This is a genomic window from Streptomyces sp. NPDC004134 (assembly GCF_042874195.1).
Taxonomy (GTDB): Bacteria; Actinomycetota; Actinomycetes; order Streptomycetales; family Streptomycetaceae; genus Streptomyces.
In genome coordinates this window covers 1-46941 of the sequence record NZ_JBIAMS010000039.1, presented here as the reverse complement: position 1 = coordinate 46941, position 46941 = coordinate 1, and the positions used below count along the sequence as shown (strand labels likewise).

The window sequence follows — 46941 nt, the reverse complement described above, 5'->3', positions numbered from 1 at the left end:
AGCGTCAGTCAGAGCAAGAGCCAGACCCCCGGGCGGTGCCATCACCAATCCTCACTGTCAGAGCAGGCGCCTACCCTTGGGCGGGTGTGAGGGGAGGTACGGGAAGGAACCCGCCAGACCCGGCGCACACCTTGGGCGGGCGCGAGGGAACGTACAGGGCGGGGAACGCACCAGACCCGGCGACCTGGGCCGGCGCGAGGGGACATGGTCCGCTGGCTGCCCGGCGGATCGGGTCTCCTGGCGAAGAGGACGAGACCCGGGGGATCAGGCGAGCGGGCGGGCGGGGGAAGGGACCCCCGGGCGGCGTGATGGGAGATCGGGACCCCGGCTAGCCGACGGGCTCCCGGAGAACGGGTCTACGGGCGAACGGAGCGAACGGGCGGACTCAAGACGCCGACCAGCCCCCCGAGCGAGCGGGCCGACGCCGGACCCGGACCAGCCCCCCAGCCAACAGACCGACGCCAGACGCAACCCAGCCCCCCGACCACCGGTCAACGCGCCTGCCCGGCCCACCCCACCTCCACGCCGACCACGCCGACCACACCGACCCGGCACCACACCGACCGGCAACCCCGAGGCGGCACACCCCTCGTCGCTCGGCCCCTCCCTTACGCCGAACCGCAGTTCAACGCCCACCCCAGCCAGGGCGCACGCCTACCCCTTCCGACCCACCCCGCAATACCCGAACACCGCCGCCGGCGCCCCCTCCCCGTCCCCCTGCCCGTCCGCCTCCGGCCGCCACCTGCTCATCGACACCACCCCCGGCTCGATCACCTCGAGCCCCTCGAAGAACCCCTCGATCTCCTCCCGCGTCCGCGGCGTCAGCGGCACCGCCGCCGCTGCGTTGTACTGGTCCTGGGCCCGCCTGTTCTGCGCCGCCACCTCCGTGCCACCCAGCGACGGGTCCAGCGTCGCGTGGGTGAGGGCCAAGTAGCTGCCCTGCGGGACCGCTTCCAGCAGGTGGCGGACGGCCCTTCGGGCCTCGTCGTAGTCGCGGAGGAAGTGCAGGATGCCGAGCAGCGTGAGCGCCACCGGGCGGGTGAAGTCCAGGGTGTCCGCCGCGCCCGCGACGATCGCCTCCGGGTTGCGGAGGTCCGCGTGGATGTAGTCGCAGGAGCCCTCGGGTGTGGAGGTCAGCAGGGCGCGGGCGTGGGTGAGGACCATGGGGTCGTTGTCGACGTAGACGATGCGCGCGTCCGGCGCCGCCCGCTGCGCGACCTCGTGCGTGTTGTTCATCGTCGGCAGCCCGGTACCGATGTCGAGGAACTGGCGGATGCCGGCCTCCGCGGCCAGATAGTTCACGGCGCGGCCCAGGAACGCGCGGTCCGTGCGCGCGATGTCGGTGATCTGGGGGAAGGTCTCTCTGTACGCGTCGGCCGCTCTGCGGTCGGCCTCGTAGTGGTCCTTGCCGCCGAGGAGGTAGTTCCACACTCTCGCCGAGTGGGGGACCGTGTTGTCGATCACCTGACGAGGGTCCTCGCCTCGGTACATGAACCGCCTCCTAGCCGCCGGTGCTACCCACCTCACCAGTGTCACCGGTAGCCGCCCAAGATAGTGGCGGCCCCGGGTGACAATCCGCCGCGCGGCCCAACCCCACGTGTCCGGTCCGCCTCGAACTCCGGCACACCGTCCCCGTCAGCCCTCCGCCGTCGCCGCCGCCAGGAACTCCTCCCACGTCTGGCGCCCCACCGCGTGGTCGGGAGTCAGGTTGGCGCCCGCGCGGAAGGCCGCCGCCGCCTTTCCCGGCATGCGCATCGGCAGGACCGGGCGGCGCCTGCCCGTGGCCTTCAGGTAGCCGCGGAGCAGCTCCTTCATGTCGTACGCGCGCGGGCCGCCCATCTCCGCCACCATCCCCGCGGGCGCCGCGAGCGCCAGTTCCGCCAGGCGCTCGGCGACCTCCGCCGCGGCGATCGGCTGGATGCGGAAGCCGGAGGGGGCCGGGAGCACCGGCATACGGGCCATCGCGCGCGCCGTGGTCAGCGTCAGCTCGTGGAACTGGGTGGCGCGCAGCGTCGTCCACGGCAGGCCGGAGCCGGCGACGATCTCCTCGGAGGCGCGCTTCGCGGCCACGTAGCCGAACATCGCGCGGTCGAGGCCGCTGACGACCGGGGTGCGGTCGGCGCCGACGACGGAGATGTAGACGAGGTGCGCGTTCCCCGCCGCGGTGGCGGCGTCGACCAGGTGCCCGGTCTTCACGTCGTCGCCCTTGGAGGTGCCGGCGCAGTGGACGATCACGTCCGCGCCCGCGACGGCCGCCGCCGCGCCCTCCCCCGTGGTGAGGTCGCCCGCGACGTACTCGGCGCCCTCCGCGAGCGCGTCGCCCGCGTCCCGGGGCTGCCGGCTCAGGATCCGCAGCTTGGCGCCCGAGGCGAGCAGCAGCGGCGCGACCAGCCGGCCGAGGGTGCCGGTGCCGCCGGTGAGCAGAATGGCTGACGTCATGATCACTCCAGGTGGTTTCGCTGTCGTACGCGTGCACCCCGATCACAACCCGCAGGTCGGATGGGGTCTACTGCAGGGACCCCCCGCGAGTGAGGGATGTGACGGATGGACGAGCAGAAGTTTCCCGAGGGGCATCCGGCCGATCGTCTGGCCGAGCGTTTCGAGGCCGAGCGGAGCCGGCTGCGGTCCGTGGCGTACCGGATGCTGGGGTCGGCCGCGGAGGCCGACGACGCCGTGCAGGAGACCTGGCTGCGGCTGAGCCGGTCCGACGCCGACGCGATCGAGGACCTGGCGGCCTGGCTTGTCACCGTCGTGTCGCGGGTCTGCCTGAACATGCTGCGGTCGCGCACGCACCGGCGGGAGGAGCCGCTGGAGTACGAGTCCGGGTACGGGTACGAGGGCGCCGGCGCCGCCCCCGACCGCGCAGCCGGGCCACGGGACCCCGAGGAGGAGGCGCTGCTCGCCGACTCCGTGGGCGTCGCACTGCTCGTCGTCCTGGACACGCTGGCGCCCGCGGAGCGGCTCGCGTTCGTGCTGCACGACATGTTCGCCGTCCCCTTCGACGAGATCGGGCCGATGCTGGAGCGCACCCCCGCCGCCGCCCGCCAGCTCGCGAGCCGCGCCCGCCGTCGCGTACGGGGCCGGGCAGCGCCCGCCGCCGCGCCGGGGGAGGACCTGCGGCGCAGGCGGCGGGTCGTGGACGCGTTCCTGGCCGCCACGCGCGGCGGGGACTTCGAAGCACTCGTGTCCCTTCTCCATCCCGACGTGGTGCTACGGGCCGACCGCGCGGCGATCCCCACGCCGGAGCCGGTCGAGGTGCGCGGCGCGACGCCGGTGGCGCAGGGCGCGATGGCCGCCGCGGGCCGGGCGCAGTTCACCGGTCCCGCGCTGATCGACGGCGGCGTGGGCCTCGTCATGGCGCCGCTGGGGCGGATGCGGCTGCTGCTGAGCTTCACCGTGGCGGACGGGCTGATCACGGAGATCGATGTCATCGCGGACGCGGACCGGCTGCGGGAGGTGGAGCTGGGCGTGCTGGAGGGGTGAGCGCGGGGCCCTGGGGCGTCTTCCGGGGCGTCTTCCGAGGCGTCTTCCGAGGCGTCTTCCGAGGGCGTCTCCCAGGGGCCATCCTCCGGGGGCCGTCCCCGGGGCCGTCCCCCGGGGCCCAGCTCCCGGCGGCCCTCTCCCGGCCGCCGCCACCGGCGCCGGGCGGAGGCTGCATCGCCCCCGGCGCGGACGGCGGCACCGGCCCCGGCGCGCGCCCAGGCACCACGCCCGGCGCGCGCCCGCGGCCCGCCCCCAACACCCGCCCCCCCAACGGGTGAAGCTCCCCCCTCCCCCGGGTGGCAGCCCTCCCACCCGTCCCGCCGGCCATCCGCACCGCCCTACGGTGTGCGCCATGTTGATCATGAAAGCCCGCCCGGCGCTCCCGCGCCGCCGCGCGCTGGCCGCCGGCGCCGCCGCGGTCCTGGGGCTCTCCCTGCTCTCCTGGACCGGCCCGTCCGCGGCCACCGAGCCGGCCGCCCAGCGCGGCCCCGTGCCCGTCCAACTCCTCGCCCTCAACGACCTGCACGGCAACCTCGACCCCGTCGACGGCCCCGCCGGCTCCGTCTCCCGCGTCACCGACTCCGGCGACGTGGTACGCACCCAGGCCGGCGGCGTCGCCGGGCTCGCGGCCCTCCTCAAGGACGCCCGCGAGGGGCAGCCCAACTCCCTCACCGTCGGCGCCGGCGACCTCATCGGCGGCAGCCCGCTGCTCTCCGCCAACTTCCACGACGAGCCCACCGTCGACGCCCTGGAGGAGCTCGGCCTCGACGTCGCGTCCGTCGGCAACCACGAGTTCGACGAGGGCCCAGAAGAACTCCTCCGCATCGCGCATGGCGGCTGCCACCCCGCCGACGGCTGCGCCGTGCCGGACGAGCCGTACGACGGCGCGGACTTCCCGTACCTCGCCGCCAACGTCACCCGCAAGGGCGGCACCCAGCCGCTGCTGCCGCCGTACTGGATCAAGACCCTGCCCGGCGGCCAGCGCATCGGCTTCATCGGGCTGATCACCGAGAACGCACCCGACGCGATCTCCGCCGCGCGCATCCGCGACGTCGAGTTCCACGACGAGGTCGAGACCGTCGACCGCTACTCGCGCGAGCTGACCGGCATGGGCGTGACCGCGCAGACCGTCGTCCTCCACGAGGGCGGCGCCCACGGCGGAAGCATCCCGTACAACGAAAACTGCGACGAGGGCGGCCCCGCCGCGAAGCTGGGGCAGCCGATCCGCAGGCTCGCCGCGTCGTTCACGCCGGACGTCGACATGGTCCTCAGCGGGCACTCGCACGAGCCCTACGTGTGCACCGTCGCCGACCCCGCGGGCGATCCGCGCGTCGTCACGCAGGCCGCGTCCTTCGGCCGTACGTACACCGACCTGCGCTTCGCCCTCGACCCCGAGACGGGCGACGTGCTCCGCGGCACCGTGGAGGCCGCCAACCACCCCGTGCTCACCTCCGCCCCGCAGGACCCGGCGATGGCCAAGCTCGTCGGCACCTGGCGCGAGCGCTCCGCCGAGCTGGAGAACAAGCCTGTCGGCTACATCACCGCCGACCTGCCGGGCCGCGGCTCGTCCGCGCCCGAACGGCCGCTCGGCGGCGTGATCGCCGACGGGCTGGCCGACGCCACCCGCGGCAACGGCGCCGAGATCGGCTTCATCCAGCCGGGCGGGATCCGCGGGGACCTCACGTACGGGTCGGCCGGCGACGAGGGTGACGGGGTGGTGACCTACGCGGAGGCGTTCCGCGTCTCGCCGTTCGAGTCCGCGATCGTGACGATGACGCTCACGGGCGAGCAGTTGGTCGCGGCGCTGCGGAACGGTTTCTCGGGCGCGAACGCGAACAGCCCCCGGTTCCTCCAGCCCTCGGCGGAGCTGTCGTACGCGGTGGATCTGCGCCGCGAGGGCGGGGCACGGCTCGACGCGGCGAGCGTACGGGTCGCGGGCGAACCGGTGGTGGCCGACCGGGAGTACCGGGTGACCGTCAGCGAGTTCCTCGGCGAGGGCGGCGACGGGTTCACGGCGTTCAAGGATGGTACGGACCGGCAGGGCGGCGACCTGACCGACACCGCGGCCCTCGTCACCTACCTGCAGAACGCCAGCTCGCCCGACGCCCCGCTGGCACCGCCGTCGCCGGCGCGCATCGACGTCAGGCAGTGATCAGACGGTAAGCAGCAAGCAGTAAGGCGCAGTAGGGCATACGCACCTGGCGGGCGGGCTCCCGCGGCTACGCTCGGCGGTATGAGCGAGACGTGGGAGCCCACCGGTGCCGGAGTGATGCGACTGCCGTCCGGGCGGTACGTGCGCGGGCGCGGGCTGCGCAAGCCGGCGCCCGCGGGCCCGGATCCGGAGCTGGGGGTGTACCTGCTGGGCCGCCCCGCGCCGGAGACGGCGTGGGAGAGCCGCTGGGTCCGGTGGCCCGACTTCCGGCTGCCGGCCGACCGCGGTGCGGCGGAGGCGGCGCTGCGGGAGGCGTGGGAGCGGGCGGACCGGGAGCGGGTGGAGGTCGCCTGCGGCGGCGGGGTGGGCCGTACGGGAACGGCGCTGGCCTGCCTCGCGGTGCTGGACGGCGTCCCCGCGGGCCGCGCGGTGGCATACGTACGGGAGCACTACAACCGCCGTGCGGTGGAGACCCCTTGGCAGCGCCGCTACGCCGCCCGCTTCCCGTAAGCCCGCTCCCCTTCCCCTACTCCAGCCCCGCCACCAGGATCTCCCCGTTCTCCTCCCGTACCTCGTACACCTTGATCGGCTTCACCGCCGGCGGCGACAGCGGCTCCCCCGTGGCGAAGTCGAAGACACTGCCGTGGCACGAGCACAGCAGCCCGTCCTCCGTGACCTTGCCGGACGACAGGTGGCAGGCCAGGTGCGTGCAGTAGTTGGCGCTCGCGTATACCTCGCCCTCGAAGCGGGAGACCGCCAGCTCGGTGTCGCCGACGAAGAAGCGGCGCACCACTCCCTCCGGGACCTGGCCGGAGCGGGCGACCCGGACATACGTCGCGTTCTCGGTGTCGGGCATCGTCAGTTTCCTCCCGCCAGCGCCGGCTGGGCCGCCGCCTCTTCCGCCAGCTCCGCCAGGTCCACGTCCTCGTCCGCCAGCTTCGCTGGATCCGGCGCGGCCGCACGGGCGATCAGCTCCTTCGCCGCCATCACGTCCCCGCCGCGCTCCGCCGCGAACGCCGCCCGCAGCACCCCCTCTTCGAGGTAGAACGCCGTGAAGTCGCGCTCCGCCACCGAGCCGCGGACCACCAGCCGGTCCCACGCGCGCGCGTGCCCGACGTGCTGGAGGTTGAGGCCGAACTGGTCCGACCAGAACCAGTGCGGCTCCCCGTGCACCGCCGTGCGGCCCAGGATGTTCTTCGCGGCCACCATCCCCTGCTTGTTCGCGTTGTCGAAGTGCTCGACCCGCACCCACCGCCCGTACAGCGGGTGCCGGTGGTTGGCCACGTCGCCCGCGGCGAAGATGCCGGGGACGCTCGTACGGCAGTGTTCGTCGACGAGGACGCCGTTCTCCACCGCGACCCCCGAGGCCCGCGCGACCGCGGTGTTGGGCACCGCGCCGACCGCGACGACCACCGCGTCCCCCTCGACAGCCAGCCCGGACTCCGTGGTGACGACGACGCCCTCGGGACCGGTACGTACCGACGCGACGGTCTCGCCGGTGTGCAGCTCCACCCCCGCGGCGCGCTGGACGTCCGCGCAGAAACGGCCCATCTCCTCGCCCAGGACCCGCGCCTGCGGCACCGCGGCCTGCTCGATGACCACCGGCCGCACCCCGCGCGCCAGCGCCGTCGAGGCGACCTCGGAGCCGACGAAGCCCGCGCCGACGATCACCAGCCGGCCGCCGGGGCGCAGCAGCGAGCGCAGCCGCAGCGCGTCGCACAGCCCGCGGAGGTGGATGATCCGCTCGTCGCCCTCCGCCACGCCCGGCAGCCGCCGGGCGCTCGCGCCGGTGGCGAGGAGGAACCGGTCGCCGGGGACGGCCGTGCCGTCGGCCAGTTCCACGGTGCCGGCGGCGGTGTCGATGCGCCGGGCGGCGGTGCCGAGGCGCAGTTCGACGGCGTTGTCACGGCACCACTCTTCGGAGAGCAGCGCCGCGTCGGAGTCCTCGGCCGCGCCCTCCAGCAGCTCCTTGCTGAGCGGGGGGCGCTGGTACGGGGCGTGCGGCTCATCGCCGACGAGGACGATGCCGCCGTCGAAGCCGCGGCGGCGCAGGGTGCGCGCGGCGACGGCCGCGGTCTGGCTGGCGCCGATCACGACGACGCTCCTGGGGGTGTCGGGCATGGGTCACTCCTGGGTGGCGGCGGTGGGTGAGGCGGGGTACGGGACGGACGGCGGAGTGGCGGACGGGGGTGCGGAGTCCGCCGCCCCGGCGGTTACGGAGGCGGGGGCGGCGGCGGGTACGCGGCCGGGTGCCGCGGCGGCGGCCGGGGCCGGCGCGGCGGCGGCCGCGAGGGCGGCCGGGCGCAGCCACACTCCGCCGTCCGCGACCCGTACCTCGTACCGCGGCTGGCACTCCTCGCGGTCGTCCGCCTGCCCGGTGCGCAGGTCGAACGCCCACTGGTGCCCCGGGCAGACGACCCGGCCGTGCAGCACGGTGCCGCGCGCCAGCGACTTGCCCTTGTGCACGCAGGCGTCGCGGAACGCGAACACCTCGCCCTCGGCGTAGAAGAGCGCGACCCGCTCCTCGCCGAGCGCCACCAGCTTCTTTCTGCGCCTGCTCACGTCGGTGAGTTCGGCGACCCGCGTCCATTCGGCCATGTGCTGTGCTCCTTGCGGATATGAAGAGACGGCGGCGGCCGGAATGTCGCGTCCGGCCGCCGCCGTCTGCCGGCCCGCGGTCCTTTCAGGCGGCGGCCGCGGCCGGCTCCAGGTCCGGCCGTACGTAGTGGTCGTAGAGCGCCTGGGTGTACGAGTAGCGCATCTCCGCGCCCCAGCGGACGAATTGCAGGCACCGCTGCTGGAGCCGCGGGGTGTCGGCGTGGTCGAGCACGATCTGGTATCCGCGCTCGCCGTGCACCACGTCCGAGGTGATGTGCAGATCGAAGAACTCGATCTCGTCCTCGGTGAATCCGTACGATTCCCTCAGCGGCACGATCTGCTTCTTGTAGATGCTCGGCACCTGCGACTCCAGGCCCACGACGAGCGCGGCGGTGGCGACCACGAAGTGCTCGCGCATGGCGACCGCGTAGCACCAGGACTGCAGGCCGCGGGTGACGGGGTTCATGTTCGAGGGGTCCTCGATGCGCTCCTTGGTGGTGCCGCACGCCTCCGCGAAGCGGATGAGGAGGTCGGTGTGGCGGATGTCCGCCAGCTCCTCCTCGTACATGTTCTGGAGCGTGAAGTCCTTGGCGCCCGTGAATTCGTCCGGGGTGTTTCCGTAGATGTACCCCAGGTAGTCGGCGAACGGGCCGACGTAGTGGTAGTGGTTCTCCGCCCAGCGGGCGAAGTGCTCGCGCTTGAGCTGTCCTTCCGCCCACGCGGTACTGAAGGAGGCGTTCTTCGCCTCGCGGCCCTTGATGGCCTCTTCGAGCGCGCTGCGGAATTCGTCTCTAGAGAGCAGTTCCGTCATCTGCTGCGTCCTTTCCGCGGTCCGTGTGTCACCAAAGTAGGGAGCGTGCGGGGGAGTCGAGGATGGTGTTTGTGCACAGGCGTGTGCGCAATCTCTGTGCACAGTGCCGGGTACGGGTGCGGGCGGGCGTCAGAAGAGGACGGTCGCCAGCGCCGTGGCCGTCACCAGACCGGCGACGACCGGCACGAAGCAGTGCCGTACGACCTCCTGCACCGGCACCCGCGCCACCCCCGCGACCGCCAGCAGCGACGACCACGCGATGAGCACGCCGCCGCCGGTCCACACCGAGCCCATCTGCCCCACGGCGGCCAGCGTCGCCGGGTCGACGTCCGCGGCCGGGCCGAGGGAGCCGGAGAGCGAGCCGGTCAGCGGCAGGCCGGCGAACCCCGAGCCCTCCAGGCCGGTGATCATGCCGATGATGAGGATGGCGAACGCCACGACGAAGCCGATGTCGGGGATGTACTGGTCGACGGCGGTGACGAGGTCGAAGAGCAGCGCCGGCGGGTCGTCGTCCTGGACGCCGGTGATCTCGCTGATGAAGTCGACGTTGCCGAGGAAGAAGAAGCCGGCGATGGGCACGACGACGCCCATGGCCTTGAACGCGAACACCAGCCCGTCGACGACGTGGTCGGCGGCGGTGGTCAGGCCCTCCTTGCCGTCGCAGCAGAACACGGCGGCGAAGAGCAGCAGCATCGCGACGCCGCCGACGAGCCCGGCGGCCTCGCCGCCCTGGACCTCGGTGACGGCGCCGGTGAACTTGCCGAGGAGCATGTAGCCGACGATGGCGGCGAAGGTCAGCGGCACGATGAGGGCGAACGCGCGGGAGCGGCGCACGGGTTCGCCGGGGATCGCGCCGGAGTCGGAGTCGGAGTTGGAGCCGGGGCCGGAGCCCGGGCCGGGCTTGCGGTCCGGGCCGGAGCCGGGGCCGGAGCCCGGGCCGGGCTTGCGGTCCGGGCCGGAGCCGGGGCCGGTGCCCGGGACGGAGGCGGAGGCGGCGCCCGGGTCCGTAGCAGAATCGGTTCCGCTACTGCCTGAGCCCCCGTCCCCCGGCGGGCTGAGCAGCTTCGTCGCCGCCCCCGCGGACCCGCCGGACGCCGCCGCCGTACGCGCCGTGCGCCCCGCCCCCGTACCGCCGAGGGACACTCCCCCGCCGTCCGCCGACAGCGTCTCCGCCTCGGCCTCCCAGCGCAGTCGGTGCTCCTCGCTGACCGTGCCGAAGGAGCGCCGCCCCTTCAGGTACACCAGCGTCAGCGCCACCACCCCGGTGATCACCGACAGCACCATGGCGCGGTCCGCGACCGCGGAGGTCTCCACCCCCGCCGCCTTCGCGGACAGTCCCGGCGCCACCTGGATCACGTAGTCGCTGGAGAGCGCCATGCCCTGGCCCGCGATGGCGATGGCCGCCGCCGCGCTGATCGCGGGCAGCCCGGCCCGGATCGCCGCGGGCAGCAGGATCGCGCCGATCAGCGGCACGGCGGGCGTCGGCCAGAAGAACAGGCTGATGAAGTACGTGACGCCGGCGATGGCGACGAACGCCATCCGCCCGTTGCGCATCAGCGCCCGGAACGGCACCACCATGCGCCGTTCCGCACCCATCGCGCGCATCGCGCCGAGCAAGGCGGTGATGAGGGCGATGATGAGGAAGATACTGAAAAGCTCCCCGGCCGCGGTCAGGCTCGCGGAGAAGATCGCGGCCAGCCCCTTGACGAGGCTGCCGCTGTAGAACCAGGCCGTGAAAAAGGTCGCGATGACCGCGGGAACGACGACATTACGCCGCGCGATCATCACGCCGATGATGACGACAACCCCCGCGAGATACGTCCAGTGCGCAGCAGTCAGCTCCACGTCCGCACTCCCTACCCGGCGCCCGGCAGTGCTGCCGGGCGGCCGAAGTCCGATGGTTGTGCGGCACTCTGGCGACCGTTTCTGCCAGGCCACAGGGGGAGGGTGCACATTGTCCGGCACATTATTTGTGCACTGTGCGGGCGGGAAGACCCCGGAGTTTCCTCGTCGTTTCCCGGCGGGGTCGAAGCCGTTGCCGGGGGTCCCGAATGTGCGGTACGCACAAGGGGGTCGCCGGATCCGGGGGCAGATTGCACATGGATCTTCGGTTCTGCCGGGCGGATACTCGCCGTATGGCCGAGTCGTACGAGTCGCAGCAGCCGTCCGTCCAGCAGCCGCCTGAGCAGCAGCGCCCGCCCCGTACCCCGGTGCTCGCCGCCGGCGGCATGGCCGCGAGCGCGCACCCCGCCGTCACCTTCGCCGGCGCCGCCGTGCTGCGCGACGGGGGCAACGCCGTGGACGCGGCGCTGGCGATGGCCGCGATGTCGTGGGTCGCGCTGCCGGGCCAGTGCGGCGTCGGCGGCGACGCCTTCGCCGTCGTACGGGAGCCGGACGGCCGGGTGTGGACGGTCTCCGGCAGCGGCTACGGGCCCGACGGCGGCGACCTCGACTTCTACGCCGCCCAGGGCCACGACGCGGTGCCGCTCTCCGGACCGCTCTCCGTCGCCGTACCCGGCGCGCCCGCCGCCCTCGCCGCCCTGCACGCCGCCGGCGCAAGCCGCGAACTCGCCGCGCTGTGGGGCCCCGCCGCCCGCGCCGCCGAGGGCGGCCAGCCCTGCACCGCGAAGACCCGGGGCGACATAGCGGAGGTGCAGGAACTCCTGGCCGCCGACCCCGACGCGCTGCGGAACCTGCTGCCCGCCGGCCGCCCGCCCGCCGTCGGCCACCGGCTCGCGCAGCCGGACCTGGCCGCGACGATACGCACCCTCGCCGCCGACCCCGCCGCCTTCTACACCGGCGCGTTCGCGGAGCGGGCCGTAGCCGCCCTGCGCGCGGCGGGCGCGCCGTTCAGCGGCGAGGAGTGGGCGCTCTGCGGCGACGTGGCACCGCAGCCGGCGATCGGCACCGCCTACCGCGGCCGTACCGTGCACCAGACCCCGCTCCCCACCCCCGGCTGGATGGCCCTCCAGCAACTCGCCCTCTGCGACGGCACCCTCGGCGCCCTCGCCCCCCTCGGCGCCGACGCCGTGCACCTGCTGGCGTCGGCGGCCCGGCTGTCCTTCGCGGACCGCGTGGAGCGCTGCGCGAGCGACACCGAGGCGTGGCGGGAGACGCTGACGCCGGCCGCGGTCGCGGCGGCGCGCGAACGCCTCGCGCGCGGCGAGGCGCCGCCGGGTGCGGCGGGGCCCGCGGACGGCGACACGACGTCGATGGTCGCCGTGGACGCGGAGGGGCGGGCGGTGAGCTACATCCACTCGCTCGCGTTCACGTTCGGCTCGAAGGTCACGGTCCCCGGCACCGGCGTGCTGCTCAACAACCGCCTGGGCCGCGGCGCGTACCTCATCCCCGGCCACCCCAACGCGGTCCGGCCGCGCCGCCGTCCGCTGCACACGCTGAACGCGTGGATCGTCACGGACACGGCGGGAGGTCTGGAGCATGTCGGGAACACCCCGGGCGGTGACGGCCAGGTGCAGTGGAACACGCAGCTCATCTCACACCTGCTGGACCACGGGATGGACCCGCAGGCGGCGGTGGAGGCACCGCGGTTCTTCATCCACCCGGGCAGCGACGCGGACGTCCTCGGGCAGCCGGAAGAGCTGCGGTGCGAGTCGCGGCTGGGCGCGGGGGTGCTCGCGGGGCTGCGGGAGCGGGGGCACGCGGTGACCGACGCGGGGCCGTGGGGCGGGGGCGGCAGCGCGATGGTGATCACGGCGGACCGGGAACGGGGCTGCTTGCTGGGCGGCGCGGACCCGCGGCAGGACGGGGTGGCGCTCGGTGTCTGAGGGGGATGCGGTGCCGGGGCCGGTGGGGGCCGCGGGGGCGGGACCGTCCGGTCGTACGGGAACGGGGGCACCCGGCGCGGGCGTTGCGGCCGCCGCGGAGGCGGCGGGCGGCAGCGGGAACGGGGCCGCCGCGCCCGTACCGCAGGGGGACTACCGGGCCGCCGTCGTCGACGGCGGGCTCGCGCTCAGCGCGGGGATGACGCCGCGGGTCGAAGGACGGCTGACCGTCACCGGGCTCGTGGGCGGCGACGTCGCCCCCGCGGTGGCGCGCGACGCCGCCGGGCTCGCGGCGCGCAACGCCGTCGCGGCGATCGTCGCCGCGCTGGACGGCGACGCGGGGCGGCTGCGGCGGCTGTTGCGGATGACGGTGTACGTGGCGTGCGTCGACGGCTTCACGGACCTGTCGGCCGTCGCCGACGGCGCCACCGCGGGGCTCCGCGAGGCCGCGCCCGCGGCGGGGCTGCCGGTGCGGTCGGCCATCGGGGTCAGGTCGCTGCCGTCGGGGGCGCCGGTGGAGGTCGAACTGACGGCGGCCGTACGCCCATGAAGCGCGTCCGCACGTGGTGGCGCCGTAACTCGCGACAGCGGAACAGGCCCGCGGGAGCCGGGCCGGCGCCCGCGGTGGCGCCGGCGGACGCGTCGGCGCCCTCCGGCGGCGCCGGGTCCGTACCGGGCCCGGGGCGCGCGGCCCGCCACGAGCCCGCGCCGCCGCCGGGCGCCGCGCCCGCGGCCGCCGCCGGGCCCGCCGCCGGATCCGTATCGGCCGCCGGTCCCCCGGCCGAGCCCGCTCCCGCCCGCCGGCCCAGCCGGTGGGGGCTGCTGCCCGTGCTGACCGCCACCGTGACCACCACGATGGCCAACACCGTCGTCAACGTCCCGATGACCTCCATCCTCGCCGACCTCGACGCCCCCCTCAGCCGCGGTGTGCTCGTCGCCACCGCCTTCCCCGTGACCCTCGCCGCCCTCATGCCCGTCTCCGGCTGGCTCGGCGACCGGTTCGGGCACCGCCGCGTCCTGTGCTGGGCGATGTCCGGCGTGCTCGTCGGCTCCGCCGGGGCCGCGCTGGCGCCGAGCCTGCCGGTGCTCGTGGCCTTCCGGATGCTGCAGGGGCTCGCCGCCGCGCCGGTGCTGCCCGTGGTGATGGTGCTGGTGGTGCAGGTGCTCGGGGAGGGACGGCGGGGGCGGGCGCTGTCGCTGTGGGCGGCGGCCAACGGCGCCGGGCAGGCGCTCGGGCCGACGACCGGCGGGCTGCTCGCCGAGTTCCTGGGCTGGCGCGCGGTGTTCTGGCAGATCGTGCCGCTGTCCGCGCTCGTCGTCCTCGGCGGCAGACTGCTGCTGCCCAAGCCGCAGGCACCGCCCGCCCGCACCCGGCTCGACTGGCGCGGCGCGCTCACCGTCACCGGCGGCGCCGCCCTCCTGCTGACCGCCACCTCCGCGGTGCCGTCGCAGGGCATCGGCTCCCCCGCGGTGTGGGGGCTCGCGGGCGGCGGGCTGCTCTGCCTGGCCGCGTTCCTCCTGGTCGAGCGGGGCCGGCCGGGCGCGTTCCTGCGGCCCCGGCACCTGGTCGAAGTGCGGTATCTGCGCTCGTCGTTCGCCGCCGCCGCGCAGATGTACGCGCTGGGGGCCACGCTGCTCGCGGCGCCGGTGTACCTGGTCGAGACGCACGGCCTGCCCGAGGGCACCACCGGTCTCGTGGTGCTCGCACTGCCGCTGGCCATGGCGTCGCTCGCCCCCGTCGCGGGCCGGGCCACCGAGCGGTTCGGCGGCCGGGCCGCCATGCGCGGCGGGCTGCTGACGCTGCTGGCCGGGCTCGGCGCGCTGGCCGCCGTCGCCGGGTGGCACGGGGCGGCGCCGCCGCTGGCCGCGGCGCTGCTGGCGCTGGGCGCGGGGGTGGCGTTCATCCAGACCCCGGCGGCGACCGGCGCGTCCCGGTCCCGGGCGGGCCGTACGGGCGCGGGCCTCGGGCTCTTCAACCTCGTACGGTTCGGCGCCACCGCCCTCGGCACCGCCTCGGTCGCCCTGCTGGGCACCGAACCGGAGCGTCTGGTCTGGGTCTTCGGCACCGGCGCGGCCCTGGCGGCGGCGGCGTTCCTCTTCTCCTTCGCCGGCAAGGACCCGCAGCCCGACGCCGCGGCCGTACCGGAGGCGCAGCTTTCGGTACGTACCCGCTGAGGGCCCCGCGGCTACGCCGGGGGTGACAGCTCGGCCTGGAGCACCCGCAGCGAGTCGTTCAGCGTCTGGATGCGGTGCGCCAGCCAGACCGTGAACTGCGTCTCCGCGGACCGCACGTCCATCTGGAGCGCCCGCGAGGCCCGTTCGAGCTTGTAGAGCATCGTGTTGCGGTGGAGCTGGAGCCGGCGCGCCGCCGCGTTGAGGTTGCCCGACTCGGCGATGTACGCGAGCACGACCTGCTCCAGGTTGCCCGTCTGGCCGTCCGCGCGGCGCAGCGGCTCCAGCACCTCGCGGGCGAACTCCCGCCCCTGCGCGCTCGCCGCCGCCTCCTCGACCGCCGCGAACACCCGCAGCTCCGCGTACCCGCACACCTCCGGCACCTGCACCCGCCCCGACAGCTCCAGCGTGATCCGCGCCTCGCGGAAGCTCGCCGCCACCCCGGCCGCGCCCGTGGCCGCCCGGCCGTACGCGATCTGCGCGGCGGCGTCCGCCCGGCCGGTCACCAGCCGGTGCAGCCACCGCCCGTACCGCTGCAGCGCCGTCTTCTCGGCCTGCGCGTCGAACGGCGCCGCGGCGTCGGCCGCCGCGAACTCGGCGACGACGACCAGCAGCCGGCCCATCAGCGTCGCCATGGTGAACCCCTTACCGTGCCCCGGCGCCGCGGCCGCCGCCCCCTGGCCCGTACCTCCGGGGCCGCCGCCCGCGCCGCCGCCCACCGCGTCCGCCGCCCCCGCGACCGCCCGCTGCACCGCCTGCGCCCGCGCCGCGCTCGCCGCCGGCATGGCGACGACGAAGACGGCGTGCCGCGCGTCCATGTCGAAGCGGTAGTGCCGCGAGCGCGCCTCCAGTTCGTGTGCGTCCGTGAACCGCCCGTGCACCAGCGTGTCCAGGAAGTCGTCCCGCGAGCGCTCCTCCGCCTCCGTGACCGACCGCTGCCGCAGGATCTCCGACGCCACCAGCGGCGCCCCCTGCTCCACGATCACCCGGTGCTGCGCGAGCGCGTGCGACTCCGGCGCGAGCACCGGCTCGACGACGGCCACCGTCCCGTACGGCTCCCCCGCCACCCCCACCGGCGCGCACACCACGTGCAGCCGCTCCCCCCAGGGCGCGGCCACGTCGAGGTCGCGGGCCGCGACGTGGTGGTGCCCGGCGCGCGGCGCGTGCGGCCGGCCACCGCCCGCCTTGGCGTGGACGGCGTCCGCCAGCTCCTGCCACTCCGCGTCGGAGGCCGCCCGGTCGCGCTCGGCGCGGGCCAGCAGCTCGCCGCCGCGGTCCAGGATCAGCACCGAGCCGCCGGACAGCGTGGCCATCGACCGCGCCAGCGCGGGCAGTCCCGAGCCGGAGGCGAAGACCTCGCCGAGGGTGCGGTGGACGCGGACGCTGTACTCCAGCACGTGCGCCGTGTCGGCGATCGACTTCACCGCCACCAGCCGCCCCACGCGGTGGTAGTCCGCCTCGGGCGCCAGCCGCACCAGCGGCAGCCCGGCGGTGTCGGCGGCGCGCATCAGCGGCCCGAGGTCGGGCTCGATGCCCTGCTGGAGCCGGGCCAGCACGGCGGCGGCGCCGCGGGCGGCGAGGCCGGAGAGCAGCCGGCGGGAGTCGGGGGCGGCGACGAGTTCGGCGGCCGGGGCGTAGACCGCGATGCCCGCGAGGTCCTCGCCGGCCGCGGGCCGGCCGGCCCCGGGCGGCGGCGGCAGCTCGGCCAGCGGCAGGCACCAGGTCACCTCGCGGCGCAGCCCGGCCTTGCCGCCCAGCAGCCGCCCGCGCAACACGGGCTCCGCGAGCAGCGATTCCACCGTCATGTGCAGTTTGTGCGATGTGTCGTGTGCCATCTGCCTACATCCTCCTGCGGCGATGGTGCGGATTGTACGAAGCCGCCTCGGCCGGAAACGCCAAAGCTAGGGACGAGGAACGAGGAACGTCACGGGAACCACGACGCGCTGCCCGGCCGATGAGGACGTGGAGGTCATCTTGTCGAGAAAAGCACTTGCACACCAGAGTCCGGGCAAAACGGCCTGGCCGGGGGCACGGCGATGACGGCCCCGGATCCGGCCGCCGCGCCCGTCGCCACCGCCGCGCAGGACGCCTCCACCGCCGTGCTCCGCTCCACCGACCCGGCGGCCCCCGGCGAGATCGTCACCGAGGTCGCCGCCGCCACTCCTGCACAGGCCGCCGAGTCGGTACGGACCGCGCACCGGGCCTTCGAAAGCTGGGCCGCGGCCCCCGCCGGACGCCGCGCGGAGGCGCTGCACGGCGCCGCCGCGGAGCTGGCCGCGGACGCCGAGGCGCTGGCCCTGCTGATCTGCCGGGAGGAGGGCAAGACGCTCGGCTCGGCGCGCGGCGAGGTGGCCAAGACCGTCGAGCAGTTCCGGCTGGCGGCGCAGCTCGCGTACCTGGTGGAGGGGGCGACGTACCCCGGGGAGAGCCCGGGTGTCGCGGCCTGGACGCTGCGCGTGCCGCTCGGCGTCGTCGTCGCCATCACCCCCTGGAACTTCCCGGTCTCGCTCGCCGCCCGGAAGATCGCTCCCGCGCTGGCCGCCGGGAACACCGTCGTCTTCAAGCCATCGCCGGTCACGCCGGGCGCCGGCGCGCGGCTGGCCGCGGCCTGCCATCGCGGCGGCGTGCCGGAGGACGTGCTGCGGGTCGTCCAGGGTGACGACCCGGCGGCGATGGCGGCGCTGGCGGGCGCGCCGGAGGTACGGGCGGTGACGTTCACCGGCTCCGACCGGGTCGGCGCGGCGCTGCGGGGCACCGTCGGGCCCGCCGCCCGGGTGCAGTTCGAGCTGGGCGGCCACAACGCCGCCCTGGTCTGCGCCGACGCCGACCTGCCGCGCGCGGCCGCGGAGGTCGCGGCCGGGGCCTTCGGGCTCACCGGGCAGGTGTGCACGGCGACGGACCGGGTGCTGGTGGAGCGGGCGGTGGCGGCGGAGTTCACCGCGCTGCTGGCGGAGCGGGCCGCGAAGCTCACCGCGGGGCGGGGCGACGACCCGGGCGCCGACGTCGGCCCCGCCGCCACCGCCGGGCAGCGCACGCGCCTCACCGGGCTGCTCGACTCGGCCGTCGCCGCGGGCGCCGTCGTCGCGGGGCGCGGGTCGCTGGCGCCGGGGGCGGATCCCGCGGGGCACTGGGTGCTGCCGGCGGTGCTGACCGGCGTACCGGCGGATCATCCGGTGAACACCGGCGAGCTGTTCGGGCCGCTGCTGTCGGTGGTGCCGGTGGAGGGGCCCGAGGAGGCGCTTGCCGCGATCAACGCGGACCCGCACCGGCTGGTCACCGCGATCCACACCCGCGACCTCGGCACCGCGCACCGCTTCCTGCGGGCGGCGCGCTGCGGGGTCGTGAAGGTCAACGAACGCACCACAGGCAACGGCGTCGCGCCGCCCTTCGGCGGCTGGGGCGCGTCCAGCTCCGGCGCCTTCCCCGAAGGGGGCCGGACGGCGCTGGAGTTCGTCACGGACACGAAGACCGTGTACTGCGCGTACTGAGGAGACTCCCATGCACAAGATCCACCGGCTCACCCTGGAAGACGCCCTGGTCATGCTGGAGGCCGCCGAGGCGGAAGCGGCGCGGATCGGCGTCCGGCAGACCATCTGCATCGCCGACGACGGCGCCCATCCGATCGCCCTGCACCGCATGACGGGCGCGCGGCTCACGGGCGTGGAGATCGCCATCGCCAAGGCGTTCACGGCCGCCGGCCACCAGCGGGCGACGCACCTGTTCAACGAGGAGCCGAAGGGCCCGGCGCTGCCCGGGAACGAGGCGTTCGGGATCCAGCACATGCACCCGGGGCGCTTCGCGGCGTTCGTGGGCGGGTTCCCGATCGTGTACGAGGGCGAGGTCGTCGGCGCGGTGGGGGTGAGCGGCGGCAACGGCGACCAGGACAAGGCGGTCGGCGCGGCGGCGCTGGCGGCGTTCGAGCGGAAGGTGGCGTCGGGGGCGGCGTGACGACGACGGCGACGACTGCGACGGCGACGGCTGCCCGCCCGGCGGCCGTCTCCCGCGGGCGCGGGGCAGCACTCCGCACGGACACGGCCCTGATCCTGCTGACGGTCACGGCGGGGATCACGGACGCGATCTCGTTCCTGGGCCTGGGCGGGGTGTTCACGGCGAACATGACGGGCAACCTGGTGCTCGTCGGCATGGCGGCCACCTCCGACGAGTCGTGGCAGGAGGTGCTGCGCGGCGATGTCCTGCGCTGCACGGCCTCGTTCGCGGGCTTCGCCCTCGGCATGCTCGCGGGGTTCCGCCTGCTGCGCACCCGCCCGGCCGGCTCCGCCCGGGTGCTCGGCGCGGGGCTCGCGCTGCACGCGGTGTTCCTCGCCGGGTGGGTCGCGGCGGACGCCGCCCCCGGTACCGCCGCCGGCGCCGGGCTGATCGCCGCGTCGGCGACGGCGATGGGCGTGCAGACGGCGGCGGCCCGGGGGCTGGACCGGGCCGGCATCACGACGACGTTCGTCACCGGCACCCTGACGTCGCTGGTCTCCGGCCTGGCACAGGGCGACCGCCGGCACGCCGCCCTGCGCACCGCGATCCTGGCGGCGCTGCTCGTGGGGGGCCTGCTCGGCGGGCTGCTGCTGGCGTACGCGCCGAAGGCGGCGGCCGTGCCGCTGCTGGTGGCGACCGCGGCGGCGATGGTGCTGTGCGTACGGCCGGGTCAGCGGCCGGAACGTACCGGGTGAACCAGGTACTTGAGGTGCGTGACCCCCTCCCCCTCGACGGCACGGACCTGCTCCAGGCGGACCCGGCTGCCGTCCACGCCGTCGAGGAGGCGGGAGCCGCCGCCGAGGAGGACGGGGACGACGTGCAGTTCGAGCACGTCGAGCAGGCCGGCGGCCAGATACTGCCCGGCGATCCCGCCGCCTCCGTACAGCATCACGTCCTTGCCGCCCGCCGCCTCCTTCGCCCGCGCGAGCGCGGACTCGATGCCGTCGGTGACGAAGTGGAACGTGGTCCCGCCGGTCATCTCGACGGCCGGGCGCGGATGGTGGGTGACGACGAACACCGGGTAGTGGTACGGCGGCTCGTCGCCCCACCAGCCGTTCCACTGCTCGTCCTCGGCCCAGGGCCCGCCGCCGACGGGACCGAACATGCCGCGGCCCATGACGGCGGCGCCGATGTTCTCGACGGTCTCCGCGAAGACCTGCGAACTGGCGTTGACCTCACCGCCTTCACTGCCGTGCATCTCGCGCCAGCCGGCGAGCGGCACGACCCAGTCGTGCAGGGCCTCGCCGCCCTCGCCGAGGGGGTTCTCGACGCTCTGGAGCGGTCCGGCGACGTAGCCGTCGAGGGAGATGGAGATGTGACATCTGAGGTTGGCCATGGGGATCAGCATGTCGGGGGCGGGGAATGACGTCCAATGCCAGAACATCGAAGATCACATCAATATGCTTGATGAGTGCTGAACCTCGTCCATCTGAAGGTGCTCGCGGCGGTGGCACGCCACGGCTCCGTGACCGAAGCCGCACGTGAACTCCACTACTCGCAGCCCTCGGTGAGCCACCACCTGTCCCGGCTGGAGGCGGCGACGGGCGCGAAGCTCGTCCAGCGTGCGGGCCGCGGCATCCGCCTCACGCCGGAAGGCGCACTCCTGGCCCGCCGCGCCACCGAGATCGTCGGCCGCGTCGACGCGGCGGCCGGCGAACTCGCCGCCCAGGTCGGCCTGCGCGCAGGCCGCGTACGCCTGGCGGCCAACGCCTCCGTACTGAGCACGATCGTGCCGAGGGCGGCCCGCGCGCTGGCCGGAGTCCACCCCGGCCTCGCCCTGAGCATCGCCGACCGCCACCCGGTCGAGGCGCTGCGGATGCTCCGCCGGGGAGACGCCGACGTGGCCCTCGTCTTCCGCTACGCCCACGCCCCGCTGGAGGACGACGGCTTCCGCCTCGTCCACGTGGCGGACGACCCGATCCACCTGGTCAGCCGGCAGCCGGACGACACAGTGGCCAACCACCGGCTCTCGCCCTGGATCGGCGGCTGCGAGCGCTGCCGGAACGAGTTGACCGCCGTGTGCGCGACCCACGGCTTCACCCCGCGGATCGACTCGGTCTGCGACGACATGGTCGTGGTCCAGGCCCTCGTCGCGGCGGGCATCGGCGTCACGACCCTCCCGGGCCTGGCCCTTGCGGCGCACCGGGGGGAGGGAATCCACACGACGGAGATCCCGGGGGCGGAACGCCGGATCTACGCGGCGACGTACGGGGACCCGCCGGACCCGCCGGGGGCCAGGGCACTCGTGGAAGCACTTCAACGGGCAGCGGCGGAACTCACGGCCCAGTAGTCTCGGCAGAAACGTCTCCGGATCATCGTCCCGGCGAACACATTCGTTTCCGCGAAAGGCGTTCGGCCGGCGTCACGGCGGGCCTGCAGCAATTCTGCATGCGGGCTGCAAGAAAACGCTCTGGTCACCTCCCGCAGACTCGGATGCGCGGGCCGGATTCCCGGCCCGAAGCCGCAATCTGGGGGAGACGAGATCGACTATGCCGCGGTTTGTCATCGTGGGAATGACGAGGCTGGCGATGACTGCGCCCGTCGAGGAATTCCCGCTGCAATACAGCGCGTACCGCAGCGCTTCATGGATGCGCTGCACTGTCGTGGGAGGTGCGTACAACGTCGCCGGCGCGTTACGGAAGCTGGGGAGTGAGGCACATGTCTGCACGCTCGTGGGCACCGACGAGGCCGGAGCGGTGATCCGGGAGGCCATGGAGCGGCGGGGACTGAAGGGACGGGGAGTCGTCGACGTCGCGGAGACCGCCAAGACCATGATCCTCACCGACCCGAGCGGGCGTGTGGCACGCAACGCCTGGGCCGTGGGCGGCTCCGGGGACTATCCGATGGAGCGCTTCATCGAGCAGGCGGTGGACGCGGATCTGGCGGTGATCACCAACCGGCCGTTCGGCGAGCCCTTCCTGCGGCCGGCGAAGGAACTGCTGGGGCTGCCGGTGGCCGTGGACCTGCATGTGTCGGCCGATCTGGACGACGAGAGCCACCGGCCGTGGCTGGAGGTGGCCGACGTGCTCTTCTGCAGTCACGAGCGGCTGCCGGGCACGTGCGCCGAGTGGATCGGGGAGGTCTTCCGCCGCTACCCGGGGTGCCGGATCGCCGCGGTGGGATGCGGCGAGGACGGCTGCGTCATGGGGCTCCAGGACGGGCGGCTGGTGGAGATCGGCGCCGTCACGCCGCGGCCCGTCCGCGACACGGACGGCGCAGGGGACGCGCTGTTCGCCTCCTTCCTGCACGGCTGGCTCACCTCGGGCAAGCCGGTGGAGGCGCTGGAGTCGGCCGTTCTGTTCGCCGGCTGGAAGGTCGGGGCCGGCTCGGCCGCCGAGGGTTTCCTGACCGACAGGGAACTGGCCGCTCTGCGCCGGGTCTACCCGCTGCGTACGCGGGTCGGCACCTGGCGCTAGTGCGGCGCCGGCGCGGGATCCGCGGGGCCGCCGGGATCGGCGTCGGCATCGGGATCGGTGTCGCGATCGGCGTCGCGATCGGCGTCGGGATCGGCGTCGGGATCGGCGTCGGGATCGGCGTCGGGATCGGCGTCGGGATCGAGGCGGCGCCGGTGGCCGGCGGCGCGCTCCGCGTGCGGGAGGGCGCCGAGTCTGCGGTAGACCTTCTCGGCCCGGGCGTAGTGTCCCCGGGCCGAGAGGGGATTCCCGTCCTGCTCGGCGACCTCTCCGAGGATTTCGCGCAGGGTGCCCTCGTCGAAGACCCCGTCGGCGTCCCGGAGTTCGGCCAGGGCGGTTTCGAGCTGGGCGCGCGCCGCGGGGCGGTCGCCGGCGCGCAGATACGCCTGCCCGAGGCGTCGGCGGGCGGGGATCTCGGAGTTGAGGTCCCCTGTCCCCGCGATCAGCTCCGTGGCCCTGGTGAGATGACGGACGGCGTCCTCATGGTGCCCGAGGAGGCTTTCCACCTCGCCGATGGCGGAGTGCTCCCGCGCCGTCCCGCGGGTGTCCGCCACTTCTTCGCGGATGGCGAGCGCGGTACGGAACAGCTCCCCCGCCAGGTCCAGTTCCTCGCGTTGCAGGTGTACGAGGCCCACGTTGTGCAGGGCCAGCGCCTCACCCCTGCGGTCGCCGATCTCGCGGCGGAGCGCCAGGGCCTGGCGGAAGGCGACGAGCGCCTCTTCGTACCGGCCGGTGTCCCGCAGGGCCACTCCGAGGCCGGTACGCAGCCTCGCCTCGCCGAGGCGGTGACCGCACGCACGGGCGGCCGATGCGCCGATCTGGTGGCTGGCGATCCAGTCGCGGTGGTACCGGGCGTAGATGAAAACGCCCCACATGGCGTCCACCATCTGCCAGGCGGCCGCATCGTGTCCGCGCTCCGAGGCGAGCCGCAGGACGGCCATGAGGTTGGCGAGTTCCTGCTCGAACCACCCCAGCGCGGTGGCGAAGTCCGCGAACGTACGGCTCTCCGCCGGCGGGAACCGGTATTCCGGCGCCGGGCGCCGGCGCTGGGGATAGACGACGTGATCCGCGCTGTCCGCGGTGGCGAGATAGTGATCGATGATCCGCCGCTCGGTCACCGCACGCAGTTCGCGGTCGTCGTCCGCTTCGCCCCGGTGCCTGGCGTGCTCGTGGATGAGGTCGTGGAAGTGATACCGGCCGGGGTGGTCCATGCCGAGGAGGTTGGCGTGCACCAGAGTCGCCAGGCTGTCGGCCGGCGCGGGAATCTCGGGACGTGCGGCGGCGGCGGCCTCGGCGACGCCCACGTCGAACTCGCTGCCGGGATGCAGGCCCATCCGGCGGTACAGCCGTGCGGCGGCGTCGGGGAGCGCCGTGTACACCTGGTCGAGCCGGGTCTTCATGGATACCTCCTCGTCTGCTTCTGTGAGATGGGAACCGACGGCGGGACCGGTCACCGCCGTCGCGACGCTCCAGCCGGGCCGTGCGACGAGCAGCGCCGCGCTGACGCAGACCGCCAGCGGGATACGGCCGCAGGAGAGGACCAGTTCGCGGGCGGCGGCGGCATCGGCCGCGACGCGTTCGTGCCCGGCCATGTTGCCCAGCAGCTCGATGGCCGAATCCGTGTCGAGCGGATCGAGCCGTACGAACTCGGCACCGTCCAGCACCAGGGGCCGGAGATGCCAGCGGCTGGTCACCACGCAGACACTGCCCGCGGAAGCGGGCATCAGGGGGCGGATCTGGGCGGCGGACAGGGCGTTGTCGCAGAGGACGGCGATACGGCTGCCTGCGGTGACCGTACGGAAGTGGGCCATCTGCCCGGCGAGGTCGACGGGAACGTGCTCCGGAGCGACGCCGAGCGCCTGCAGAAACCGGGGCAGCACGTGGGCGGGACTGGTCGGCTCGCCTGCCCGGTGGCCCTCCAGCCCGGCGTAGAGCTGCCCGTCCGCGAAGTCGTCGCTGTGGCGGTGCAGCCAGGACAGCGCGAGGGACGTCTTCCCGACCCCCGGCAGACCGCTGATGGAGACGAGCGCGGAGGAGTCCTCGCGCCGCGCCCGCGCCAGCGCGAGGTCGAGGACCTCCAGCCCCGCGTCGCGGTTGGTGAAGTACCGGGGCCGCGGCGGAAGCTGCCGGGGAACGGGCGGCCGCTGCCGTTGCACGGCGCCGAGGTAGACGTCCCCGCGGATGGTGGCCGCCTGAAGGCTGGGCCCGTGGACGGTCCCGGACAGATCGTTGCGGGTGTCACTCCGCCCCCATGGCCCATGACCGTCGGACGGTGGCATACGGATACCCCCAGGGTCGTCAAGATCACATCCGACTGTAGCCACACCTGGGGGTTGGCATATCCCGCTGGCAACTGCCAACACTCGAATGAGTGGCTGGCACGCTCACGACTCCGTGCGACTGTCGCACAGAGCACCGGACGCAACCAGAGGATTGTCGGCCGCCTTGGACCGCCCAGAACCGGAAGACACACACCCCACCGGCCCGAACCACGACTCCGGAGCCCCGAAACACGTGCCACCAGGCGAAGTTGCGCTACCCGGCGTCCAGAAACCGGCCAAAACGCCCACGCGGTTCGGACTTTGGGCGCCTGCACGCATGGCGGTGGGCGGCGGACGGCGGGTGGCGGGAGCCGCCCCCGGGGCGGTGACTCGGGCGGTGCCGGCAGTTCGCCGAACGGTCGCCGCCCGCCACGAAGCACGGGCTTCCCACGGAGACGGCGGCGGCAGGGGGCCCGATGCTCCAACCCCCCGGATCCGGTGCCAAACCCGAGCCGCCTACCCCGATGCCGCACCGGTGCCGGGCACCCAAAGCCGCTGAAACCCCTTGGTGCGGCTGCCGCGGTGCCATACGCCGGCATCGGATGCAGACGGGGTGCTCGTGGCCGCTGTACCCGGGGTCGGCGCCCGTTTGGTGTGGACGGTGGTGCCCCGCCCGTTTCATGGGCGGGGCACCTGGGGTGGTAGCCCTCAGGACGTTGCGGTGGTGCAGGCGCCCGTGGCGCACTTCTTCAGCCAGTCGGCGAAGTCCGCGTCGTAGCGGTTGCCTATCGTGCCGGTCAGCAGCGTGCGGGCCCCCTCCCAGTCGCCCGTGCGGTAATGGCCCAGCAGCGTCGCCACGTCATCCGGGTGCGACTCGATGAGGTAGCGGACCGCCAGGTAGCCCCACTGGTAGGTGCGGGTCGTGTTCGTGTTCTCGTAGGTGGTGTCGAAGAGCGTGCTGAGGGCGTAGGTGTTGTTGCCCGCCTCCTCGATCGCCTTCTCGTTGGGCAGGTCGCGGTACGCGTAGTTGATGTACTCGGCGAAGCCCTCGACCCACATGACCGTCGGCGTCTTCATGTTCTCCTCGAAGTCGCCGTACATGTTGAAGCGGCCGTCGAGGTAGTGCGTGTATTCGTGGTTGAGGTTCCAGATCTCGAACCCGTCCGCCCATTCCGCGCGGTAGGCGATGAACCGCGGCAGGTTTCCTTCCTTCGCCGGGTCGCCTTCCAGGTACATGCCGCCGTTGTTCGTGTCGATGCCGAAAACGACCCCGGCGTAGGTCTGGTAGTCGAGGCTGGAGTCGAAGGCGACGACCTCCAGCTTGGTGTTGTTGTCGTCCGCGACCGGGCCGCTGTCCTTGGCCACGCCGTGGAAGAACTCGTCCTGCCCGAGCATGCTCGTGCAGGACTGCTCCAGCTCGTCGGCGGTCAGCTTCTGCGCCGCGATCTGAAGGGTGCCGGCACACGTGTGCGCGACCGGCAGCACCGCCTCGCGTACGCGCTCCTGAAGGTCGCACGTGCCGAAGTCGGCGCAGTTCTCCTTGTCGTACGCATCCGTCATCTCGGCGACGCCGACCCACAGCGCCGCGGTCGCCGGGTCGTCGAGGGAGGTGGCGCCCAGCAGTTCCTTCGCCAGCGGGCGGACCGCCTCGCGGAGCTCGTCGTGCTGGAGGAACCGGCCCAGTTCGCGGCCGGCGTTGGTGGTCAGGAACTGCTTGTCGGTTCCGATCAGGTCCTTGTGGTTCGTCGCGAAGTCGCGCAGGAGGGTCAGCAGGCTCCGGTCGGCCGCCACCGCGTCGACGAACTCCGGCACCCAGTTGCCGCGGAAGATCACGGTGTAGGTGCTGTTGACGGCGTTGACCATCCAGTAGAACTCGTCGTACGAGGAGTCGTAGTCCGTCAGCAGCTTCTTGACGACGTCCAGGTAGCGGGCGTTCTCCACGGCGCTGTCGACCAGGATGACCGATTCGGAGAGCGTCTGGCCGTTGGCCTCCGTCACGTCGTACGCGCGGGCGGAGCCGAAGAAGGCGTCCAGGCCGCCCTGGACAGCGGACTTGAGCGCCGGGCCGTACTCGCCGACGCCCTCGGGGTCGCCGTACTGCACGTAGTAGCCGGCGCGCAGGTACAGCACGATCTGGGTGATCGACGCGCTGTTGTCGCCCTGGTACGAGGCGGCGGTGTCACGGTAGGCGTTCGCCACCGTGACCATCTGCGACTCCTGGAAGAGCGCGCGGGCGTCGGCGCCGGTGACGCCGAACAGCGTGTTCACGCAGGCCGTCTCCGACGCCTTGATCTGGTCGACCAGCGCGCCGCCGGTCTTCGACGCGAAGTCCGCGACGTTGCACTCCGCCGCCTCGGGACCGGCTGCCGTACGGGCCAGCCGGCGCGCGGTGGCGTCCGTGCCGGCTTCCCGCGGCCGGAGGAGGGCGGCGTCCGCCTTCGCCTCGGCGGTCGTCATCGGGTCGCCGGGCGCGAGGGCGGCGGCGAGCGCTGCGGGGGTGGACTGCTTCGGGGCGGGGACCGACACCGGCGCGGGCGCCCCGCCCGGTGCGGCGGTGGCTTCGGCGGCGGGGGCGACCAGTGCGTACCCCGCCCCCAGACACATCGCCAGGGCGACCAGCAGGAGGGAGAACCACGTTCTCGAAATGGGGGGTTTGGCTGTCAAGTGAGCCTCCGAGTCCGTACGTTCCGCGTGCGCGGGACGGCCGGGAGCACCTGGCTGTCATGCACACGAGGCTTGGTGCCATGTAAAATTACACACGTCACATGGCGAGCCAAGGTCCCCGCCCTCGCGGGCACTTGCACTTTTGATTCGTGAACACCCCGGCCGCATAACGGATTCGCATCGTCGCGGGATGGGCAGCCCGCGGCCCGCTCTCTCCCTGACAAGCGTCCTTTCGCCCTCTCCTCCCTCATGGAATGACCGCCATGTCCGAAAGCCCCACCGCCTTTCCCGCGTCCGGCGCCACGTCCGGCGACGCCCCCGGCGACGCCGACCTCACCGCCCTGATACGCGACGCGCTCCCCGGCACCGCCGACGCGGCGCTCGACGAGCTGTACCGGCGGCACCGCGCCGCCGTGCTGGCGTACGCGCGCAGTTGCACGCGGGACCCGTACACCGCCGAGGACCTGACGTCCGAGGCGTTCGCCGGTGCGCTGCGGGCCGTGCGCGGCGGCAGCGGTCCTGACGGGCCGTGGCGGCCGTACCTGCTGACGACCGTCAGGCGGACCGCGGCCGCGTGGTCCCGTACGGCCCGGCGCACCGAGCTGGCCCCCGACTTCGAGGGCTGGCTGACGCGGACGCCGACCGTGGAGAGCAGCGAGGAGGGGACGCTGCGCAGGGAGGACGCGAACCTGGTGCTGCGCGCGTTCCGCAGCCTGCCCGAGCGGTGGCAGACGGCGCTGTGGCACTCGGCGGTCGAGGGCGAGTCGCCGGACCGCATCGCGCCGCTGCTGGGCCTGACGGCGAGCGGCGTCACGTCGCTCACGGCGCGGGCGCGGGAGGGGCTGCGCGAGGCGTATCTGGCGGAGCGCGCCGGGGAGGCCGGGGCGCCGGCGGAGTGCCGGCACTACACGGGGCTGCTGGCCGCGTCGGTACGGCGCGGGGGGCGGCGGCGGCGCGGACAGCGCGGTCTTGAGCACCACCTGGCGGTGTGCCGTCGGTGCCGGCGGACGCGCGCGGAGCTGCGGGAGCTGAACGGCTCGCTGAGCGCGGCGCTGCCGGTGGGGCTGCTGCTGTGGACGGGGGCGTCGTACGGGGCGGATGGTGCGAGCGGCACGGGAGGTTCGGAAGGTACGGCAGGCGCGCCGGGTACGCCCGGCACAGCCGGCACCGCCGCCACCCCCGGGACCGCCGCCGGGGCCGCCCCAGCCGGCGGCACCGCCTCCGCCACGGCCTCCGCAGGCGCAAGCAGCGCAAGCAGCGCCGTCACCACCCTCGGCTCCGCCGCGACCGCCGCCACCGGCGGCGCCGCCTCCACCGGGCTCGCCGCCGCCGTCAAGGCCGCCGCCGCCGGCGCCGCCGTCCTCGCCGTCGTCGTCACCGGCTTCACCACCCTCCCCGGCGGCGGCGACCCCCCGCCGCCACCGCCCGCCCCCACCGCGACGACCGCCGCCCCCACCCCCTCCGCGGCGCGCAGCACCCCCGGGGCCGGCGACGACGACGGCCCCGACGACCCCCCGCGTACCGCCGCCGCCGACCGCACCGAGGGACCCGACTCCGCCAAGGACCGCACCGGCGGCGGCGATCCGGACCGCAAGCCCACCGCCTCCGACGGCCGGCCCCCCGCGGGCGGCGGCGACACCGGCCCTCCGCCCGACTGGTCCCCGCCCGCCGACGACCGCACCGCGCTGCCCGTCGCCGCCACCGGCCGCTGCATGGACATCGGCGCCGCCGCTGGCGACCAGCCGTACGAGGCCGACTGCGACGGCGGCCGCAGCCAGCAGTGGGAACTCCTCGTCTCCCTGCCCCCCGTCCAGGAGGTACGCATCCGCAACCACGCGACCGGCATGTGCCTCACCCACTCCGGCACCGACGCCGACGGCGCCCCGGTCAGCCAGCGGCCGGGCGCCTGCCGGTCGGACGAGTCCACCGCCCACTGGAAGTACTTCCTGGAGGAGGACGACAAGGTGGTCTTCACCCAGCGGGACTCCTCCGGGCAGTTCCTCGGCCTCGACGACTGGCGCGCCGCCGCGGAAGGCCGCCCGCACGCCCCGGACATCGGCACGACCGCGAACTACGAGGCGACCCCCTCGCTCCGCTTCCGCTACCGGGGCCCCGCCTTCGGTTACTGACCGACGGCCGGAAGACTCCTCGGTAAAGCACCGGCAAAGTCGCGGGACGGCCCGGCCCGTACGCGCTCCTCCCCTACAGGAACCGATCACCGAGTCCGTACGGGAGAGGCATGAGCAGCGTTGCGCGGCTCGACGCCGGGAGCGCCGACTGGGCCCCGGGGCACGAGCGCCGGGAGCGGTGGCGGCGGTGGCCGGTGCCGACGGCGATACGGCGGTACGCGGGCCTGAGTTGCACGGCCCTCGGCGTCCAGGACCTGCCGCCGCGCGGCGTGGGCCCGCGGGTGGTGGAGCACCATGTCGCGCTGGTCCTGCTGGCGGGCTCCGGCTGGTTCTCCTGGGGCGGGCGGGAGCGGATCCGCGTCGGGGCGCCGGCGCTGCTGTGGCTGCTGCCTGGCGTCCCGCACTGCTACGGGCCCGGGAAGCCCGGCTGGACGGTGGCGTTCGCCGGCTTCAGCGGCCCGGCGCTCGCGGCCTGCGCCCAGCGCGGCCTCGTCCCCGCGCCCGACGACGCCGTCGTCCCGCTCGCCACGGGCGCCCCCGCACACCGTACGATCCGCAAACTCGCCACCGTCTGCAACGAGTCCGAGCCGGCCTACGACGCCACCTCCGCCGCCGGGCTCCACGAACTCCTCGCCGTCCTGCGCCGCTCCCGCACCACCCCGCAGGACCGGCCCCCCGCGGTCGTCGAGGAACTCGCCCGCGCCGCCCACCTGCCGGTCTCCGTGACCGAGCACGCCCGCCGGCTGGCGCTGCCGCTGGCCGAGCTGCGCGAGGAGATCCAGTACACGGCCGGGTGCAGCCCGAAGGACTTCGTCCTCGGCACCCGGCTGAACACGGCCAAGGACCTGCTCGCCACCACGGACCTCAAGGTGGCCGCCATCGCCCGCCGCATCGGCTACGCCGACCCCGGGCACTTCACCCGGCTCTTCACCCGCAGGGTGGGCGCGCCCCCGGGCGCCTTCCGCGCCGGGCACGCACCCGGGCCGCATTGACGTGCGCCTGCCCGTTCCCTAGCGTGCTGTCGTTTCGGGGCGGGGATGTCATGGGTCCAAGGCGGTCGGCTTGAGTCTCATCGAACGGGAACAGCCCCTGCTCGATGGGTTACGGCCGGACGAGCGGGCGGCGCTGCTGGCACTCGGCGTACCGCGGAGCTACGCGAGCGGCGACGTGCTCCTGCCCGAGCGCGCCCGCACCTCGTACGTCGTCGCCATCCTCCGCGGCTGGACGGTGGTCTCGGTGGCGACCGAGCGGGGCCACCGGCTCATCCTCGCGCTGCGCGGCGCCGGGGAGCTGGTCGGCGAGCTGGCCGCGGTCGACCGCAGGCCGCGCAGCGCGACGGTGACGGCGCTGGGGCCCCTGGACACCGTGGTGATCCCCGGCGACCGGTTCCGCGGGTTTCTCGGCGCCAGCCCCGCGGTCAGCGCGCTGGTGCTCAGACAGCTCAGCTCCCGGCTGCGCAGCTCGGACGGTGAACGGCGGTCGCTGGCCTCGGAGAACGTGCTCCAGCGGCTGTCCTTACGCCTCCTGGAGCTGGCCCAGCGCACCGGCCGCCGGCACCCGGACGGCAGCGTGACCATCGATCTGCCGCTGCCGCAGCACGACTTGGCCGCCTCCGTGGGCTCGACCCGCGAGGCCGTGGCGAAGGCGCTGCGGCTGCTGCGCGAGCAGGGCATCGTCCGGACCGCGACCAGGCGGCTGGTCGTCGTCGACACCGAGCCGCTGCGGCTGCTGGCCGGAGACGGCACCGAGGTTGTGTAAACGGCTACATACACCGGCGCGCGGCACGGCCATCCTGAGTGCACGGCACGGCCGCCGGGCGTCGTCCGAGGGGGTTGGAGTGAGCGTGAGCAGGGGCGGGGCGGTCCACCGGCTGGTGGTGAGCGCGGACATCAAGGGTTCCGGGCGCCTCGGTCAGCGGGCCAAGATCCGGGCGCGCCAGGGGATGTACGAGGTCTTCGAGGCCGCCTTCGCCGCCGTGGGGGTGGGCGGTAGCCAGGTGCACCTGGAGGACCGGGGCGACGGCGTGCTCGCCGCGCTGGCGCCCGAGGTGCCGCCGGCGGCGCTGGTCGGGCTCTGGCTCGAAGAGGTCCACCAGGGCGTGCGCGAGCACAACGAGGGGCTGAGCGAGCCGCTGCGGTTACGGATCGCGATGCACGGCGGGCCCGTGGCCGAGGACGGCAGGGGGCTGGTGGGCCGGGCGGTCGACCTGGCGTGCCGGCTGTGCGACAGCGAGCCGGCGAAGGCGATCCTGGCGGCCGACGACGACGTGCACGTGGTGTTCGTGGCCTCCGACGTCCTGTACCACTCGGTGGTCGCCGAGGGCGGCAGGTTCGTGGAGCCGGAGCACTACCGGCCGATTCCGGTACGGGCCAAGGAGACGGACGAGGTCGCGTGGTTCCACGTACCGCGCCGGGCCGCGCCCCCGTGGCCGGCGGCCGCGCCGCCGCCCGAGCAGCCTGCCCCGACCGCGGTGCCCGGGGGGCGGCCGGGGCAGGCACCGGGGGCGAAGTACTGGATCAACGTCAACGGCCACAACCAGATCGTGGACGGCGCGGAGGTGCACGGCGACATCGTCGGGGTGCGCGTGACCCGCGAGCGGGACGGCGGCGCGGAGGGGGCGGAGCGCGGTGAGTGACAGCGGCGGCGGGTCGGGCGCGAGCGGCGGCGGGGGCGGCGCGGGCGGGGGCGCCGGGCCAGGCGGAAGCGGCGGCGGCGAGGGCGGGGGCGCGGGACGTCCCGGAGGCGGCGGGGCCCGGCAGGGCGGAGGCGCGCAGGGCAGCGGCGGGCAGGGCAGCGGTGGGCAGGGCAGTGGCGGCGGGGGTGCCGGCGGCGGGTCCGACGAGGGCCGGCTGAGCGCCGCGCACTCCGGCCCGTTCACGGACCGCGTGGAGGCCGGCGCGTACGAGGCGGTACGGCAGGCCCGCGCCAACTTCGTGGACGTACGGGGCCGCAGTGCCATCGTCGACGGCACCCGCGGCGACGTCCACCTCGGCGACCACCACCACTACACCACCGCCCGCGCCGACGTGCCGCGCCTGGTCACCGGCACCGTCCCCCGCGACGAACTGCGCCGCCTCCGCCTCGTCTTCGAGGAACCCCCCGGCTACCCCGAGCTGCGCGGACTCCTGGAGCGGCAGCGCCTGATCGCCCTCTGCGGCGACACCGGCAGCGGCCGCGGCTACACCGCGCTGTCGCTGCTCGACGAGATCACCCGCGGCCAGGTCGAGCGGATGGACCCGCGCACCGAGCTGGACCGGATCGCGGAGGCCGACCTGGCCGAGGGCCGCGGCTATCTGGTCCAGATCGCCGACCAGGTGCCGCTCGCCCCCCGTTGGCGGCCGGACGACGACGACCCGGAACGGCGGCAGTGGGACGGCAGATGGGTCGCGGAACGCCCCGCCGAGCTGCACCTCGACCGGCTCGGCGCGCTCCTCGCCAGGCGCGGCGCGTACGCGATCCTCGTCGTCGGCACCGACGCCTTCGGCGACGAACTGCTCCGCGGCCGCTACGGCCACCTCTTCCGCGCGGCGTCGGCCGACGGCATGCTGCGCCGGCACCTCACCGCGCTCCTCGGCCACGCCGAGGAGGAGCCGCTGACGCAGGCACTCGCCCTGGCGCGGCGGCCGGACGTCGCCGAGGCGCTGGGGCTCGATCCGCTCCGGCCGCACGAAGTGGAGTCGCTGGCCCGGCTGCTCGTCGCCCGGCTGCGCGCGGAGTCCACCGACGACGAACTCCTCGCCGGGCTGCGCACCTTCGCCCCCGCCCAGGCCCGCGCGTGGTTCGCGACCACCGGGCGGGCCGCGCCGCGGGGCCGCGACGCCTTCACGGGCGCGCTGCGGCAGGCGGCGTTCCGTACCGCCGCGGCCGTCTACAACGGCTCGCCGTACAGCGTCACGACCACGGCCGCGGAGCAGTTGGCGTGGGAGTTCGCGCAGGCCGCGGAGCCGGGCCGGGAGCCCGGGCGGGTGCTCTTCGGCGACCACAGCCGGGCCCGGCTGGCGGCGGCGCGGGCCGAACTGGCCACCGGCGACGTGCTGTTCGCCGACGAGCGGCGGCTGGAGACGAGCACGCTGCGGCTCCAGGGCGGCGCGCTCGCGCGGGCCGTCCTCACGCACGTGTGGGAGGAGCACCACAACGTACGCGGTCCGCTGTGCCAGTGGCTCCGTACGCAGTGCGTGGACGGGCGGCCGGTGGTGTGGGTGCCGGCCGCGATCACCGCGGGGGCGCTGTGCACGCTGGACTTCACGTACGCGCTCCACGAGATCGTGCTCCCGCTGGCGTCCGACGAGTTCCTCCAGCAGCAGTTGGCCGCCGCGACCATCCTCGCCGAGGCGGCGGCGCTGAGCGAGCCGGTGGGGGTGGTGGTGCGGCACACCGTACGGGGCTGGGCGCGCGGGGACGACGACGCCCGGGCCGGCACGGCGGCCCTGGTGCACGGCTTCGGCACGGTGGCGGAGTCGGTGTCCGCGTCCCTCGACGAGCTGGGCCGGATGGCCGGCCGGCTGTACGAGGCGTCCGACCCGACCGGGCTGGGCTACGCCGCGCTCAGCGCGGCCCGGCTGCTCGCCGGCGCGGAACCGGAGACCGTGCTGCGTCGGCTCGGCGCCTGGATGGGCGACCGGCGCACCAGCCACCGCAACCTGGCGCTGATCACCGTCGACTTCATGGTCCTGCTGCACACCTCCCGGCTGTGGGGGCTCCAGGAGACCCCCGCGCGCCGCCACGAGCGCTGGCCGCTCGCCGCCGCGCTGCTGGACGCGCATCCGCGGCTCACGCGGATGCTGGGGGACCTGGTGTGGTGCGGTCTCGACACGGCCAGGTCGCGGGCCCGGCTGGAGGACTCGCTCGCCGAGTGGATACGGAACGGGGAGGAGGAGCCGCAACTGCTGGACGTCCTGTGCGGGTTCCTGCCGCACGTGCTGAGCAGCGAGGACGACGCCGCGCGGCTGCGCAACCTCGTACGCCGCCTGGAGCGCGACCCCGACGAGCCCGTGGCGCCCGCGACCGTGGCGAGGCTGCGCGAGGCGACGGCCGGGCCGCCGGCCACGACCGTACGAACGGACTGATCCGGCCCGCCGGACGAGACGAGGAATACAGATGCCGATCCAGCCGCCACCCGTCCCCGCCCCGCCCCCCGCGCCGGGCCCGCCGCCGATGCCCCTCGCGCCCGGCCCGGCACCGATACCGGGATTCGTACCCGGGCCGCCGCCCGCGCCGGGCCCCGGGGCAGGCCGGCTGACGGGGCTGACCCCCGCCGCCCCGGAGCCGAAGACCCCGGCCGACCGGCCCGCCGCCGCCCAGCAGTTGGCCGGCCCGTTCCTGCGCGAGTACCGCCCCGAGTGGCCGTACAGGCACCCCAGCGCCCAGGTCGCGACCGTGCTCTACTACCGCGGGCGGCCGACGCGGACGGTGCACCCCGACGGCGGGGTGCGGTTCCTGCTGCGCTGGTGGTTCCCGCGCCCGTACACCGCCTTCGAGCTGCAACTCGGCTGGCACACCGTGTCGTTCACGGCCGAGCTGCCGGCGGCCGAGAACGGCAGGACCTTCCCCGCGGAGGTGGACGTGCGGTGGCAGGTGAACAACCCGCTGCTGGTGGCCCGGTCGCAGGTCACCGATGTCGCCGCGCTGCTCGTACCGGAGCTGGAGCAGCGGCTGCGCGACGTCTCCCGCGGCTATTCCATCAACAGCGCGGAGGAGGTCCGCGACGCCGTCCGGGCGGAGCTGCGGACGCAGCCGCTGGGCAGCCAGTTCGGCCTGGACCTCGACGTGTTCGTCACCATCTCGGTGGACCGGCTGATCCAGGACCACGGCAAGAGCATGGGGCGCGTGCTGCACCAGACGGACCTGGAACGGCTCAAGCACGGGCTGCGCGGCCTCAGGGACGACAACGAGCGCGAGCTGATCCGCAAATGGGCGGCCGGCTTCCAGGAGGCGGTGGAGAGCGGCGACCACGCGCTGATGGCGGAGATGATGGCGCGCAACCCGAAGGATCTGGCGGAGATCCGGCAGATGTTCCGCAAGGAGCAGCGCAAGGAGCGCCAGGACGGCATGGAGCTGATGTCCCGGCTGATCGACGGCGGGCTCCTGGAGCGCTGGGAGCTGGGCGACCAGGCCATGGTGGTGGTCGAGTTCCTGCGGTCCGGCACGCGGCACGTCACGTCGGACTCGCTGCCGCAGTTGACGGGCGGTGCCACGGGCGCGCGGCGCAGCCTGTACTGGGAGGCGACGGAGGGCGACGACGGCGCGGAGGCCGCGGAGGCCGCGGGGGCGCCCGTAGCGCCGGACCCGCCGGCGGCGACGGACTGACCGAGCCGAGCGACGAGACGGGAGGCGGGGACGATGCCGGCCCCGGACACCGCACCACAGGATCCGCCGTCGGGGGCCGCCGCGGGGGCGGCGCCGGAGGACCCGCCGCCCGCCCCGCCTGTCCCGCCGCCTCTCACGTCCGTCCCGCCGCCTCTCCCGCCTCGCGCCGTCTCCCCGCTCTCCGAGCCGGGCCCCCGCTACGTCGCCGAGCGGCTGCTCACCACCCTGCGCGAGGAGATCGCGCGCGCCGACACGAAGGCGGCGGTGCTGCTGTCGAGCGGCGTGGCCCTGCCCGCGCTCGCCCTCCCGGCCGTGCGCGCGGGCGTCGGCTCCGGCCCGGTGGGCGTGGCCGGGGTGGTGCTGTGGCTGGCGGGGATCGCGATGCTGGCCATCGTCACCCTCCCCCGTACGCGACCGGGCCGCCCGCGCGCGGGACCCTCGCGCGCGGGCCCCTCGCCGACCGCGCTCCACCGCGGCCCCGGGCGGGGCGACGCGACGGCGGCGGTGCTCGCGGCGGGGCGGGATCCGGGGCGCTGGCTGCTGGAGCAGTCGTACGACCTGGGGGTGATCCTGGCCGCGAAATACCGCTGGATGCGGTGGGCGGTGGGGTGCCTGGCGGCGGGAGGTGCGGTGCTCGCGACGGCGGCGCTGCTCTGAGGGACAACTATCGCAGCGCTGTTATATTAGCGCTGTGACATCTACGGATCCCACCAAGCTGCCCGACCCCTGGCAGTCCCTGCACACGCTCCTCGCCGGACTCGACGCCGAGATCGAGCAGGTCTACGCCGACCGCGGCATCAAGGGCGTACGCCCGCGGTTCGCGTATCCGCTGATCCGGCTCGCCCACACCGGGCCGCTGACCATCCGCGAGCTGGCGGAGTCCCTGCACCGCTCGCACTCCGCGGTCAGCCAGACCATCGCCGCCATGCGCAAGGAGGACCTGGTCACCTCCGAGCCGGGGCCCGACGCCCGTACCCGGCGGATCGAGCTGACCGAGCGCGGCCGCTCGCTCGTGCCGTTCCTGGAGGCGGAGTGGCGCGCGACGCACGCGTCGATCGCGGAGCTGAACGACACCCTGCCGTACACGATGACCGCGGTGGTCGAGGACGTACGGGCGGCGCTGGCGGACCGGTCGATGCGCGAGCGCATCGAGGACCACCTCGTCGAGCCACCCCGATGAGCCGGCGCGTCCGCTTCCTCGACACCCGCCCGCTGCGCAGCAGTCCCGCGTACCGCGCCCTGTGGATCGGCACCTCCGCCTCCCAACTCGGCGCGCAGATCACCCTCGTGGCCGTGCTCGCCCAGGTCTGGGACCTGACGGGCAGCCCGGTCGGCACCGGCGCCATCGGCCTGGCCACCGGCGTGCCGATGGTCCTCTTCGGCCTCCTGGGCGGCACCCTGGCCGACACCGTTGACCGCCGCACGCTCGTACGGGCCACGACGGCGGGCCAGTTGCTGGCCGCGGGCGCGCTGTGCGCGCAGGCGCTGGCGGACAACAGGAACGTCGTCCTCCTGCTCGCCCTGGTCGCTCTCAGCACCACCTTCGCCGCCCTCGGCGCCCCCGCCCGGCGCACCTTCCCGGTGCGGCTGCTGCCGGCCGACCAGGTCGCGGCGGGCCTGGCGCTGAACAACGTCTCCTTCCAGTTCGCGATGCTCGCCGGACCGGCGGCCGCCGGGCTGATCATCGCCCGCTGGGACCTCCCCGCCGCGTACGCCACCCAGGCCGCGGCGATCGCCGTCGCGATGGCCGCGGTCTTCCGCCTCCCCTCCCTGCGCCCCGAGGGCGTACGGGCGAAGGGCGGCAGACGCCGGGCGGAACGCGGCGGCTGGCGCATCGTCCTGCGCCGCCACACGCTGTGGGGCTCCATGGCCACCGACCTGTCCGCCACCCTCCTCGCGATGCCCGTCGCGCTCTTCCCCCTCGTCAACGAGGTCCGCTTCGACGGCAATCCGCAGACCCTCGGCCTCTTCCTCTCCGCCGTCGCGGTCGGCGGCATCACGGCGGGGCTGCTCTCCGGCACGGTCACCCGCGTCCGCCGCGGCGGTCTGGTCCAACTCACCGCGGCCACGGTCTGGGGCCTGGCCCTCGCCTGCTTCGGCCTGGCAGGACCCCTGTGGCTGGCCCTCGCCTGCCTCGCCGTGGCGGGCGCCGCCGACACGGTCTCGGTCGTCACCCGCAGCGCGCTGGTCCAGCTCGAAACCCCGGACGCCTACCGGGGCCGGGTCTCCTCGGTGGAACACGTCATCGGCGTGGCAGGACCCGAACTCGGCAACTTCCGCGGCGGCCTCGTCGCCTCCGCCACCTCGGCGACGGTCTCCCTGGTCACGGGCGGCCTGGCCGCGGTGGCGGCAATAGCGGCGATAGCCGCGGCCAACACCCCCCTCAGGGCCTACCGCACCCCGGCGCCGGAAGCGGCACCCCCGGCCGCGCAGGAACCCGCCGCCCAGCCGGCCTCGTGACCGCCCTCCTCAGCCGGCGGCGCCGGGCCGGGGCTGGGCCGGTGCGGTCGGGGGTGGGTCAGGCCCGCCGCTCGGCCGCGGCCGCGACGATCTCGTCGAGGCGGGCGAGGGCGGCCGTGTACTCGTCTATCTGCTGCCTGATCCGGGCCCGTTCGGCGTCGAGCATGGCGCGCTGCTCGCCGGTCGTGGTGCCGGTGTCGACGCAGGGGAGCAGTTCCGCGATGCGGCGGCTGGGCAGCCCGGCCGCGTAGAGCTGCTGGAAGAAGCGGACCCGGTCGACGGTGCCGTCGGGGTACTGGCGCTGCCCGCCGCCGCTGCGGGTGGGCGTGAGGAGCCCCTGCTCCTCGTAGTAGCGCAGCGCCCGGACGCTCACCCCGGAGCGCCTGGCGACCTCTCCGATCCGCACCGGCACCTCCCTCCTCGGCACAGGACTTGCACCTGACGTCAACGGTAGGTCTTAGCGTACCGGTATGACCACCACGCACACCCACCCCGCCCCCGGCCTCCGCCTCGACGGCTCGGTCGCCCTGGTGACCGGCGCCAACCGCGGCCTGGGCCGCCTCTTCGCCCAGCAGCTCCTGGACCGCGGCGCCACCCGCGTCTACGCGGCGGCCAGGCGCCCGGAGTCGGCCGACCTCCCCGGCGTCGTACCGCTGCGGCTGGACGTCACCGACCCCGCCCAGGCCGCGGCCGCCGCCGGGGCGGCGGGCGACGTGACGCTCGTCGTGAACAACGCCGGAGTCTCCCACTGGACCGACCTCGTCACCGGCGACCTCGCCGCCGTACGCGCGGAGATGGAGACGAACTTCTGGGGCACCCTCAACGTCGTACGCGCGTTCGCCCCCGCGCTGGCCGCCAACGGCGGCGGCGCGATCCTCAACGTCCTGTCGGCCCAGTCCTGGTTCGCCTATCCGGGCACCAACGGCTACCACGCCTCCAAGGCCGCCCAGTGGGCCCTGACCAACGCCGTCCGCATGGAACTGGCGGCCCAGCACACCCTGGTCACCGCCCTCCACCTGGGCGCCGTGGACACCGACTTCAGCGCCGCCTACACCGGCCCCAAGGGCGACCCGGCCCCGGTCGCCCGCGCCGGTCTGGACGGCGTCGAGGCGGGCCGGGCCGAGGTCCTGGCCGACGCCTGGAGCACCCACGTCAAGAAGTCCCTGGCCGAGGACCCCACCCGCCTCTACGACGAGATCCGCGCCGGCGCCGTCTGACCGGCCCCGCGCCCCGGGCCGCGGGAGGCGCGCCGGTCCGCCGCTCCGCGCCGGGACCTCACGGCCTCCCTACAATCTCCTCGCATGGTCACAAATGCGGTGAAATTGCCATGGGCCTGTACGGTCAACGGCCGGGAGGTCTCCCTCGATGTGGACACCCGGGAATCCCTCCTGGACGTGCTGCGCGAGCAGCTCGCGCTGACCGGCACGAAGAAGGGCTGCGACCAGGGCCACTGCGGCGCGTGCACGGTGCACGTGGAGGGCCGGCGCGTGCTGGCCTGCCTGACCCCCGCGGTGCAGGTCTCGGGCCAGTCCGTGACCACGATCGAGGGCGTCGCCGGCCCGGACGGCGGGCTGCACCCGCTGCAGCAGGCGTTCATCGACCACGACGCGCTCCAGTGCGGCTACTGCACGCCCGGCCAGATCATGTCCGGCATCGCCTGCATCGCCGAGGGCCACTGCGGGACCGACGACGAGATCCGCGAGTACCTGAGCGGCAACATCTGCCGCTGCGCCGCGTACGTGGGCATCGTGGCCGCCGTACGGCAGACCGCGGACGCGGTACGGAACGGGGCCTGACACCGTGCGCCCCTTCACCTACGCCGCGCCCGGCACCGTGGCCGCCACCGTGACCGCGCTGGGCGGCGCGCAGCCCGGCACCAGGATCCTGGCCGGCGGCACCACCCTCTACGACCTGATGAAGCTGGACATCGAGACGCCCCCCGCGGTCGTCGACGTGCACCGGATCGCCGAACTCCGCACCATCGAGGCCGGCCCGCGGGAACTGGTCCTCGGGGCCGGTGCCCGCATGGCCGACGTCGCCGACCACCCGGCGGTCAAGGCCGCGTACCCGGGCCTGTCGGAGTCGCTGTGGCGCGCCGCGTCGCAGCAGTTGCGCACCATGGCGACCGTCGGCGGGAACCTCCTGCAGCGCACCCGCTGCCCGTACTTCCGCAACGGCCCGGAGTTCCCCTGCAACAAGCGCCGGCCGGGCAGCGGCTGCGCCGCCGTCGGCGGCCACGACCGTACGCACGCGCTGCTCGGCGGCAGCGACGCGTGCGTCGCCACCTACGCCGGGGACTTCGCCGTCATGCTGATCGCGCTCGACGCCGTCGTCGACGTCGTCGGCCCCGGCGGGGAACGTACGGTGCCGCTCGCCGGACTGCACGTCGAACCCGGCGACGACCCGGCCCGCGAGCACGTGCTCGCCCCGGACGAACTCATCGTCCGCATCCGGGTGCCCGCGACCCCGGCCGGGCGCGGATCCACGTACCTCAAGATCCGCGACCGCGAGTCCTACGCGTTCGCCCTCGCCGCCGCCGGCGTCGGCCTGGCCGTGGAGGCGGACGGCGCGGTCGGCGACTGCCGCATCGGGCTCGGCGGCGTGGCCACCCGGCCGTGGCGGGCCATGGAGGCCGAAAGGATCCTGATCGGACGGCCGTTGACGCCGCAGTCGGCGCGACGCGCCGGGGAGGCCGCCTTCGCGGAGGCACGCGCGGGCACCGAGAACGGATTCCGCATCGAACTGGGCGTGCGCACCGTCGCCGACGCGCTGCGCATCGCCGGAGAGCGAGCCACCCGATGACGGTCACCGGCACTCCCCCCACCGGCGGCCGGCCGCTGGACACGCGCCGCGTCGACGCCCGTGAGAAGGTCACCGGCCACGCCCGCTACGCCGCCGACCGGGTGCCGGAGAACGTCGCGTACGCGGCGTGGGCCACCGCGCGGACCGGCAAGGGGCGCATCGTGCGCATCGACACCTCCGCCGCGGAAGCCGTGCCCGGCGTCCTGCTGGTGATCACGCGGTTCGGGCCGGACGAACTGCACGACGTGGGCTTCCTCCTGGCCGGCGGGCACGCCGTGCAGAGCCTCCAGCCGCTGCGCGACGACCGCATCGCCTACCGGGGCCAGCCGATCGCGCTGGTCGTGGCCGACGGGCTGGTCGCCGCGACCGAGGGGGCACTGCTGGTCACGGCCGAGTACCAGGACGAGCCGTTCGCGGCGACGGTCGACGCCGAGGGCGCCGAAACCGTACTGCAGGAGCAGGCGATCCCGCTGCCGTTCACCGCCGATATCAAGGTCGGCGACGCGGACGCTGCGTTCGCGGCCAGCCCGGTGCGGATCACCGGCACGTACGAGCACCCCGCCCAGCACGCGATGCCGATGGAGCCGAACGCGAGCGTCGTGCACTGGGAGGGCGACCGGCTGATCGTCGACGACACCACCCAGAACGCGAACGCGGTGCGGTTCGGGCTCGCCACCCAGCTCGGCATCGATCCGGCCGACGTCGAGGTTCGCTCCCCGTACGTCGGCGGCGGATTCGGCCAGAAGAACTCCATGCATCTGCACCTCGGGCCGATCGCCGTCGCCGCGCGCCGGCTCGGCCGGCCGGTGAAGATGGTGCTGCCCCGGCCGCAGGTCTTCCACCTCGGTGCGTTCCGGCCGAACACCGTGCACCGCGTACGGCTCGGCGCGAACGAGAACGGCACACTCCTCGCAGCGATCCACGAGGTCGACCAGCAGACCTCGCGGCACGACCTGTTCCCGTGCGGGATCACCGATGTGTCGTCCCGGCTGTACGCGGTGCCGGCCTTCCGCGGCGAGCAGCGCCTGGTCCGGACCGACGTGCAGACCCCCGGGTTCATGCGGTCGCCGTACGAGAGCGCGGCCATGTTCGCGTTCGAATCGGCCGTGGACGAACTCGCCTGCGTGACCGGCCGCGACCCCGTGGAACTACGGCTGGCCAACGACGCCGGAGCCGACCCGGTCACCGGCCTGCCGTTCTCCGGCAGGCACCTGGCCGAGTGCCTGCGCCGCGGCGCGGCCCGCTTCGGCTGGGCCGAACGCGACCCGGAGCCGGGCTCGATGACCGCGGAGGACGGTTCGGCGGTCGGCTGGGGCGTGGCGGCCGGGTGCTATCCGGGTGGCATGGTGCCGGTCGTCGCACGGCTGTCCGCGGCGGCCGACGGCACCCTCGTCGTCGGCGTCGGCGGGCATGAGTTGGGCCAGGGCATCCGCTCGGCCGTCACGCTGCTCGTCGCAGCGGACCTCGGCGTGCCGGTGGACACGGTGATCGTACGGGTCGGTGACACCCGGGTGGCGCCGCAGCACCTCACCGCCGGATCCTGGGGGACCGCGAGCGCGCTGCCCGCCGTGCAGGCCGCCCTCGGCGAGCTGCGCACGGCCCTGGCCGTCCCCGACTCCGGCGACGTGGACGTCGCGGCCGCGGTGCGCGCCACGAACAAGCCGGCGGTGACCGTCGAGGCGACCACGCTCGCACCCGGCCAGACCCGGGACGACCTCGCACAGCTCGACAAGGGCGTCCTCGCCGTCGGCGGACCGGTCTACCCCGAGTTCGTCACTTTCAGTTGGGCCGCGCACTTCGTCGAGGTCCGGATCGAACCGGCCACGCGGCGCATCCGGGTGCCGCGCGTGGTCACCGTCGTGGACTGCGGCCGGGTCGCGAGCCCCGTCACCGCGGCCGGACAGGTCCGCGGCGGCGTGGTGTGGGGGATCGGGCAGGCACTGCGTGAGGAGAGCGAGGTGGACACCCGGTTCGGCGGGTTCCTCAACACGACGCTGGAGGACTACGCGGTGCCGGTCAACCTGGACATCCAACGGATCGACGTCGACTTCATCGACGAACCGGACCTGCGGTTCAACCCGGCCGGGGTGAAGGGCGCGGGCGAGGTCTGCATGGTCGGCGTCTCCGCCGCCATCGCCAACGCCGTGCACCACGCGACCGGCCGGCGCATCCGCCGGCTGCCGATCCGGCTGGAACATGTCCTCTGAACAACCGGCGCCCACACCACCCGCCGGCACCACCCCCTCCTCCCGCCCGCCGGCCGGCCGCCCGTCGAGCGGACGCCCGTCGCCCGGCCGCCCTTCGGTCAGCCGGCCGGACGCGCTGAGCCCGGCCGCGCTCGCCGACGCCAGACGGCACCAGCCGGTGCGCGGCCTGGCCGGGCTGGCCTTCGTCGTCCCCGTCACCGTGCTGCTGTCCGCCGCCGCGGGCGGCGCCCTGCACTCCCTCGTCGTCCTCGGGCCGATCACCACGTTCGCGCTGCCGATCATGGCGATGATCGCGTTCTGGTGGGCCGACTGGCCCGGCACGCTGCTCCCCCGCCCCTGGTCCGGCCTGTACGACACGGCGCTCGTCGTGGCCGGCGGCGCGGTGCTGGCCGTACTCGGCCAGCTCGTCGTCAACGGCTCCGACCTGGTCGGGGTGTTCGCCCCGGGACCCGCGCACCCCGGTCTCGATCCGGCCGCGAACTCCCTGGCCGGCAGCATCTTCACCCTCATGCTCCAGCTCACCCTGGTCTGCGAACGCCGGCCGCTGGGCCGGCTGCGCCCCATACCGGCGGGCCTCGCCGCCGTGGGGGTGTGCTGGGCGCTGGGCCTGACCGCCTGGGCGGTCGTGGTGCGCCCGGACGCGATCGAGTCGGAGGACTACGGCGCCTGGTTCACGTCGATCGGCGCGTGGCAGATGCTCTTCTGGGTCGCGCTGCGCGGCTGGCCGTTCGCCCGTATCGACCGGACGTGGCTGCGGCTCCTGCTGGGCAACGCCGTCGTGGTCGCGTGCGGCTGGGCCGGCTACCTGCTCACCGCCCACGTCCTCGACTGGCCGGGACCCCGGATCACCGCGACCGCCGGCACCGCCATCGGCTGCGTCCTGCTGGTGTCCATGCTGTTCGAGGCGTGGCCCGCGATCCGGTGGACGCCAGGACCGGGCCGTACCCTCGCCGTACTGATGGCGTTGGCCCTCACCGTGCTGCTGGTCTGGCTGCTGCCGAAGCTCGCCCACGCCCTCGCCGTCCCGCAGCCGCGCGCATGGAGCTGGACGACGCACGTCATGCTCAACGCCCTGAGCACCGCGGTGATCCTGCACGTGGTGGTCTGGAAGCGATGGCCGGTGCGCACGCCCGCGTAGGTGGCGGGAGCCGGGTCCGCGGGTAGGACCCGGTCCGACCGGATCCCCGTGTCTTGGAGGCCGGATGCGTGCAGGAGTCGTGGTCGCCGCGCACCCCGGGGTGGCGGAGCTCGCCGTACGGGCCGAGGAGCTGGGCCTGGACAGCTTCTGGGTGTACGACACCCCGATGGTCCACGGGGACCCCTTCGTCGCCTTGAGCCTCTGCGCACAGGCGACCCGCCGCATCAGGCTCGGTATCGGCGTGACCTCGCCGGCGCTGCGTTCCGCCCCGGCCGCGGCGAGCGCGTTCGCCAGCCTCAACGCCCTGGCGCCGGGCCGGATCATCTGCGGCGTCGGCACCGGGAACACCGCACGGCGCACCCTGGGCATGCCGCCGACGAAGGCGGCCGAGCTGGAGGACTTCGTCGCCGCGCTCCAGGACCTGTGCGCCGGCCGCCCGGCCGCGTACCGCGAAGGAGACCGGGCCGGCGACGTCCGCTTCCTGCACACCGGGGCGCACGTGAACACCGCCGACCCGATCGAGTTCGTCGTGGCCGCGTTACGCGGACCCAGGGCAGCCGCCGTCGCGGGCCGCCGCGGCACCGGCCTCATCTCCTTCGGCCTGCTCGACCCCGCCGCCTGGCAGGCCCTGCACGCCGCCCGCCGCCAGGCCGCCGCCCCCGGTCCCGGCCCCTCCGGGGACTCCTACCTGATCACCGCGCTGCACGTACTCGACGAGGACGAGGACGTCACCGGCGACGCGGCCCGGGACGCCACCGGCCATCTCGTCATGTCACTGCTGGCCTTCGCCGCCGACACCCCGGCCGTCACCGAACACCTCGGCCCCGACGAACGCGAGGCGGTACGCCGCCTCCTGCACCGCCGCGGCACCACCGGCACCGCACCGGACCGGTACACCAAGATCTACCCCGGCTACCTCTGCCGCATCGCACCGCGCGACCGGGACCTGATCCTGCCCTCGCTGACGAACGCCCTCGCCCTCGTCGGCACCCGCGACGACCTCCTCACCCGCATCACGGCCCTGGAACGGGCGGGCATCGACGAACTCCTCGTCCAGCCGGTGACCGACCCGCCCACGGAGATGGCCCGACTCGCCCGGCTCCTCGCCTGAGCACGAGGCGTGCACCGTCCGGGCGAAATAACCCGAGGGCAACGCGTGGCCGTACGCACCGATTGCACCATCACTTTTAACTTTGTGCACATGAGAATTAACATTCTGTCGCCATGGGCACGGAGGCTGTCCGCGCTGGCAGCCGCGGTGGCCATCTCGACAACGGCTGCGGCAGGCGCCGCCCCGGCCCACGGATCGTTCCTCGGCCGGCTGCACACCGTCCGCCCGGTCGCCTCCACGGTCCCCGCGAACGGCGACGTGAACCCGTACGGAACGGCCGTGGTCCCGCGCGACAGCGGGAAGCTCCGCCGCGGCAACGTGCTGGTCAGCAACTTCAACAACAGCCAGAACCAGCAGGGCACGGGCACCACCCTGGTCCAGATCAGCCCGCGGGGCCACGCCAGGCTGTTCGCCCAGATCGACCCGGACAACCTGCCCGGCCCCTGCCCCGGCGGCGTGGGGCTCACCACCGCCCTGAGCATCCTGCCCGGCGGCTGGGTGGTCGTCGGCAGCCTGCCCACCACCGACGGCACCTCCGACACCGCCAGCGCGGGCTGCCTGCTGGTACTCGACAACCACGGCAAGGTCCGCGAGACGATCGCCGGCGGCGGCATCAACGGCCCGTGGGACATGACCGCCGCGAGCCACGGCAAGCGCACCGACCTGTTCGTCACCAACGTGCTCAACGGCACCGTGGCGGGCGGCGGCAACGAAGTGGACGAGGGCACCGTCCTGCGCATCACCCTCAAGCGCCACGGCAAGCAGCCGCCGCACCGCGTGAAGACCACCACGATCGGCTCGGGCTTCGCCCAGAAGACCGACCCCGCCGCCCTGGTGATCGGCCCGACCGGCGTCGGCCTCGCCAAGAACGGCTCGCTCTACGTCGCGGACACGGTCGAGAACCGGATCACGGTCATCCCCCACGCCCTGTCCCGGCACTCCAGCGCCGGCACCGGCCGGGTCGTCACCAGCGACGGCTTCCTCAACGGCCCCCTGGGCCTGGCCATCGCCCCCAACGGCAACATCCTGACGACCAACGGCGGCGACGGCAACATCGTCGAGACCACCCCGAGGGGCCTCCAGGTGGCCTTCCGGCAACTCGACAGCAGCGGCGACCCACCCGGCGCGGGCGCCCTGTTCGGCCTGGCGGTGGACCTGGACCGCGACGCGGTGTACTTCGTCGACGACGCCACGAACTTCCTCAACGTCCTGAAGTAACCCCCGCCCCCAGAGGCCCCGGACCCCCCACGTCCGGGGCCTCCCCCTTGCCCCCACCCACCAGGCCATCCGTCCAAAGCGAAACCCCAGCTCAGAGAATCCGAGCTGGGGTCCAGTGGAGCCGCCTAAGGGAATCGAACCCTTGACCTACGCATTACGAGTTGTCCGATCTTGTTTCGCAGGCGTCCGTGGACGTCCGCGCCCCCGCTGTCACGGCCGGTCTCCTGGGGTGCCGGAAGCGCACGGA

At 74.4% G+C, this 46941-nt stretch carries 39 protein-coding genes; 27 read left to right on the top strand and 12 right to left on the bottom strand.

Annotated features, from left to right (window positions below; all coding sequences use genetic code 11):
* Positions 1–654 precede the first annotated feature (654 nt).
* Positions 655–1491, bottom strand: coding sequence for an SAM-dependent methyltransferase (locus ACFYVJ_RS33310; RefSeq protein WP_388899756.1), 837 nt, complete (start codon positions 1489–1491; stop codon positions 655–657).
* 144 nt (positions 1492–1635) lie between these two features.
* Complete coding sequence (locus tag ACFYVJ_RS33305; protein ID WP_388899753.1) at positions 1636–2439, bottom strand: SDR family oxidoreductase; 804 nt, start codon at positions 2437–2439, stop codon at positions 1636–1638.
* 105 nt (positions 2440–2544) lie between these two features.
* On the opposite strand from ACFYVJ_RS33305, the gene ACFYVJ_RS33300 reads away from it, so the two are divergent.
* The 3 genes from ACFYVJ_RS33300 (at position 2545) to ACFYVJ_RS33290 (ending at position 6145) form a co-directional block, all read left to right on the top strand.
* Positions 2545–3483 (top strand): sigma-70 family RNA polymerase sigma factor, encoded by a 939-nt coding sequence (locus ACFYVJ_RS33300; protein WP_388899751.1) that lies wholly within the window; start codon positions 2545–2547, stop codon positions 3481–3483.
* A 352-nt stretch (positions 3484–3835) separates the two neighbouring features.
* Complete coding sequence (locus tag ACFYVJ_RS33295; protein WP_388899748.1) at positions 3836–5635, top strand: bifunctional metallophosphatase/5'-nucleotidase; 1800 nt, start codon at positions 3836–3838, stop codon at positions 5633–5635.
* Between the two features lie 81 nt (positions 5636–5716).
* Positions 5717–6145 (top strand): protein-tyrosine phosphatase family protein, encoded by a 429-nt coding sequence (locus ACFYVJ_RS33290; protein WP_388899745.1) that lies wholly within the window; start codon positions 5717–5719, stop codon positions 6143–6145.
* A 16-nt stretch (positions 6146–6161) separates the two neighbouring features.
* Here the strand turns inward: ACFYVJ_RS33290 and ACFYVJ_RS33285 are convergent, their stop codons facing one another.
* The 5 genes from ACFYVJ_RS33285 to ACFYVJ_RS33265 all read right to left on the bottom strand — a co-directional run bounded on the left by ACFYVJ_RS33285 (position 6162) and on the right by ACFYVJ_RS33265 (position 10889).
* Positions 6162–6491: a non-heme iron oxygenase ferredoxin subunit gene (locus ACFYVJ_RS33285; protein ID WP_101423794.1), complete on the bottom strand. Its 330-nt coding sequence runs from the start codon at positions 6489–6491 to the stop codon at positions 6162–6164.
* A 2-nt stretch (positions 6492–6493) separates the two neighbouring features.
* A complete protein-coding gene (locus ACFYVJ_RS33280) occupies positions 6494–7756 on the bottom strand; it encodes an NAD(P)/FAD-dependent oxidoreductase (protein WP_388899742.1) in 1263 nt (420 codons plus the stop codon).
* A 3-nt stretch (positions 7757–7759) separates the two neighbouring features.
* Entirely contained in the window at positions 7760–8233 is a 474-nt protein-coding gene (locus ACFYVJ_RS33275; protein WP_388899740.1) for a Rieske (2Fe-2S) protein, read from the bottom strand.
* A gap of 85 nt (positions 8234–8318) precedes the next feature.
* On the bottom strand, positions 8319–9044 hold the full coding sequence (locus ACFYVJ_RS33270; protein WP_125935606.1) for a TenA family transcriptional regulator: 726 nt from the start codon (positions 9042–9044) through the stop codon (positions 8319–8321).
* Positions 9045–9173: 129 nt separating this feature from the next.
* Positions 9174–10889 carry a hypothetical protein gene (locus tag ACFYVJ_RS33265; protein WP_388899735.1) on the bottom strand — a complete coding sequence of 572 codons (1716 nt, stop codon included), beginning with the start codon at positions 10887–10889 and terminating at the stop codon, positions 9174–9176.
* Positions 10890–11179: 290 nt separating this feature from the next.
* On the opposite strand from ACFYVJ_RS33265, the gene ACFYVJ_RS33260 reads away from it, so the two are divergent.
* From ACFYVJ_RS33260 to ACFYVJ_RS33250, 3 genes are all read left to right on the top strand, one after another.
* Positions 11180–12829 carry a gamma-glutamyltransferase family protein gene (locus ACFYVJ_RS33260; RefSeq protein WP_388899732.1) on the top strand — a complete coding sequence of 550 codons (1650 nt, stop codon included), beginning with the start codon at positions 11180–11182 and terminating at the stop codon, positions 12827–12829.
* Positions 12822–13376 carry a RidA family protein gene (locus ACFYVJ_RS33255; protein ID WP_388899730.1) on the top strand — a complete coding sequence of 185 codons (555 nt, stop codon included), beginning with the start codon at positions 12822–12824 and terminating at the stop codon, positions 13374–13376. Before ACFYVJ_RS33260 ends, ACFYVJ_RS33255 begins: the two co-directional genes overlap by 8 nt.
* A 74-nt stretch (positions 13377–13450) precedes the next feature.
* Entirely contained in the window at positions 13451–15001 is a 1551-nt protein-coding gene (locus tag ACFYVJ_RS33250; RefSeq protein WP_388899727.1) for an MFS transporter, read from the top strand.
* 11 nt (positions 15002–15012) lie between these two features.
* Here the strand turns inward: ACFYVJ_RS33250 and ACFYVJ_RS33245 are convergent, their stop codons facing one another.
* The gene (locus ACFYVJ_RS33245) at positions 15013–16833 is read right to left on the bottom strand and encodes a PucR family transcriptional regulator (protein ID WP_388899724.1); all 1821 of its coding nucleotides are present in this window, start codon (positions 16831–16833) and stop codon (positions 15013–15015) included.
* A 201-nt stretch (positions 16834–17034) separates the two neighbouring features.
* Between ACFYVJ_RS33245 and ACFYVJ_RS33240 the strand changes: the two genes are divergently transcribed.
* Genes ACFYVJ_RS33240 through ACFYVJ_RS33230 form a run of 3 tightly spaced genes read left to right on the top strand, consistent with a single transcriptional unit; the run spans position 17035 to position 19680 of the window.
* Positions 17035–18486: an aldehyde dehydrogenase family protein gene (locus tag ACFYVJ_RS33240; RefSeq protein ID WP_388899721.1), complete on the top strand. Its 1452-nt coding sequence runs from the start codon at positions 17035–17037 to the stop codon at positions 18484–18486.
* A 10-nt stretch (positions 18487–18496) separates the two neighbouring features.
* Positions 18497–18946 carry a heme-binding protein gene (locus tag ACFYVJ_RS33235; RefSeq protein ID WP_101423786.1) on the top strand — a complete coding sequence of 150 codons (450 nt, stop codon included), beginning with the start codon at positions 18497–18499 and terminating at the stop codon, positions 18944–18946.
* The gene (locus ACFYVJ_RS33230) at positions 18943–19680 is read left to right on the top strand and encodes a DUF1275 family protein (RefSeq protein WP_388899712.1); all 738 of its coding nucleotides are present in this window, start codon (positions 18943–18945) and stop codon (positions 19678–19680) included. The genes ACFYVJ_RS33235 and ACFYVJ_RS33230 overlap by 4 nt, the downstream gene beginning before the upstream one ends.
* Here ACFYVJ_RS33230 and ACFYVJ_RS33225 read toward each other — a convergent pair.
* The gene (locus ACFYVJ_RS33225) at positions 19656–20321 is read right to left on the bottom strand and encodes a dihydrofolate reductase family protein (protein WP_388899709.1); all 666 of its coding nucleotides are present in this window, start codon (positions 20319–20321) and stop codon (positions 19656–19658) included. The genes ACFYVJ_RS33230 and ACFYVJ_RS33225 overlap by 25 nt on opposite strands.
* Before the next feature lie 75 nt (positions 20322–20396).
* Between ACFYVJ_RS33225 and ACFYVJ_RS33220 the strand changes: the two genes are divergently transcribed.
* Entirely contained in the window at positions 20397–21275 is an 879-nt protein-coding gene (locus ACFYVJ_RS33220) for a LysR family transcriptional regulator (protein ID WP_388899706.1), read from the top strand.
* Positions 21276–21474: 199 nt separating this feature from the next.
* Complete coding sequence (locus tag ACFYVJ_RS33215; protein WP_388899703.1) at positions 21475–22401, top strand: carbohydrate kinase family protein; 927 nt, start codon at positions 21475–21477, stop codon at positions 22399–22401.
* On the opposite strand, the gene ACFYVJ_RS33210 is transcribed toward ACFYVJ_RS33215, so the two are convergent.
* A complete protein-coding gene (locus ACFYVJ_RS33210) occupies positions 22398–24677 on the bottom strand; it encodes a tetratricopeptide repeat protein (RefSeq protein WP_388899700.1) in 2280 nt (759 codons plus the stop codon). The genes ACFYVJ_RS33215 and ACFYVJ_RS33210 overlap by 4 nt on opposite strands.
* A 690-nt stretch (positions 24678–25367) precedes the next feature.
* On the bottom strand, positions 25368–27323 hold the full coding sequence (locus tag ACFYVJ_RS33205; RefSeq protein ID WP_388899697.1) for a collagenase: 1956 nt from the start codon (positions 27321–27323) through the stop codon (positions 25368–25370).
* 263 nt (positions 27324–27586) lie between these two features.
* On the opposite strand from ACFYVJ_RS33205, the gene ACFYVJ_RS33200 reads away from it, so the two are divergent.
* The 9 genes from ACFYVJ_RS33200 (at position 27587) to ACFYVJ_RS33160 (ending at position 38218) form a co-directional block, all read left to right on the top strand.
* Positions 27587–29452, top strand: a complete 1866-nt coding sequence (locus tag ACFYVJ_RS33200) for a sigma-70 family RNA polymerase sigma factor (protein WP_388899694.1) — start codon at positions 27587–27589, stop codon at positions 29450–29452.
* Positions 29453–29562: 110 nt separating this feature from the next.
* A complete protein-coding gene (locus tag ACFYVJ_RS33195; RefSeq protein ID WP_388899691.1) occupies positions 29563–30444 on the top strand; it encodes a helix-turn-helix domain-containing protein in 882 nt (293 codons plus the stop codon).
* A 70-nt stretch (positions 30445–30514) separates the two neighbouring features.
* A complete protein-coding gene (locus tag ACFYVJ_RS33190; RefSeq protein ID WP_388899689.1) occupies positions 30515–31210 on the top strand; it encodes a Crp/Fnr family transcriptional regulator in 696 nt (231 codons plus the stop codon).
* Positions 31211–31289: 79 nt separating this feature from the next.
* Positions 31290–32087 carry a hypothetical protein gene (locus ACFYVJ_RS33185; RefSeq protein WP_388899686.1) on the top strand — a complete coding sequence of 266 codons (798 nt, stop codon included), beginning with the start codon at positions 31290–31292 and terminating at the stop codon, positions 32085–32087.
* Positions 32080–34518, top strand: coding sequence for a hypothetical protein (locus ACFYVJ_RS33180; RefSeq protein ID WP_388899683.1), 2439 nt, complete (start codon positions 32080–32082; stop codon positions 34516–34518). Before ACFYVJ_RS33185 ends, ACFYVJ_RS33180 begins: the two co-directional genes overlap by 8 nt.
* Before the next feature lie 31 nt (positions 34519–34549).
* The gene (locus ACFYVJ_RS33175; protein ID WP_388899680.1) at positions 34550–35758 is read left to right on the top strand and encodes a hypothetical protein; all 1209 of its coding nucleotides are present in this window, start codon (positions 34550–34552) and stop codon (positions 35756–35758) included.
* Positions 35759–35791: 33 nt separating this feature from the next.
* Positions 35792–36415, top strand: a complete 624-nt coding sequence (locus ACFYVJ_RS33170) for a Pycsar system effector family protein (RefSeq protein ID WP_388899677.1) — start codon at positions 35792–35794, stop codon at positions 36413–36415.
* A 34-nt stretch (positions 36416–36449) separates the two neighbouring features.
* Positions 36450–36938 carry a MarR family winged helix-turn-helix transcriptional regulator gene (locus tag ACFYVJ_RS33165; protein WP_388899674.1) on the top strand — a complete coding sequence of 163 codons (489 nt, stop codon included), beginning with the start codon at positions 36450–36452 and terminating at the stop codon, positions 36936–36938.
* Positions 36935–38218, top strand: coding sequence for an MFS transporter (locus ACFYVJ_RS33160; protein WP_388899672.1), 1284 nt, complete (start codon positions 36935–36937; stop codon positions 38216–38218). Before ACFYVJ_RS33165 ends, ACFYVJ_RS33160 begins: the two co-directional genes overlap by 4 nt.
* A gap of 58 nt (positions 38219–38276) precedes the next feature.
* Here ACFYVJ_RS33160 and ACFYVJ_RS33155 read toward each other — a convergent pair whose 3' ends face one another.
* On the bottom strand, positions 38277–38624 hold the full coding sequence (locus ACFYVJ_RS33155; RefSeq protein WP_388899669.1) for a MerR family transcriptional regulator: 348 nt from the start codon (positions 38622–38624) through the stop codon (positions 38277–38279).
* Between the two features lie 64 nt (positions 38625–38688).
* Here ACFYVJ_RS33155 and ACFYVJ_RS33150 point away from each other — a divergent pair, with 64 nt between their 5' ends.
* From ACFYVJ_RS33150 to ACFYVJ_RS33120, 7 genes are all read left to right on the top strand, one after another.
* Positions 38689–39435 (top strand): SDR family oxidoreductase, encoded by a 747-nt coding sequence (locus ACFYVJ_RS33150; RefSeq protein ID WP_388899666.1) that lies wholly within the window; start codon positions 38689–38691, stop codon positions 39433–39435.
* 84 nt (positions 39436–39519) lie between these two features.
* Positions 39520–40014: a (2Fe-2S)-binding protein gene (locus ACFYVJ_RS33145; RefSeq protein ID WP_388899663.1), complete on the top strand. Its 495-nt coding sequence runs from the start codon at positions 39520–39522 to the stop codon at positions 40012–40014.
* A 4-nt stretch (positions 40015–40018) separates the two neighbouring features.
* Positions 40019–41020, top strand: coding sequence for an FAD binding domain-containing protein (locus tag ACFYVJ_RS33140; protein ID WP_388899661.1), 1002 nt, complete (start codon positions 40019–40021; stop codon positions 41018–41020).
* Positions 41017–43227: a xanthine dehydrogenase family protein molybdopterin-binding subunit gene (locus tag ACFYVJ_RS33135; RefSeq protein WP_388899659.1), complete on the top strand. Its 2211-nt coding sequence runs from the start codon at positions 41017–41019 to the stop codon at positions 43225–43227. Before ACFYVJ_RS33140 ends, ACFYVJ_RS33135 begins: the two co-directional genes overlap by 4 nt.
* Positions 43217–44365, top strand: a complete 1149-nt coding sequence (locus ACFYVJ_RS33130; RefSeq protein ID WP_388899657.1) for a hypothetical protein — start codon at positions 43217–43219, stop codon at positions 44363–44365. Before ACFYVJ_RS33135 ends, ACFYVJ_RS33130 begins: the two co-directional genes overlap by 11 nt.
* Before the next feature lie 64 nt (positions 44366–44429).
* The gene (locus ACFYVJ_RS33125; RefSeq protein ID WP_388899655.1) at positions 44430–45476 is read left to right on the top strand and encodes an LLM class flavin-dependent oxidoreductase; all 1047 of its coding nucleotides are present in this window, start codon (positions 44430–44432) and stop codon (positions 45474–45476) included.
* Positions 45477–45566: 90 nt separating this feature from the next.
* The gene (locus tag ACFYVJ_RS33120; RefSeq protein WP_388899653.1) at positions 45567–46694 is read left to right on the top strand and encodes a hypothetical protein; all 1128 of its coding nucleotides are present in this window, start codon (positions 45567–45569) and stop codon (positions 46692–46694) included.
* Positions 46695–46941 lie beyond the last annotated feature (247 nt).

What these genes read in the sequence shown, in the direction of transcription:
- ACFYVJ_RS33310 (WP_388899756.1), bottom strand. Translation starts at nt 1,491, where the DNA reads ATGTACCGAGGCGAGGACCCTCGTCAGGTGATCGACAACACGGTCCCC.
- ACFYVJ_RS33305 (WP_388899753.1), bottom strand. Translation starts at nt 2,439, where the DNA reads ATGACGTCAGCCATTCTGCTCACCGGCGGCACCGGCACCCTCGGCCGG.
- ACFYVJ_RS33300 (WP_388899751.1), top strand. Translation starts at nt 2,545, where the DNA reads ATGGACGAGCAGAAGTTTCCCGAGGGGCATCCGGCCGATCGTCTGGCC.
- ACFYVJ_RS33295 (WP_388899748.1), top strand. Translation starts at nt 3,836, where the DNA reads ATGTTGATCATGAAAGCCCGCCCGGCGCTCCCGCGCCGCCGCGCGCTG.
- ACFYVJ_RS33290 (WP_388899745.1), top strand. Translation starts at nt 5,717, where the DNA reads ATGAGCGAGACGTGGGAGCCCACCGGTGCCGGAGTGATGCGACTGCCG.
- ACFYVJ_RS33285 (WP_101423794.1), bottom strand. Translation starts at nt 6,491, where the DNA reads ATGCCCGACACCGAGAACGCGACGTATGTCCGGGTCGCCCGCTCCGGC.
- ACFYVJ_RS33280 (WP_388899742.1), bottom strand. Translation starts at nt 7,756, where the DNA reads ATGCCCGACACCCCCAGGAGCGTCGTCGTGATCGGCGCCAGCCAGACC.
- ACFYVJ_RS33275 (WP_388899740.1), bottom strand. Translation starts at nt 8,233, where the DNA reads ATGGCCGAATGGACGCGGGTCGCCGAACTCACCGACGTGAGCAGGCGC.
- ACFYVJ_RS33270 (WP_125935606.1), bottom strand. Translation starts at nt 9,044, where the DNA reads ATGACGGAACTGCTCTCTAGAGACGAATTCCGCAGCGCGCTCGAAGAG.
- ACFYVJ_RS33260 (WP_388899732.1), top strand. Translation starts at nt 11,180, where the DNA reads ATGGCCGAGTCGTACGAGTCGCAGCAGCCGTCCGTCCAGCAGCCGCCT.
- ACFYVJ_RS33245 (WP_388899724.1), bottom strand. Translation starts at nt 16,833, where the DNA reads ATGGCACACGACACATCGCACAAACTGCACATGACGGTGGAATCGCTG.
- ACFYVJ_RS33240 (WP_388899721.1), top strand. Translation starts at nt 17,035, where the DNA reads ATGACGGCCCCGGATCCGGCCGCCGCGCCCGTCGCCACCGCCGCGCAG.
- ACFYVJ_RS33235 (WP_101423786.1), top strand. Translation starts at nt 18,497, where the DNA reads ATGCACAAGATCCACCGGCTCACCCTGGAAGACGCCCTGGTCATGCTG.
- ACFYVJ_RS33225 (WP_388899709.1), bottom strand. Translation starts at nt 20,321, where the DNA reads ATGGCCAACCTCAGATGTCACATCTCCATCTCCCTCGACGGCTACGTC.
- ACFYVJ_RS33215 (WP_388899703.1), top strand. Translation starts at nt 21,475, where the DNA reads ATGCCGCGGTTTGTCATCGTGGGAATGACGAGGCTGGCGATGACTGCG.
- ACFYVJ_RS33210 (WP_388899700.1), bottom strand. Translation starts at nt 24,677, where the DNA reads ATGCCACCGTCCGACGGTCATGGGCCATGGGGGCGGAGTGACACCCGC.
- ACFYVJ_RS33200 (WP_388899694.1), top strand. Translation starts at nt 27,587, where the DNA reads ATGTCCGAAAGCCCCACCGCCTTTCCCGCGTCCGGCGCCACGTCCGGC.
- ACFYVJ_RS33195 (WP_388899691.1), top strand. Translation starts at nt 29,563, where the DNA reads ATGAGCAGCGTTGCGCGGCTCGACGCCGGGAGCGCCGACTGGGCCCCG.
- ACFYVJ_RS33175 (WP_388899680.1), top strand. Translation starts at nt 34,550, where the DNA reads ATGCCGATCCAGCCGCCACCCGTCCCCGCCCCGCCCCCCGCGCCGGGC.
- ACFYVJ_RS33170 (WP_388899677.1), top strand. Translation starts at nt 35,792, where the DNA reads ATGCCGGCCCCGGACACCGCACCACAGGATCCGCCGTCGGGGGCCGCC.
- ACFYVJ_RS33160 (WP_388899672.1), top strand. Translation starts at nt 36,935, where the DNA reads ATGAGCCGGCGCGTCCGCTTCCTCGACACCCGCCCGCTGCGCAGCAGT.
- ACFYVJ_RS33150 (WP_388899666.1), top strand. Translation starts at nt 38,689, where the DNA reads ATGACCACCACGCACACCCACCCCGCCCCCGGCCTCCGCCTCGACGGC.
- ACFYVJ_RS33145 (WP_388899663.1), top strand. Translation starts at nt 39,520, where the DNA reads ATGGTCACAAATGCGGTGAAATTGCCATGGGCCTGTACGGTCAACGGC.
- ACFYVJ_RS33135 (WP_388899659.1), top strand. Translation starts at nt 41,017, where the DNA reads ATGACGGTCACCGGCACTCCCCCCACCGGCGGCCGGCCGCTGGACACG.
- ACFYVJ_RS33130 (WP_388899657.1), top strand. Translation starts at nt 43,217, where the DNA reads ATGTCCTCTGAACAACCGGCGCCCACACCACCCGCCGGCACCACCCCC.
- ACFYVJ_RS33125 (WP_388899655.1), top strand. Translation starts at nt 44,430, where the DNA reads ATGCGTGCAGGAGTCGTGGTCGCCGCGCACCCCGGGGTGGCGGAGCTC.
- ACFYVJ_RS33120 (WP_388899653.1), top strand. Translation starts at nt 45,567, where the DNA reads ATGAGAATTAACATTCTGTCGCCATGGGCACGGAGGCTGTCCGCGCTG.